This is a genomic window from Kitasatospora sp. NPDC054939 (genome assembly GCF_053610105.1).
This window is the reverse complement of sequence record NZ_JBSGXP010000020.1, coordinates 1-53,880: the sequence shown is the minus strand read 5'-3', so window position 1 is coordinate 53,880 and position 53,880 is coordinate 1. Positions and strand designations below refer to the sequence as shown.

At 72.1% G+C, this 53,880-nt stretch carries 59 protein-coding genes and 4 pseudogenes (1 of these 63 only partly in view); 37 read left to right on the top strand and 26 right to left on the bottom strand.

The window, feature by feature from the left end:
* The 3 genes in view from ACWGB8_RS08810 to hypE are tightly spaced (each overlapping or abutting the next) and all read left to right on the top strand, a layout consistent with a single transcriptional unit that may run on beyond the window.
* A protein-coding gene (locus ACWGB8_RS08810; protein WP_452211628.1) for a HypC/HybG/HupF family hydrogenase formation chaperone crosses the window boundary here: on the top strand, positions 1-132 show its end. It extends 189 nt beyond the left edge of the window; only the last 132 of its 321 coding nucleotides appear in the window; the start codon falls outside the window, past its left edge; it ends in the stop codon at positions 130-132.
* Entirely contained in the window at positions 129-1,268 is a 1,140-nt protein-coding gene (gene hypD, locus ACWGB8_RS08805) for a hydrogenase formation protein HypD (protein ID WP_452211626.1), read from the top strand. Before ACWGB8_RS08810 ends, hypD begins: the two co-directional genes overlap by 4 nt.
* Positions 1,261-2,364, top strand: coding sequence for a hydrogenase expression/formation protein HypE (gene hypE / locus ACWGB8_RS08800; RefSeq protein ID WP_452211624.1), 1,104 nt, complete (start codon positions 1,261-1,263; stop codon positions 2,362-2,364). Before hypD ends, hypE begins: the two co-directional genes overlap by 8 nt.
* Positions 2,365-2,392: 28 nt before the next feature.
* On the opposite strand, the gene ACWGB8_RS08795 is transcribed toward hypE, so the two are convergent.
* The 4 genes from ACWGB8_RS08795 to ACWGB8_RS08780 all read right to left on the bottom strand — a co-directional run bounded on the left by ACWGB8_RS08795 (position 2,393) and on the right by ACWGB8_RS08780 (position 5,078).
* On the bottom strand, positions 2,393-2,620 hold the full coding sequence (locus ACWGB8_RS08795) for a hypothetical protein (RefSeq protein WP_452211622.1): 228 nt from the start codon (positions 2,618-2,620) through the stop codon (positions 2,393-2,395).
* The gene (locus ACWGB8_RS08790) at positions 2,604-2,882 is read right to left on the bottom strand and encodes a DUF6400 family protein (protein WP_452211620.1); all 279 of its coding nucleotides are present in this window, start codon (positions 2,880-2,882) and stop codon (positions 2,604-2,606) included. Before ACWGB8_RS08790 ends, ACWGB8_RS08795 begins: the two co-directional genes overlap by 17 nt.
* 271 nt (positions 2,883-3,153) lie before the next feature.
* Complete coding sequence (locus ACWGB8_RS08785) at positions 3,154-3,915, bottom strand: potassium channel family protein (protein ID WP_452211619.1); 762 nt, start codon at positions 3,913-3,915, stop codon at positions 3,154-3,156.
* 185 nt (positions 3,916-4,100) lie between these two features.
* Entirely contained in the window at positions 4,101-5,078 is a 978-nt protein-coding gene (locus ACWGB8_RS08780; RefSeq protein WP_452211617.1) for a GNAT family N-acetyltransferase, read from the bottom strand.
* Positions 5,079-5,269: 191 nt separating this feature from the next.
* Here ACWGB8_RS08780 and ACWGB8_RS08775 point away from each other — a divergent pair, with 191 nt between their 5' ends.
* The 4 genes from ACWGB8_RS08775 (at position 5,270) to ACWGB8_RS08760 (ending at position 9,928) form a co-directional block, all read left to right on the top strand.
* A complete protein-coding gene (locus ACWGB8_RS08775; RefSeq protein ID WP_452211615.1) occupies positions 5,270-5,758 on the top strand; it encodes a YfbM family protein in 489 nt (162 codons plus the stop codon).
* Positions 5,759-5,910: 152 nt separating this feature from the next.
* On the top strand, positions 5,911-7,002 hold the full coding sequence (locus ACWGB8_RS08770) for a hypothetical protein (RefSeq protein ID WP_452211614.1): 1,092 nt from the start codon (positions 5,911-5,913) through the stop codon (positions 7,000-7,002).
* 79 nt (positions 7,003-7,081) lie between these two features.
* Positions 7,082-8,470, top strand: coding sequence for a DUF4241 domain-containing protein (locus ACWGB8_RS08765; protein ID WP_452211612.1), 1,389 nt, complete (start codon positions 7,082-7,084; stop codon positions 8,468-8,470).
* A gap of 651 nt (positions 8,471-9,121) precedes the next feature.
* Positions 9,122-9,928, top strand: a complete 807-nt coding sequence (locus tag ACWGB8_RS08760) for a WD40 repeat domain-containing protein (protein ID WP_452211610.1) — start codon at positions 9,122-9,124, stop codon at positions 9,926-9,928.
* A gap of 65 nt (positions 9,929-9,993) precedes the next feature.
* Here the strand turns inward: ACWGB8_RS08760 and ACWGB8_RS08755 are convergent, their stop codons facing one another.
* Both ACWGB8_RS08755 and ACWGB8_RS08750 read right to left on the bottom strand, forming a co-directional pair.
* The gene (locus ACWGB8_RS08755) at positions 9,994-10,530 is read right to left on the bottom strand and encodes a GNAT family N-acetyltransferase (protein ID WP_452211609.1); all 537 of its coding nucleotides are present in this window, start codon (positions 10,528-10,530) and stop codon (positions 9,994-9,996) included.
* Between the two features lie 101 nt (positions 10,531-10,631).
* A complete protein-coding gene (locus ACWGB8_RS08750; protein WP_452211607.1) occupies positions 10,632-11,294 on the bottom strand; it encodes a maleylpyruvate isomerase family mycothiol-dependent enzyme in 663 nt (220 codons plus the stop codon).
* Between the two features lie 71 nt (positions 11,295-11,365).
* Between ACWGB8_RS08750 and ACWGB8_RS08745 the strand changes: the two genes are divergently transcribed.
* Positions 11,366-12,307, top strand: coding sequence for a LysR family transcriptional regulator (locus tag ACWGB8_RS08745; RefSeq protein WP_452211606.1), 942 nt, complete (start codon positions 11,366-11,368; stop codon positions 12,305-12,307).
* A gap of 119 nt (positions 12,308-12,426) precedes the next feature.
* Positions 12,427-14,637 carry a hypothetical protein gene (locus ACWGB8_RS08740; protein WP_452211605.1) on the top strand — a complete coding sequence of 737 codons (2,211 nt, stop codon included), beginning with the start codon at positions 12,427-12,429 and terminating at the stop codon, positions 14,635-14,637.
* 157 nt (positions 14,638-14,794) lie between these two features.
* On the opposite strand, the gene ACWGB8_RS08735 is transcribed toward ACWGB8_RS08740, so the two are convergent.
* Positions 14,795-15,646: a LysR substrate-binding domain-containing protein gene (locus ACWGB8_RS08735; protein ID WP_452211603.1), complete on the bottom strand. Its 852-nt coding sequence runs from the start codon at positions 15,644-15,646 to the stop codon at positions 14,795-14,797.
* 81 nt (positions 15,647-15,727) lie between these two features.
* Here ACWGB8_RS08735 and ACWGB8_RS08730 point away from each other — a divergent pair, with 81 nt between their 5' ends.
* Positions 15,728-16,624 carry an MBL fold metallo-hydrolase gene (locus ACWGB8_RS08730; RefSeq protein ID WP_452211601.1) on the top strand — a complete coding sequence of 299 codons (897 nt, stop codon included), beginning with the start codon at positions 15,728-15,730 and terminating at the stop codon, positions 16,622-16,624.
* 75 nt (positions 16,625-16,699) lie between these two features.
* Here ACWGB8_RS08730 and ACWGB8_RS08725 read toward each other — a convergent pair whose 3' ends face one another.
* The 3 genes from ACWGB8_RS08725 to ACWGB8_RS08715 all read right to left on the bottom strand — a co-directional run bounded on the left by ACWGB8_RS08725 (position 16,700) and on the right by ACWGB8_RS08715 (position 18,768).
* Positions 16,700-17,932: a serine hydrolase domain-containing protein gene (locus tag ACWGB8_RS08725; protein WP_452211599.1), complete on the bottom strand. Its 1,233-nt coding sequence runs from the start codon at positions 17,930-17,932 to the stop codon at positions 16,700-16,702.
* A gap of 114 nt (positions 17,933-18,046) precedes the next feature.
* Positions 18,047-18,436: a DUF1048 domain-containing protein gene (locus tag ACWGB8_RS08720; RefSeq protein WP_452211597.1), complete on the bottom strand. Its 390-nt coding sequence runs from the start codon at positions 18,434-18,436 to the stop codon at positions 18,047-18,049.
* Positions 18,433-18,768: a PadR family transcriptional regulator gene (locus ACWGB8_RS08715; RefSeq protein WP_452211595.1), complete on the bottom strand. Its 336-nt coding sequence runs from the start codon at positions 18,766-18,768 to the stop codon at positions 18,433-18,435. Before ACWGB8_RS08715 ends, ACWGB8_RS08720 begins: the two co-directional genes overlap by 4 nt.
* Before the next feature lie 233 nt (positions 18,769-19,001).
* Here ACWGB8_RS08715 and ACWGB8_RS08710 point away from each other — a divergent pair, with 233 nt between their 5' ends.
* The gene (locus ACWGB8_RS08710; RefSeq protein WP_452211594.1) at positions 19,002-19,565 is read left to right on the top strand and encodes a hypothetical protein; all 564 of its coding nucleotides are present in this window, start codon (positions 19,002-19,004) and stop codon (positions 19,563-19,565) included.
* A 157-nt stretch (positions 19,566-19,722) separates the two neighbouring features.
* Positions 19,723-20,181 carry an NADAR family protein gene (locus tag ACWGB8_RS08705; RefSeq protein ID WP_452211592.1) on the top strand — a complete coding sequence of 153 codons (459 nt, stop codon included), beginning with the start codon at positions 19,723-19,725 and terminating at the stop codon, positions 20,179-20,181.
* 179 nt (positions 20,182-20,360) lie between these two features.
* Here ACWGB8_RS08705 and ACWGB8_RS08700 read toward each other — a convergent pair whose 3' ends face one another.
* Complete coding sequence (locus ACWGB8_RS08700) at positions 20,361-21,149, bottom strand: hypothetical protein (protein ID WP_452211590.1); 789 nt, start codon at positions 21,147-21,149, stop codon at positions 20,361-20,363.
* Positions 21,150-21,456: 307 nt separating this feature from the next.
* Here ACWGB8_RS08700 and ACWGB8_RS08695 point away from each other — a divergent pair, with 307 nt between their 5' ends.
* Positions 21,457-21,753: a hypothetical protein gene (locus ACWGB8_RS08695; RefSeq protein ID WP_452211588.1), complete on the top strand. Its 297-nt coding sequence runs from the start codon at positions 21,457-21,459 to the stop codon at positions 21,751-21,753.
* Between the two features lie 188 nt (positions 21,754-21,941).
* Here ACWGB8_RS08695 and ACWGB8_RS08690 read toward each other — a convergent pair whose 3' ends face one another.
* Positions 21,942-22,658, bottom strand: coding sequence for an SDR family oxidoreductase (locus tag ACWGB8_RS08690; protein WP_452211587.1), 717 nt, complete (start codon positions 22,656-22,658; stop codon positions 21,942-21,944).
* A gap of 142 nt (positions 22,659-22,800) precedes the next feature.
* On the opposite strand from ACWGB8_RS08690, the gene ACWGB8_RS08685 reads away from it, so the two are divergent.
* Positions 22,801-23,754 carry an AraC family transcriptional regulator gene (locus ACWGB8_RS08685; protein ID WP_452211586.1) on the top strand — a complete coding sequence of 318 codons (954 nt, stop codon included), beginning with the start codon at positions 22,801-22,803 and terminating at the stop codon, positions 23,752-23,754.
* Positions 23,755-23,855: 101 nt separating this feature from the next.
* Positions 23,856-24,404 (top strand): annotated as a pseudogene (locus tag ACWGB8_RS08680) (transposase); the annotation flags it as partial.
* 149 nt (positions 24,405-24,553) lie between these two features.
* Here ACWGB8_RS08680 and ACWGB8_RS08675 read toward each other — a convergent pair.
* On the bottom strand, positions 24,554-25,105 hold the full coding sequence (locus ACWGB8_RS08675; protein WP_452211584.1) for a GNAT family N-acetyltransferase: 552 nt from the start codon (positions 25,103-25,105) through the stop codon (positions 24,554-24,556).
* Positions 25,106-25,446: 341 nt separating this feature from the next.
* Here ACWGB8_RS08675 and ACWGB8_RS08670 point away from each other — a divergent pair.
* Positions 25,447-26,021, top strand: a pseudogene (locus ACWGB8_RS08670) (transposase); the annotation flags it as partial.
* Positions 26,022-26,146: 125 nt separating this feature from the next.
* On the opposite strand, the gene ACWGB8_RS08665 reads toward ACWGB8_RS08670, so the two are convergent.
* The gene (locus ACWGB8_RS08665; protein ID WP_452211582.1) at positions 26,147-26,554 is read right to left on the bottom strand and encodes a winged helix-turn-helix transcriptional regulator; all 408 of its coding nucleotides are present in this window, start codon (positions 26,552-26,554) and stop codon (positions 26,147-26,149) included.
* 105 nt (positions 26,555-26,659) lie between these two features.
* On the opposite strand from ACWGB8_RS08665, the gene ACWGB8_RS08660 reads away from it, so the two are divergent.
* Positions 26,660-27,595 (top strand): NADP-dependent oxidoreductase, encoded by a 936-nt coding sequence (locus ACWGB8_RS08660; RefSeq protein ID WP_452211580.1) that lies wholly within the window; start codon positions 26,660-26,662, stop codon positions 27,593-27,595.
* Positions 27,596-27,664: 69 nt separating this feature from the next.
* On the opposite strand, the gene ACWGB8_RS08655 is transcribed toward ACWGB8_RS08660, so the two are convergent.
* Both ACWGB8_RS08655 and ACWGB8_RS08650 read right to left on the bottom strand, forming a co-directional pair.
* On the bottom strand, positions 27,665-27,865 hold the full coding sequence (locus tag ACWGB8_RS08655) for a DUF397 domain-containing protein (protein WP_452211578.1): 201 nt from the start codon (positions 27,863-27,865) through the stop codon (positions 27,665-27,667).
* The gene (locus tag ACWGB8_RS08650; protein WP_452211576.1) at positions 27,862-28,695 is read right to left on the bottom strand and encodes a helix-turn-helix domain-containing protein; all 834 of its coding nucleotides are present in this window, start codon (positions 28,693-28,695) and stop codon (positions 27,862-27,864) included. Before ACWGB8_RS08650 ends, ACWGB8_RS08655 begins: the two co-directional genes overlap by 4 nt.
* 136 nt (positions 28,696-28,831) lie before the next feature.
* Here ACWGB8_RS08650 and ACWGB8_RS08645 point away from each other — a divergent pair, with 136 nt between their 5' ends.
* The 5 genes from ACWGB8_RS08645 to ACWGB8_RS08625 all read left to right on the top strand — a co-directional run bounded on the left by ACWGB8_RS08645 (position 28,832) and on the right by ACWGB8_RS08625 (position 30,591).
* Positions 28,832-29,029: a hypothetical protein gene (locus ACWGB8_RS08645; RefSeq protein WP_452211574.1), complete on the top strand. Its 198-nt coding sequence runs from the start codon at positions 28,832-28,834 to the stop codon at positions 29,027-29,029.
* A complete protein-coding gene (locus ACWGB8_RS08640) occupies positions 29,029-29,295 on the top strand; it encodes a hypothetical protein (RefSeq protein WP_452211572.1) in 267 nt (88 codons plus the stop codon). The genes ACWGB8_RS08645 and ACWGB8_RS08640 overlap by 1 nt, the downstream gene beginning before the upstream one ends.
* Entirely contained in the window at positions 29,252-29,455 is a 204-nt protein-coding gene (locus tag ACWGB8_RS08635) for a hypothetical protein (RefSeq protein WP_452211570.1), read from the top strand. Before ACWGB8_RS08640 ends, ACWGB8_RS08635 begins: the two co-directional genes overlap by 44 nt.
* 26 nt (positions 29,456-29,481) lie before the next feature.
* Complete coding sequence (locus tag ACWGB8_RS08630; protein WP_452211568.1) at positions 29,482-29,961, top strand: NUDIX domain-containing protein; 480 nt, start codon at positions 29,482-29,484, stop codon at positions 29,959-29,961.
* Positions 29,962-30,114: 153 nt separating this feature from the next.
* Entirely contained in the window at positions 30,115-30,591 is a 477-nt protein-coding gene (locus tag ACWGB8_RS08625; RefSeq protein ID WP_452211566.1) for an N-acetyltransferase family protein, read from the top strand.
* A 76-nt stretch (positions 30,592-30,667) separates the two neighbouring features.
* Here ACWGB8_RS08625 and ACWGB8_RS08620 read toward each other — a convergent pair whose 3' ends face one another.
* Positions 30,668-31,585 carry an MFS transporter gene (locus ACWGB8_RS08620; RefSeq protein WP_452211564.1) on the bottom strand — a complete coding sequence of 306 codons (918 nt, stop codon included), beginning with the start codon at positions 31,583-31,585 and terminating at the stop codon, positions 30,668-30,670.
* A 171-nt stretch (positions 31,586-31,756) separates the two neighbouring features.
* Here ACWGB8_RS08620 and ACWGB8_RS08615 point away from each other — a divergent pair, with 171 nt between their 5' ends.
* Complete coding sequence (locus ACWGB8_RS08615; protein ID WP_452211562.1) at positions 31,757-32,152, top strand: hypothetical protein; 396 nt, start codon at positions 31,757-31,759, stop codon at positions 32,150-32,152.
* 129 nt (positions 32,153-32,281) lie between these two features.
* Here the strand turns inward: ACWGB8_RS08615 and ACWGB8_RS08610 are convergent, their stop codons facing one another.
* The 3 genes from ACWGB8_RS08610 to ACWGB8_RS08600 form a co-directional block, all read right to left on the bottom strand.
* Entirely contained in the window at positions 32,282-32,608 is a 327-nt protein-coding gene (locus ACWGB8_RS08610) for a hypothetical protein (RefSeq protein ID WP_452211560.1), read from the bottom strand.
* 179 nt (positions 32,609-32,787) lie between these two features.
* Positions 32,788-33,567, bottom strand: a complete 780-nt coding sequence (locus ACWGB8_RS08605; protein WP_452211558.1) for a HEAT repeat domain-containing protein — start codon at positions 33,565-33,567, stop codon at positions 32,788-32,790.
* Positions 33,568-33,737: 170 nt separating this feature from the next.
* A complete protein-coding gene (locus ACWGB8_RS08600; protein WP_452211556.1) occupies positions 33,738-34,265 on the bottom strand; it encodes a GNAT family N-acetyltransferase in 528 nt (175 codons plus the stop codon).
* Between the two features lie 130 nt (positions 34,266-34,395).
* Between ACWGB8_RS08600 and ACWGB8_RS08595 the strand changes: the two genes are divergently transcribed.
* Positions 34,396-34,635, top strand: coding sequence for a hypothetical protein (locus ACWGB8_RS08595; protein ID WP_452211554.1), 240 nt, complete (start codon positions 34,396-34,398; stop codon positions 34,633-34,635).
* A 106-nt stretch (positions 34,636-34,741) separates the two neighbouring features.
* On the opposite strand, the gene ACWGB8_RS08590 is transcribed toward ACWGB8_RS08595, so the two are convergent.
* From ACWGB8_RS08590 to ACWGB8_RS08580, 3 genes are all read right to left on the bottom strand, one after another.
* Entirely contained in the window at positions 34,742-35,176 is a 435-nt protein-coding gene (locus tag ACWGB8_RS08590) for a GNAT family N-acetyltransferase (RefSeq protein ID WP_452211552.1), read from the bottom strand.
* 195 nt (positions 35,177-35,371) lie between these two features.
* Entirely contained in the window at positions 35,372-36,193 is an 822-nt protein-coding gene (locus ACWGB8_RS08585) for a lipase family protein (protein WP_452211551.1), read from the bottom strand.
* 292 nt (positions 36,194-36,485) lie between these two features.
* Entirely contained in the window at positions 36,486-36,824 is a 339-nt protein-coding gene (locus ACWGB8_RS08580; RefSeq protein WP_452211549.1) for a hypothetical protein, read from the bottom strand.
* Between the two features lie 462 nt (positions 36,825-37,286).
* Here ACWGB8_RS08580 and ACWGB8_RS08575 point away from each other — a divergent pair, with 462 nt between their 5' ends.
* Positions 37,287-37,631 carry a LysM peptidoglycan-binding domain-containing protein gene (locus tag ACWGB8_RS08575; protein WP_452211548.1) on the top strand — a complete coding sequence of 115 codons (345 nt, stop codon included), beginning with the start codon at positions 37,287-37,289 and terminating at the stop codon, positions 37,629-37,631.
* A gap of 88 nt (positions 37,632-37,719) precedes the next feature.
* On the opposite strand, the gene ACWGB8_RS08570 is transcribed toward ACWGB8_RS08575, so the two are convergent.
* On the bottom strand, positions 37,720-37,998 hold the full coding sequence (locus tag ACWGB8_RS08570; RefSeq protein ID WP_452211546.1) for a peptidoglycan-binding domain-containing protein: 279 nt from the start codon (positions 37,996-37,998) through the stop codon (positions 37,720-37,722).
* A gap of 226 nt (positions 37,999-38,224) precedes the next feature.
* On the opposite strand from ACWGB8_RS08570, the gene ACWGB8_RS08565 reads away from it, so the two are divergent.
* The 4 genes and pseudogenes from ACWGB8_RS08565 (at position 38,225) to ACWGB8_RS08550 (ending at position 44,716) form a co-directional block, all read left to right on the top strand.
* A complete protein-coding gene (locus tag ACWGB8_RS08565) occupies positions 38,225-39,343 on the top strand; it encodes a hypothetical protein (RefSeq protein WP_452211545.1) in 1,119 nt (372 codons plus the stop codon).
* Positions 39,344-39,523: 180 nt separating this feature from the next.
* Positions 39,524-39,793 (top strand): annotated as a pseudogene (locus ACWGB8_RS08560) (response regulator transcription factor); the annotation flags it as partial.
* Positions 39,794-40,068: 275 nt separating this feature from the next.
* On the top strand, positions 40,069-42,804 hold the full coding sequence (locus tag ACWGB8_RS08555; RefSeq protein WP_452211543.1) for a cation-translocating P-type ATPase: 2,736 nt from the start codon (positions 40,069-40,071) through the stop codon (positions 42,802-42,804).
* 181 nt (positions 42,805-42,985) lie between these two features.
* Entirely contained in the window at positions 42,986-44,716 is a 1,731-nt protein-coding gene (locus ACWGB8_RS08550) for a SulP family inorganic anion transporter (protein WP_452211542.1), read from the top strand.
* A 25-nt stretch (positions 44,717-44,741) separates the two neighbouring features.
* Here the strand turns inward: ACWGB8_RS08550 and ACWGB8_RS08545 are convergent.
* Positions 44,742-45,155, bottom strand: a pseudogene (locus ACWGB8_RS08545) (SDR family oxidoreductase); the annotation flags it as partial.
* Between the two features lie 512 nt (positions 45,156-45,667).
* Between ACWGB8_RS08545 and ACWGB8_RS08540 the strand changes: the two are divergent.
* The 6 genes from ACWGB8_RS08540 to ACWGB8_RS08515 all read left to right on the top strand — a co-directional run bounded on the left by ACWGB8_RS08540 (position 45,668) and on the right by ACWGB8_RS08515 (position 50,083).
* Positions 45,668-46,528: a leishmanolysin-related zinc metalloendopeptidase gene (locus tag ACWGB8_RS08540; protein ID WP_452211540.1), complete on the top strand. Its 861-nt coding sequence runs from the start codon at positions 45,668-45,670 to the stop codon at positions 46,526-46,528.
* Positions 46,529-46,540: 12 nt separating this feature from the next.
* The gene (locus tag ACWGB8_RS08535; protein WP_452211539.1) at positions 46,541-46,933 is read left to right on the top strand and encodes a hypothetical protein; all 393 of its coding nucleotides are present in this window, start codon (positions 46,541-46,543) and stop codon (positions 46,931-46,933) included.
* A 130-nt stretch (positions 46,934-47,063) separates the two neighbouring features.
* Positions 47,064-47,405 (top strand): DUF5713 family protein, encoded by a 342-nt coding sequence (locus ACWGB8_RS08530; protein ID WP_452211537.1) that lies wholly within the window; start codon positions 47,064-47,066, stop codon positions 47,403-47,405.
* Positions 47,406-47,546: 141 nt separating this feature from the next.
* Complete coding sequence (locus ACWGB8_RS08525; protein WP_452211536.1) at positions 47,547-48,392, top strand: helix-turn-helix transcriptional regulator; 846 nt, start codon at positions 47,547-47,549, stop codon at positions 48,390-48,392.
* 97 nt (positions 48,393-48,489) lie between these two features.
* On the top strand, positions 48,490-48,615 hold the full coding sequence (locus ACWGB8_RS08520; RefSeq protein ID WP_452211534.1) for a hypothetical protein: 126 nt from the start codon (positions 48,490-48,492) through the stop codon (positions 48,613-48,615).
* Positions 48,616-48,787: 172 nt separating this feature from the next.
* A complete protein-coding gene (locus tag ACWGB8_RS08515) occupies positions 48,788-50,083 on the top strand; it encodes an MFS transporter (RefSeq protein ID WP_452211532.1) in 1,296 nt (431 codons plus the stop codon).
* Between the two features lie 97 nt (positions 50,084-50,180).
* Here ACWGB8_RS08515 and ACWGB8_RS08510 read toward each other — a convergent pair whose 3' ends face one another.
* Positions 50,181-51,464: an amidohydrolase family protein gene (locus ACWGB8_RS08510; protein ID WP_452211530.1), complete on the bottom strand. Its 1,284-nt coding sequence runs from the start codon at positions 51,462-51,464 to the stop codon at positions 50,181-50,183.
* A gap of 470 nt (positions 51,465-51,934) precedes the next feature.
* Between ACWGB8_RS08510 and ACWGB8_RS08505 the strand changes: the two genes are divergently transcribed.
* Both ACWGB8_RS08505 and ACWGB8_RS08500 read left to right on the top strand, forming a co-directional pair.
* Positions 51,935-53,290, top strand: a complete 1,356-nt coding sequence (locus tag ACWGB8_RS08505; RefSeq protein ID WP_452211528.1) for a type III PLP-dependent enzyme — start codon at positions 51,935-51,937, stop codon at positions 53,288-53,290.
* Complete coding sequence (locus tag ACWGB8_RS08500; protein WP_452211526.1) at positions 53,287-53,838, top strand: GNAT family N-acetyltransferase; 552 nt, start codon at positions 53,287-53,289, stop codon at positions 53,836-53,838. Before ACWGB8_RS08505 ends, ACWGB8_RS08500 begins: the two co-directional genes overlap by 4 nt.
* Positions 53,839-53,880 lie beyond the last annotated feature (42 nt).

Here is a 53,880-nt window from a genome sequence, read left to right as displayed (position 1 = left end):
AAGACGCTGGAGCTGTTCGAGACCCTCGGCATGCTCCAGGAGGAGTTCGGCGACCCGTGGGAACCGGTCGCCGAGGCCCCGGAGGGCGAGCGCCCGGCCCGGGACGGCTCCGCCGGGGAGGTGCAGCGGTGAAGTACATCGACGAGTTCCAGGACCCCGCGCTGGCCCGCCGGCTGCTCGACGAGATCCATGCCACGGTCACCCGGCCCTGGGCGCTGATGGAGGTCTGCGGCGGCCAGACGCACAGCATCATCCGGCACGGGATCGACCAACTCCTCCCGGAGCAGATCGAGTTGATCCACGGGCCGGGCTGCCCGGTGTGCGTCACCCCGCTGGAGGTCATCGACAAGGCCCTGGAGATCGCCTCCCGCCGCGGCGTGATCTTCTGCTCCTTCGGCGACATGCTGCGCGTCCCCGGCACCGGCCGGGACCTCTTCCAGGTACGCGGACAGGGCGGCGACGTCCGGGTCGTCTACTCGCCGCTCGACGCCCTGCGGATCGCCGAACAGAACCCCGACCGCGAGGTGGTGTTCTTCGGCATCGGCTTCGAGACCACCGCCCCGCCCAACGCGATGACGGTCCACCAGGCGCGCCGGCTGGGCCTGCGAAACTTCAGCCTGCTCGTCTCGCACGTCCGGGTGCCCCCCGCCATCGAGGCGATCATGCGCTCCCCGGAGTGCCGCGTCCAGGGGTTCCTGGCCGCCGGCCACGTGTGCAGCGTGATGGGCACCGAGGAGTACCCCGAACTCGCGGCCCGCTACCGGGTGCCGATCGTGGTCACCGGCTTCGAACCGCTGGACATCCTCGAAGGGGTGCGCCGCACCGTCCGCCAACTGGAGCGCGGCGAGCACACCGTCGAGAACGCCTACCGGCGGGCCGTCCGGGACGAGGGCAACCCGGCCGCCCGGGCGATGCTCGACGACGTCTTCGAGGTCACCGACCGGGCCTGGCGCGGCATCGGCGTCATCCCCGACAGCGGCTGGCGGCTGTCCGAGCGCTACCGCGAATTCGACGCCGAGAGCCGCTTCCGGGTCGAGGGGATCGACACCCGCGAACCGGCGGAGTGCCGAAGCGGCGAGGTCCTCCAGGGCCTGCTCAAGCCCCACGAGTGCGAGGCGTTCGGCACCACCTGCACCCCGCGCTCCCCGCTGGGCGCCACGATGGTCTCCAGCGAGGGCGCCTGCGCCGCCTACTACCTCTACCGGCGGCTCGACCGCGGCACCCCGTCCCGGCAGTCCCGGCCCCTGGAGGGCAGCCCCGTTGTCTGACACCACGCGCACCACCCCGTTGTCCGACACCCTCCGCATCGACGCGACCCCCGACATGCTGGCTTGGACCTGCCCGGCTCCGCTCGCCGACCGCTCCCGGGTCGTGATGGGCCATGGCGGGGGCGGCGCGATGTCCGCCGAACTGGTCGAGCAGATCTTCGCCCCCGCCTTCGGCGGACCGGAGCTCTCGGTCACCACCGACGCGGCCGCCGTCCGCCTCGGCGGGGCCAGGATCGCCTTCTCCACCGACTCGTTCGTGGTCCGCCCGCTGTTCTTCCCCGGCGGCAGCATCGGTCACCTGGCCGTCAACGGCACGGTGAACGACCTCGCCATGAGCGGGGCCCGAGCGGCCTACCTCTCCTGCGGCTTCATCCTGGAGGAGGGTGTCGAGACCGACGTCGTGACCCGGGTCGCCAACGACCTCGGAGCCGCCGCGCGCGCCGCCGGCGTGCAGGTGGTCACCGGGGACACCAAGGTCGTGGAATCCGGCCACGGCGACGGCGTCTACGTCAACACCTCCGGGATCGGGGTGATCCCCGAGGGGGTGGACCTGCGCCCCCAGCGGGTCGTCCCCGGCGACGTGGTGATCGTCAGCGGCCCCATCGGGCTGCACGGCGTCGCGATCATGAGCGTGCGCGAAGGGCTGGAGTTCGGCGTAGAGATCGAGAGCGACTGCGCCGCGCTCGGCGGGCTCGTCGAAGCCATGCTGGCCGTCACCCCCGACCTCCACGTGCTGCGCGACCCCACCCGCGGGGGCCTGGCCGCCTCGCTCAACGAGATCGCAGCCGCCTCCGGCACCGGCGTCGTCATCCGGGAACGGGCCGTCCCCGTCCCGGACCCCGTCGCCAACGCCTGCGCGGTGCTCGGACTCGACCCGATGTACGTGGCCAACGAGGGCAAGCTCGTCGCCTTCGTCCCGCGGGAGTCGGCCGACGCCGTCCTGGCCGCCACGCGTGCGCACCCGCTCGGGGCGGGCGCCACGGTGATCGGCGAGGCGGTCCAGGAGCACCCGGGCATGGTCGTCGCCCGCACCGGCCTCGGCGGGACCCGCGTGGTCGACATGCCGCTCGGGGAGCAGCTGCCGCGGATCTGCTGACGGCCGACGGGTGCCCTGCGGTGGGCCGTCAGTGCTTCGGAGCGGCCCTGCGGGAGGTGTCGAGGGTCCAGGTGTGGGTGCAGTTGGGGCACTGCAGATGGACCTTCGGCCCCTTGTTGGCGATCAGGTAGCGCCAGTGCTCGGAACAGTTGCGCCGGTCGGTGCACGTCGCGCAGCCCCGCGCGTCGTCGCACCCCGGGCAGGCCACCCAGGCCCGGCGGGAGCGGTCGGCGTGGGGATCAATCGGAAGTCGCACGACCGTCCTCCTTGTCGGGCCGTCCGGGCAGCACGCCCGCTGCGACCAGTTGGTCGTGGATCCGCTGCTGCTCGGCGTCCAGGCCCGAGTAGAGGAGCGCGTACGCGGCCTCCTCCTCCTGCAGGACCGCCACCGGGTCCCAGTCGGGTCCGAGCGCGGCCATGACCTCGGCCCGCCGCCGGGCCTCCTCGGCGGTGAGGTCGATGGTGAAGCCGACGAGGTCGGGCTGGGAGTGCTGGTCAGGCTGGGGGTGCTGGTTCATGGTGGAGCTTCCGACGCAGTCGAACAGTCCCTGCCACGTCTATCAGAGGGCCCGCGCGATGCGGTAGGGCGGGGGTGCGGACCCCGGTGCGTGGTCGGCCCGTTTGTTGGTCGGCTGAACGGCTCTGACCTGCGGAAATGCTGCGGGTCCGGCGCCGGCTCCGGTCGGGGCAGGGCCGTCCCGGGGCGGCTGCTGTGGGGCATCTCACGCGGGGTGTCCGGCTGCCGGGACGTGTGGCGGTTCGGTGCCGGCCCGCCGGTTCTCGGCCGGTTCAGGTCGTGGCTGCGGCGGGCTCCGGTTCCGCCGGGACCGATTCCTTGGCGGCGGACAGCTCGGCCACCTGCCGGCGCAGCTCGCGCACCTCGGCGGTGAGTTCGAGGATCGCCTGGTGGTTGAGGTGTTCGAAGCGCTCCTCGGCCTCGGAACGGGCGATGAACCAGGCGGCGATGTTGGCCGTCACCACACCCAGCAGGGCGATGCCGGAGAGCATCAGACCGACGGCGAGCAGGCGGCCGAGCCCGGTGGTCGGGGTGTGGTCGCCGTACCCGACCGTCGTCATCGTGGTGAACGACCACCACAGCGCGTCGTCGAGCGTGCGGATGTTGGCCGTGGGGGAGGAGCGCTCAATCTCCAGCACCGCCAGCGACCCGAACACCAGCAGCCCCGCGACCGCCCCGACCACGTAGGTGGTCAGCCGGACCTGCGCGGCCATCCGCACCCGCTGGCCGGCCAGCAGCAGGGTGGACACCAGTCGCAGCAGCCGCAGCGGCTGGACCAGCGGCAGCAGCACGGCGAGCAGCGAGAACGGGTGCGAGCGGACGAACCGCCAGCGTTCCTCGGCGAGCACCAGCCGCCCGAGGTAGTCACCGGTGAAGGCGGCCCACACCGCCCACTCCGCCCAGCCCGCCGCCCGCAGGACCCGCGGATCGGCCCCCGGAGCGAGGATCGGCACGGCGTAGGCGACCGCGAAGAGCACCGACAGCACGATCAGCGGGGCCTGGGTACGGCGCTCCCAGCGTTCGAGGCGGGTCATCCGCTCGTCCCTCCCTGGATGGTTCGAAAGCGGCACGACCCTCTCACATCCCGCACGGTGTCCGGCGCCACGGCCGGACGCCGCTCCGTGGCGCGGCGCATCGTGGGTGCACGGATCTTCACCCATCCGGGAGCGGTCCGGGTTGCCGAGCCGCTGGTGCACCCCGGGAGCGTGCTCCGGCGCCCTCAGCGCCAGTCGTCCAGGACGTACGACCCCGGGTGGCTGTAGCCGGACTCGTTGGGCCTGTGCATGGTCACACCCTGCAGCCAGGTCCGGAAGCCGCGGTCGATCATCCGGCCGTAGGCCTCGGGGCGGCCGAGGTTGACCCCGGCGTCGACCTGGGGCAGCCCGCGGTCGACGGCCAACTGCTCGCAGGCGTCCAGGAGCCGATCGAACCGCTCGGCGGCTCCCGTCCCAGGCCGGGCGGCGCCGACCTTGATGAAGCAGGTCTCGGGACCGGCCTCCGAACCGACGCCGGTGTGGCAGACGGCCAAACCGTCCAGTCCGCCCTCGCCGGGCAGCAGGACGGTGTCGCCCAGCCCCTGGGCGTCCAGGGAGGTGATCTCATGGGTGAGATCGAGCCCCTCGTACACCCGCTCGGTCAGCGCCCGGCAGTCGGCAAGGCGCGCGTCACGCTCCTCGACCGGCACTGCCGACAGCGCCGTCCAGTCACGGTCGCCGCCCACCGGCCCGGCCGGCCGGCGCATGATCGCGGTGAGGAAGCGCGGCCAGAAGCCGTAGCTGCGGTACAGCTCGATGTGCTTGGGGCTCTGCGCGAAGGTGAACAGGCCCAGGTGTCGGCTCCCCCAGCGGTCGAAGCAGTCCATCACGGGGGCCATCAGCTGCCGCCCGATGCCCTGGTCCCACCAGTCCGGCCGCACGGTCAGCGGGCCGAAGAAGGCGACACTGCCCCAGTTCGTGGCGAAGTTCGAGCCGACCAGCTCGCCGTCCGCGCTCGCGGCGAAGGCCGCGGCCGGGTCGGCGGCCCACCGGGGGCGGACGTAGTCGGTGCCGGCGAAGGTGGTCTCGGGCTCGGGGAAGCCGAGGAAGGTGCCGAAGGCCAGCCGCATGACCTGGTCGGCCGAGTTGAGCTCGTTCTCGACGAGCGGATGGACGGAGACCGGTGCGGTGGCGGAGCTCCGTTTCGCGGTGGGTGACGCCATGACGCTCCCCTCCTGTCAACGGCGGGGCAGGCCCGGTGCCCAGTGCACCGGGCTTCTTCCATCATTGCTCTGAACGTCCTGGACGCTCAGCCGTCCGCGCGACAGGCACCGATGGATCCCGCCGGCGTCGAGGATCGGTGCGTAGCCGACGAAGCGCTGTGGGGCCGCCGTCTAGGCTGCCGCGCACGAGCATGAACGGCGAGTACCTGCGTGTCACCCCCGAAGAGCTGGCCCGGGCGATCGACGACCCCGAATGGTCCCTGGAGCGCGCCGAGGAGATCCAGGACGCCGAGGAGGGCGACGAGCCGGCGCCCGCCGAGGCGCGCCACCTCTGCATCGACGGGACCTGGGACCTGCTGGGCTTCCTGCTGCGGCGCGCGGCGTTCCCCGTCGACCTCGTGCACGGCGGCGAACCCTTCGACGAGGACTGGGGCTACGGCCCGCCGCGCTACCTGACCACCGACCAGGTGCGCCTCGCCGCCGACGCCCTGGAGGGGACGTCGTACGACGAGCTGATCCGGGGAGTCGGATACGAGGAACTCGCCGCCGCCGAGACCTACCCGAACATCTGGGACTCGCCCGCCTCGCTGGAATGGGCCCGCGATGCGTTCGCCGGCCTGACGACCTACCTCCGCGCCGCGGCCACGGCCGGTGACGCCGTGCTGCTCTGGCTCGACTGACGCCATCCGCCTCGACAGGCGTTCACCCGCGTTCACCTGCGGAAACTCAAGATCACAGGTGCGTCACGGGCTCTTCCCTCGGGCGGGCCGATGCCGGAAGCTGACCGGCTGTGACGAAACATCTTCTCTGGGTCGGCCTCGCGGTCGCGTCCGTGGCCGTGCTGGTGCACATGGCGGGCGCCGATGCGGGCCGGCTCATGCTTATCGGTTTTGCAGGTCTCCTCACATCGAGGCTGCTCGGGGACGTCTGGACGCTTGCCACCGCCCGGCTGCAGAGCAAGCGGATCGCCCTCGTTCGCCTGGGGATCGGCCGGATCATCGCCGAGGGCGTCGTCGGCGGGGCACTTGTCGAGCTGAGGGCTCTGCCTGGCCTGCCCCTGGTCACCTGGTACACCGTTCAGGCACCGTTGGCGAGGCTGCGGATCTGGCTCGGCACGGCCCTGTCCGCCGCGCTTCAGGTGGCTCTCGGCGGGTGGCTGCTGGGCAGCAGTTCGACGTTCACGATGGGGCTGACCATCCTGGGCGCCACGGCTTGGCGGATCCTGTCCACACTCCGAGGCCCGCTCGGCACCGGCTGGATCCTCCTGGTGGCGCCGTTCCGACCGTCCGCTCTCCCGCTCTCCTCCGCCGCCAACCTCCGGGCGGCCGGCGCCGTGCTGACGGGCCGGATCGACGACCTGCGCGCCGCGGTCCCGGATCTGACGTCCGAGGACAGGCCGGAGCTGGACCTCGCCGTGCTCGCCCTGGCCGAGGGCCGGTACGAGGAGGCTGAACAGCACGGTCGTACGGCGCTGGCGGCTGCGGGGCCGTCCAGCGTGACGGCGGATTACAACCTGGCCATCAGCGCCGCGATCGTGGGCGCAGTCGACTCCGGCGAGCTGTCGCCCGACCTCGGGGCGGAACGGTTGACGGCGGCGCTGGGCGCGTTCAAGGAACCGGCGGACGTCGTGCTGTGCGGCGTCCCGGCCGCGGTCGACTTCGCGCGGTTCGAGGGCCGGCTCGACGACGCCGTGGCGATTGCCCGTAGGCAGCACGGCACGCAGACCTCCCGGTTCTGGCGTGCCGAGGGCGCATGCTCGCTGGCCGCTGCCCTCGGCGCCGTGGGTCGGTTCACCGAGGCACGGAGCGCGCTGGATGATGCGCAGCGGTTCTGCCCGGGGCTGGCTCGGATCGGGCACGTGGAGCGGCTCGTGGACCGGTGGGAGGCCGGCGTCGGCGCGCAGTCCGAGGCGGTCGGCGGCTGAGTTCCCGCACCGGCGGTGTCGGCGGGGCTCGGTACAGTCGCCTCGCATGATCGGGCTGCGTGGGGAAGGGGTCGGGCCGATGTCCGGGAAGGCTGTGGTGGAGGCCCGCTACGGGGTCGACTGGGACGCGGCGACGGGGCGGCTCGTGCACCCGTTGCCGATGGCCGGGGCGCGCCGGCGGGACGAGGACGGCGCACCGTACGTGGTGGAGCTGCGGGAGCCCGGAGGGCCGGTGCGGACGGTGGTGAGGTCGTGCGCGGCCCGGGGTGTGCTGGACGTCCTCGTCGTCGGGGAGTCGGGCGGTGTCGAGCGGGAGTACCGGTACGTCGAGCTGTGGCAGGACCGCCTGCACCTGCGTCGCTTCCGCGAGTTCGCGGAGCCCGCCGCGGCAGCCGCGGAGCCGAGTGAGGCCCCCGGCTTCGACGCGGACATCGATCCGGTCCGTCGTGCACGCGTGAGTGTGATGTCGAGTGGCGGTGGGCGGTTCCAGACGACGGCCGAGATCCCGCACCAGCACCGGACCCTGGCCCGGGCGCCCTTCGGCGACTGGAGTGCCTATCTGGAACATCCCGAGGACGTCACCGTGTCGCCCGCCGACGCCGACAACGGCGGGAGGCAGGCCGACAAGGAGGATGCGCCGTGGCCCGCGTGGGCCGAGCTCCCCGGCGCCCGCCCGCGCCACCTGCAGGCCCTGTTCACCGCCGGTGCGCGGCTCAGGGACGACGACGGCATCGCCGAGATCCAGGCCCCCGAGGTGGCCGGAACCCTCCGTCTGCCCACCGGAGAGGTCATCGCGGCCGACCCCGGATGGGTCGGGCGCGGGCTCGCGGGCCGGGACGAGCCCTTCACCGTCACCGTCCCGCCGGGCGACTACCCCGTCCTGATAGCCCGCATGAACTGGGCCGGGGAGCAGTGGGGCGAGATCACCGCGGCGAAGGTGGAGATCCGCCCCGACCGTCCGACCGCGAGCTGGGAACTCGCGCTGCGCCCTGGGGAGGACGTCCGGCTGCTGGGCGACGACGAGTTCTACGGCTTCGGTGTGGACACCGGCACCGGATGCTTCCTGGACGCGGCTGTCCTCGACGCGTTCGCCGTGGCCCGTGAGGAGGACACGGCCGTCCTCGGCGGAGGGACCGGCTCCGGGTTCCCGTCCTGGACCGACCCCGCGACCGGGGGCACGCTGATCTCCTACCCGAGCGGTATGGGTGACGGCAGCTACCCGGTCTGGATCGGCCGGGACGGCGAAGGCGAGGTCACGTGCCTCGTCGCCGACATGCTGATCCTCAGCCGGGCCGAACCGATCGCTCCCACAGCCGAGGACGACACCCCGTACCGCGTACCCGACACGGTGTCGCCGCCTTCCGGGGCACCGGTGTGTGGCCCCTTCGCCGACGCAGCCGAGTACCTGGCAGGGCTTCGCGACAGCACGGAGGCCACAGCGGGGAGCATCCGCATTCGGTGGCCGTGAAGCCCGGCCCCGTGGACGGGGACGGCCACGGCCGGCTCACGCGCTCCGACGCGGGGGCGTCAGGTCGCGTGCTCCTTGCTGCGTGTCCTCGGGGCGGCTTCGCCGGTCGTACCAGAGGCGCACGGGCGAACGGCGGGGGACACGCACGGGGGGCGGGGTTCGGCGGCCGACGGGGCGGTGCGGGGTCGGCACAGCGGGACTGCCATGACCGTTTCGGGGCCTGCGGACGGGACGGCTGGTGACGGTGGGTCCGACTAGGGTGCCGATCATGAACGACGATCTGACGTACGAGGCACCCTGGGCCGAATCCGCAACGGCGGACGAACGGTTGACGCACCCCGGGTTCCTGGTGAACGCGGATCCGGACCAGATCCTGCCGCTGCTCCACGACGACCTGCGCGATGAGCCCCGACAGGCTGCACGCGCGTACCGCGCTGCGGCTCGACTGCACGCCGGTCACTCCGTGGCCGTGCGCCGGCAGGCGCTGGCCTGTCCGCCGCGCGCGGCTACGCCCCGGAGCTCGCCGCGCGGATCATCGAGGTACCGGTGCCCGGGGAGCCCGCCGCCGCGTGGGGCGTCGACTGGGTCGGCGGCTGGGAGGCGTGCCGGTTCCGTCACGCCGTGACCGGCCGGGGTTCTGCGGTACACGCGGTGACGGCCGCGGTGTGGGACGGCCGGGCGCTGGCCGTCACCGGAGCTCAGGACGGCGGGGTCGTGTTGTGGGACCTGGCCACCGGCAAGCCGGTCGGTGAGCCGTTGCGCGGGCACGAGGGCAGGGTCCTGGCGGTGGCGAGCGCGGTCGTCGGCGGCCGCACGGTGGCGGTCACCGGCGGCGAGGACGGTTGGGTGCGGGTGTGGGACCTGGCCGCCGGCAAGGATCTCGGGGCCCTCGGGGCCCCTGTCCGCGGCCACTTCATGGAGGTCTGGGCGCTGGCGGTGGCCGTGGTGGACGACCGCCTGACGGTCGTCAGCGGCGATCAGGACGGTTCGGCGAGGTCCTGGGACGTCGGCAACCCCTTCACGGGCGGCGGCGCGGACGTGCTGGGCACGCCGGATCCGGTGGACGTCAGGCCCGAGCACACCTCCTACGACTGGTCGATGCTGCCCCTGACGGAGGATGGCGCGGTGGTGGCGACTCTGGCGGTGGACGGTCGCGCTCTGGTTGTCATCGCGGATGACGACGGTACGGTCCGCCTGCGGGAACTGGGCGTCCAGTCGGTGCCCCTCCACGGCCAGAGCGGCCGGATCTGCGCCACGACCTCCCTCACGGCGGGCGGCCGCACCCTGCTCGTCACCGGGAGCACGGACGGGACGGTCCGGCTGTGGGACGTGGCCGACGGGAGCCAGGTCGGACCGCCACTCGTGTTCCCGTTCGCGATCGGGGCGTTGGGCGCGGCGCCGGAGGGCGGGCTGCTGGTGGGCTTCGGTTCGGAACTCGCCCTGCTGTCCCCCCGCTGACCCGGGTCCGGTGGCGCCGCAGCCGGCCCGGGCGGACCGGGACCGGCCGACCCGCTGCGCACGGGTCAGGGCTGCGGGGCGGCGAGGTCGTGGGCCCAGGTCTGCAGGATGAGGGGGCGGCCCTTGCCGGGGAACTCCTTCGGCTCGTCGTCGGTGAGACGGAAGCCGAGTGCCCGGGCGACCGCGATGCTGGGGGCGTTGTCGGCCTCGATCATCAGGACCACCCGGGGCAGTTCGAGGACCTCGTGGGCGTACGCGGTCATCAGCCGGGTGGCCCGTGCGGCGAGGCGCTGTCCGCGGTGCGCGGTGCCGACGCCGTAGCCCATGGCGCCGTGGGCGGCGTCGAGGATCACCTCGCCGAGGGCCGCGCGGCCGTCCGTCGTGATCGCGAGGTGGAGCCGGCGGCCGTCGGCGCGCGTACCGCGGATCATCTCCAGGTACGCGCGGGCGGCGTCCAGGTCGAACGGCGAGCTGAGCGGGGTGCGGTCGGCGATGTCGGGTTCGTCGAACAGCTCGACCATGACGGGGAGGTCCTCGTCCTCCCATTCACGGAGGACGAGGCCCTCGCCGGTCAGGCGGACGGGTATGGCGGGCAGCGGCATGAAGTCTCCAGGTCAGTCGCCGAGTTGCCTGCCGAGCCTATCGGGACCGTAAGCGGTCGGACCTGTGGTGGCGAGCCGGAGGGGGCGGCTGCGTGCGCTCGTCAGCCGGCGGTGAAGCGGCTGCTCGGTTCGCCCCGTAGGCGCCCGGGCGGCAGCCTTCGGCCGAAGGCGAGCAGCAGGAGGTCCTGGGCGGCGCCGCGGACGGGGGCGCCGGAGCCGTAGGACCAGTCGAGGTCGTCGGCGCACAGCCGCACCCCGCGCAGGTCGACGCCGAAGAACCTCAGGCCGCGGGGATTGATGCCGGCGAGCAGGATGCGCAGCCGGTCCTCGGGGACCCGTCGGTCGAGCCCGAGGGCGGTGGTGACGTCCAGCCCGTGGACGACGTCGTGGCCGAGGGCGGCCGCGAATCCGCCGACCGGTGGTGTCCACGGGTGGTGGGCGTTGTCCCGCAGGAAGGCGCTGAGCCGGTCGGGGGCGTGGGCGGCGGCGTCCCTGCGGGCGACGCGGTCGGTCATGCGGTGCAGGTTCCCGCCGGCCTTCACCAGTTCGCCCAGCGTCGCGGGCAGGGAAAGCCGGAAGCCCATCGACATGTGGGCGACGACTTCGCGGACCCGCCATCCCCCGCACAGGCTGGGCGCGTTCCATCCGTCGGCCGGCAGGCTGTCGAAGAGGTCGGCCAGCTCCCGGCGTTCGGCGGCGATGGCGGCCCTGATCGCGGCCCGGTCGTCTCCGCGCAGGGCGTCGTTCTCCGTGTCGTTCGGCATGTGATCAAGCGTGCTGGCGGTCGGCGCATAACTCCAATAGAGGATTGTGCTGCCACCTAGCATCGGTGGTTATGGAACTCCGTCAGCTGCGCTACTTCGTCGCGATCGTCGACGAGGGCGGCTTCACCCGTGCAGCCGCCCGTCTGCACCTGGCCCAGCCCGGACTGAGCGCCCAGATCCGGCAGCTCGAAAAGGAGTTGGGCCAGCCGCTCTTCGACCGGTCGCGCCGCACGGTGACCCTGACCGAAACGGGGCGGGCGGTTCTGCCGTTCGCACGGGCGGCGCTGGCCGCCGCGGACGCGGTGCAGCAGACGGCCGACGCGTTCACGGGGCTGCTGCGCGGCCGGGTCTCGCTCGGGCTGGTCTCCGGAGCCACCGGGCGGGCCTTCGACCTCGCCGGGTTGCTCGCCGACTTCCACGACGCCCACCCGGCCTTGGAGATCGCACTCACCGAGGACACCTCGGAGCGCATGCAGGCCGCACTCCTGGCGGGTGAGCTCGACCTCGCCCTCCTCGGTCCGACTGACGAAGTACCCCCGCCGGGTCTGTCCTTCCGAACGGTCATCGACACCCCGCTGGCCGTCGTCGTCGCCGCCGAGGACCCGCTCGTCGGCGACCCGCTCGTCGGCCGGGCCGATCGCGGGAGCGTCCCGCTGGCCGCACTGTGCGACCGGCCGCTGATCTGCCTGCCACGCGGGACCGGCGTCCGCGCGGCGCTCGAACGGGCCTGTGCGCAGGCGGGGTTCCGGCCGCGGGTGGCCTTCGAGGCGGCGGCGCCCGGCCTGCTGGTTCAGCTCGCCGCCCGGGGCCTCGGCGTCGCGGTGCTGCCGATGGGCGAGGACGGCCCGGACCGCGACGGCCGGCTGCGGACGCTGACCGTCGTCGACCCCGGGATCCGCGCCCGCATCGCCCTCGCCTGGCGGACCGCCAGCCCCACGAGTCCCGCGGGCCGGGCCCTGCGCGACGAACTGTGCCGGCGTCTGCCCGAGGTGCCCGCGGCGGTACCCGGCTGACGGCGGTCCGGGTGTTCGGGGAATCGGTGCTCCGCCTGCCGCGGTCCTGCGCCGGTGTGTGCAGGCTGCGGACGGAAACCCGCATGCGGTCGGTCGGACGGTTCTGGGAGCATGTCCGGATGCTCCAGCATCTCGAATCCGCAGTCGTCCGGCACACGCTCCGGCTCCCTGCTCCCGCCGGGCCCACCGGTGGCGTCGGTCAGGGCGGGGACGCCGCGGCGCGACGGTTCGACGCCGCGCTGATGACCGTGGGGTTCAAGCTCTCGGCCGACCTGCTGGAGCACCTGTCGGGGCTGGACGAGGCGACGGTCGTCGACACCGCCGTACGCACCCTGGACACCGTCCGCACGATGGTCGGCGACCACGTCCGGCACAACACCTACTTCATCGACTTCCCCGCCAACGTGCCCGACACGTTCGACTTCTGGATGCGGTGCATCGCCGAGGCGCTCGCCGACGACGGATCGCGCCCGAGCACGCTGGCCCAGCTGCGCACCGGCGTGGTCGACCTGCTGACCCTGCCGACGTACGGGAACTACCGGCACACGTACGCCGAGATGCTCGCCGCGCACGGCGAGCTGATCGCGGCTGCGGGCGACCGCCTGACGGTCCTGCACCTCGGCGGCACCCCGGACGACGAGGTCACCGCCCTGTACCTGGCCCTGGCGGGCAGTACGACGCCGCTCGGCGAGGAGACCCTCCAGGACCTCCGCGCACTCGCCGGGCACTGCGTCCACGGCCCCCAGCCCGAGGCGATCCCGGTGCGGGAGAACCGCGCGGTCGTCAACCTCGTCCGCCTCGACGCCGGCGCCGACCTCCTGCTCGACACCGTCACCGATGTGCTCCGCCTGGCCTGCGCACTGTCGGACGGCGACGTGACCCTCGTGGCACCGACCCGGTTCCGCTCGCTGCCCCGGCCGGTCCGCCGCGCCCTGCTCGCCGGCCTGGACGCGGTGGTCGCGGCTTCCCCCGCCAAGCTCGGCGACGTCGCGGCGCACCGGGAGGCGTTCAAGCGCCTTGGTGAGCGCCTGCACCCGCACGAGTACCCGCGTTGGCCGCACGCCGCCGAGGTGTTCGCCGTCGCCCGGGGCGAGCAGGAGGCCCGGTCGTTCGACAGCCGCGTCGAGGAACTGCTCGCCGCGAACGACGTCACCGGCGCCGCGACGCTGCTCACCGCCGCCCCGGGGAAGCTGTTCCGCGCCCTGGACCGTCTGCTGCGAGCGTGCCGCACCGAGGACGAGCGCGACGCCGTCATGGCCGCGGCCGAGCAGGTCGCCCCGCAGGTCGCCGGCCGGGTCCTGCTGTCGGTCCGCGAGCACGTCCAGAACCGGACGGAGGAGACGGAGGAGGCGGAGGAGTCGGCGGAGCCGACCGGGCGCCGGGTGTTCGTCAACCGTCTCGGCCGCGCCTGGGTCACCACCGACACCCGCCCGCCGCTGCCGGCGACCGAGCACAAGCGCCTGATCGCCGCCCTGGACGCCGAGGTGCGCCGCCGCCTCCCCGAGCCCGGGCACCTGCTGATCGACCCGGACGTCCTCGACGTCGCGCTCCCGCTCAGCGGCCGGGCGACGACCGCCGGGTTCGGCGTGCTGCCCCGCGGCTCGCTCTCCCCGGTCGACGGCGAACTGCTGCGGTTCTTCGTGTACTGGAAGCAGACCGGCAAGGACACCGACTTCGACCTGTCGGCGCTGATGCTGGACGCCTCCTACCGGACCGACTGCTGGCTGTCCTACACCGCGCTCACCCAGGTCGAGGGCGAGCACTCCGGGGACATCACCTCCGCGGCCCGCGGCGCCTCGGAGTTCATCAACCTGCGCCTGGACGCCGTGCGCGGATCCTTCATCGTCCCGCAGGTCAACATCTTCTCGGGGGAGGGCTTCGACGACGTCGAGGAGTCGCTGTTCGGGTTCATGCTGCGCGACGGCGATCAGCAGGGCCGCCCCTTCGAGGCGCGCACCGTGCGCATGAAGTCGGAGCTGCGCGGCCCGGGCCGGGTCGCGCTGCCGTTGGCGTTCCTGCGCGGACCCGACGGCACCTGGCGCGCCAAGTGGCTGCACCTCTACCTGAAGGGCGACCCGACGTCCAACCAGGTCGAGGGGAACAAGGTGTCGGTGGCGACGCTCGTGCGCGGCATCGTCGAGCGCGAGTTCCTGACGGTCCGCTACCTCACCGACCTGATGGGCGGGCGCGCCGCGAGCACCACGCTGTGGGACGGCGGAGCGGTCCCGGACGGCCCGGTCACGTACATCGGCCTGGAGCGCCCGGAGGGGTTGCACCCGGACTCCGTGGTCGTCACCCCGGGAAATCTGCGCGACCTGATCCCCGGCTGACTGCTACCGTAGGGCTCGGGTGAGGCCATGGACGGACTTCCTTCTCCACCTTCCACGATAGTCCGTCCGCTTTCCTCGCCCCTCGACGTGACACACGCCGGGGTGCCGATCGGCACCCCGGCGTCGTCGTCTCCCGCCCCGGCCCCGGTGGGCCGGTTCAGTGGCGGTAGGCGGCTGTCGCGATGCGGACGAACGAGGGGATCAGCGGGTTCGGGTCGTTCTCGTTCCACACCGCCACCACGCGGCTCGGCGCCATGCCGGCCAGCGGCACCGCGACCAGCCCCTCGGGCATGTCGTGTCCGAGCGGGGTCATGCCGACCGTGCCGTTCCAGAGCACGGCCTGCCGGCATTCGTGGACGGCCCGCACCACCGGCCCCTCGCGGAGTTCACCGCCGTTCCAGTACGACCACCACAGCGGGTCGGTGCCGTCCGGGAACCGGAACCAGCGCCGGCCGGCCAGGTCGGCCGGCTCCAGCTGCGCGCGGCGGGCGAGGGGGTCGTCGGCGCGCAGCACCGCGCCGACCGGGTCGGCGCGCAGCCCGTGCACGGTCAGGCCGGTCTCGTCGAACGGGGCGCGGGTGAGGGCGATGTCGACCAGTCCGGCGCGCAGCCCGCAGGTCGGGTCGGTCAGGTCGGTGTCGCGGATGCGGACCTCGATGCCGGGGTGCCTTTCGCGGTAGGCGTTGGCGAGTCGGACGGCGCCCAGGTCGGTGCCGTCGCCGAGGAGGCCGACGGTGAGGGTCGCAGGGCCTGCTTGCGCGGCCACGCGGGCGCGGAGCTGGTCGGCCCGGTCGAGGAGGCCGCGGGCCTCGTCCAGCAGCAGCGCTCCGGCGGGGGTGAGGGTCACGCCGGTGGCAGAGCGGTGCAGCAGGGTGGCGTCGAGGCCGCTCTCCAGCTGCTTGATCGCCCGGCTCAGCGGGGGCTGGCTCATGTGCAGCCGGGCGGCGGCGCGGCCGAAGTGGAGTTCCTCGGCGACCGCGACGAAGTAGCGCAGTGTTCGCAGCTCCATGCTGCGACGATACCCGTGCGGTATCGGGATCCGCCGAATCGGTCTTGGACGGCCGGGCTGCCGGGGCGGTGGAATCGGAGCATGGACTTCGCGCTGCTTCCCGATCCTGCCGTGCACGTCGCCGGCGCCCAGGAGATCGCCCCCGACCTGCTGGTGATCCCGGACCGGGGCATCCCACTGGTCCCCAACATCGGCATCATCGGTGGCAGTCGGGCCGTCCTCGTCGTCGACACGGGCATGGGCACCGCCAACGCCGAGCAGGTCCTCGCCCTGGCGTCCGAGGTGGCCGGGGGGCGCCGGCTGTACCTGACGACGACGCACTTCCACCCCGAGCACGCCTTCGGTGCGCACGTGTTCGACGGCCGGGCCACCTACCTCGCCAACCGCACCCAGGCGGACGACCTGAGGACGAGGGGGCCGGGCTACCTGGAGATGTTCCGCGGTTTCGGCGGGCCGGTCGCCGACCGCCTCGACGCCGGCGTTCGCGTGCCCGTCCCCGAGGTGGTCCACGACGACGGGTACGACCTGGCCCTCGGCGGCCGTACGGTGCGGCTGCGGCCCACCGGCCGGGGCCACACCAGGGGTGACCAGGTGATCGAGGTACCTGACGCGGGTGTGCTGTTCACCGGCGACCTGGCCGAGGCCGGGCAGTTCGCGATCTTTCCCTGGTTCCCGCCGCACGACATCGACGTCTCCGGCGTCGGCTGGCTGGCCGTGATGGAGCGACTGGCGGCCGACGGGCACCGGACGGTGGTTCCCGGTCACGGCACCGTCGGCGGCCCGCAGGTGCTCGCCGACGTCCGCGACTACCTGCGCGAGCTGCGCGACGAGACCTGGCGGCGGCGCGGCTCGGCCATGGGCGAGAGCCAGATCGTGGCCGAGGTGCGGGCGTTGTTGATCGAACGGCACCCGGAGTGGGCCCAACGGGAGTGGATCGAGAAGGGGGTCGGCTGCCTGTGCGCCGAACACCCGGCATGACGCTCCCGAGCCCGCCGGCGTCGTCGTCTCCGGCACCGGTGTCGGCGTCTCCCGCCCCGGCCTCGGCGGGCCGGTTCAGTGGTCGATCGCCTGGTAGAGCGTGGTCCAGAAGTCGTGGATGGCCCGCGCGGAGTCCGGGGTGGACATGCCGGTCTGGGTGAGCAGGAGGCCGACGAGCCCGTTGCCCGGGTCGGCGTAGGCGGTGGTGCCGGTGCCGCCGTCCCAGCCGAACTGGCCGACGGGCGCGAAGTCGCCGCGGTAGGTGCGCACCGCCATCCCGAAGCCCCAACCGCCGTGCTGCCCCTGGCCGTGCGACAGGTGGACGATGCTGCGGGCCCAGGCCTCCAGGGTGGCGCGCTGCGCGGGCGGGAGGCGGTTGGTGGTCATCAGCTCGACCGCGGGCCGGGACAGGATCCGCTCGGTGCCGTGCATCCCGTGGTCGAGCAGCATCCGGAAGTAGGCGTGGTAGTCGTCGACGGTCGAGTCGAGTCCGCCACCGCCCGACGCGAACGCCGGGGGCCGGCTGTGGTGACCGCCTTCGGAGGCGTCGGCGACGGTGAACTCCCCGGTCTGCGGATCGGGGGCGTACAGGGGCGGCAGCCGGTCGATCTTTCCGGCGGGCACGTGGAAGCCGGTGTCCTTCATGCCCAGCGGCTCGAAGATCCGCTCGCGGAGGAACGTCTCGAACGGCCGGCCGCTGACCCGGGCGACGAGCACCCCGAGCACGTCGTCGCTCACGTTGTACAGCCAGCGCTCGCCCGGCTGGTACATCAGCGGGAGCGTGCCGAGGCGGCGCATCCACTCGTCCGGTTCGGGTGCCGGCAGGAGCCAGTCCAGGCCGTAGACCCCGCGCTCGAAGAACGCGCCCATCATCGGGGAGGTCCGGGCGGTCATGTCCAGCCCGAGCCCGAACGTGGAGGTGAGCAGGTCCCGTACGGTGATCGGACGCCGGGCGGGCACGGTGTCGTCCAGCGGGCCGTCGGCGCGCCTGAGCACCTGCCGGTCGGCGAGTTCGGGCAGCCACGGGTCGACCGGGTCGTCCAGCCGCAGCCGGCACTCGTCCAGCAGGACCATCGTCGCGGCAACGGCGACCGGCTTGGTCGTCGAGGCCATGCGGAAGATGGTGTCGCGACGCATCGGTAACCCGCCGTCGTGGCGCATCGTCCCGATCGCTTCGACATGGGTCTCCTCGCCGAGGCCGACCAGGGCGACGAGTCCGGGGATCCGCCCGGACTCGACGTGCCGGGTCAGGACGTCGCGCAGTCGGCGCAGCCCTGCTGCGTCGAGGCCGTTCGTGCGTGGTGCCATGGTGGGTCTCCTCCGGTGTGCGGGGGCTGTACAGGCGTCGTCCGGTGCACGGGGTTCGTGGGTGGGGCCGCGGCGCCCATGGCCGCAGCCATGAGCGCCGGCGCGGTGTCACGGTCAGGCCGGTTCGGCGGACCTTGCGGGGCCCTCCCCGGCGGCGCGCGCGATGTCGTCGGCCAGCCGCTTGCGGGCGCGGGCGGGGACGTAGCCGCCGTCCGAGTAGTTCTGGGCGAACGCCTCGACGAACTCCACCGGGTCCTCGCCGACGATCGCGCGGATCGGCGTTCCGTCCGCCGCGGCCTGCTCGAACAGGTCGGCGAGGTCCTCGAACATCGCCGCACTGTCGGCGGCGTCGGTCGGCACGAAGTGCATCAGGTGCCGCTCGACCGCCTCGACGGCGTCGCGGTAGCCGGCCGGCAGCTGCTTCGCGCGCGCCCTGTAGGCCCGCCAGGCCAGCTTCGGCCCGATCACCTTCGAGAGGATGCCGGGCTTCTCGCGGTCGGTCATGGTTGGTCGCCCCCTTCGCGGAGCTGTTCCAGTCGTTCCGTGAGGAAGCTCCAGGTCCTCCAGAACTCTTCGAGGTACTCGCGGCCCTGCGCGTTGAGGGAGTACACCTTGCGGGGCGGCCCCTTCTCGGACGGGACCTTCTCCACGTCGACGAGGGCGCGCTTCTCCATGCGGACGAGCAGCGCGTAGACCGTCCCCTCGGCGAGGTCGGAGAATCCCTCCTCCCGCAGTCGCGCAGTGATCTCGTAGCCGTACGCGGACCGGCCGGCCAAGGACGCGAGGACGATGCCCTCCAGCGTGCCCTTGAGCATCTCCGTCAGCAGCTTGGCCATCGAAACACCCTCCCCCCTGAGGTATTCAGTGTTGCTGAGTACTGGTACACCGTAACGCTGACTACCGGTACTTAGCAAGGCCGAGTAGTGGCGGCGTGCCGGGCGTGGCGGCCGGAACGCTGTTGCCTCGTACTCGGTGCACTCGGTGTGCTGCTCGACTCGTCGGCGTATCGCGAGCGGATCGGTAGGGTCTGGTCGAGACAGGCGTGGCGCCGGTGCTGGGGAGGGTCGTCGTGGTGGTGGGGTCGCGGGCCGGATTCGGTTTGGAGTTCCACGTCGACCGGGACCCGGGGCTGCTGTGCGTCGACGTCTTCGTCGGCGGACTCCATGTGAACACGTGGGACAACGCGTTCTACCCGCCGCTGTTGGTCAAGAAGCTCACGGACGAACTCGGCCGCTTCCGCACGCCGACCGCGCCGCCGGTGGGCTTCGTCACGCCGTTCGAGGCGTTCCGCCTTGCCGAGGACTGGATGCGCGACGACGCCGGTACGGGAACGGCAGCCGAGGCCGGGGCGGAGTTCGCGAGGTGCCGGTTCCTGGATTGGGGCGAGTGCACCGATGGCGTGCTGGCGTTCGCCTTCCCCGACGGGGACCGGCTCCACCTCGCCTGTCGGGTGCACGGTGACGACGGTCCGCAGGCGTCAGCGGTCGTATCGGTGAGCCGGACGTCGTTCGTCGAGACGCTGGAGCACGGCCTCGTCGCCGCCGAACGGGAGTGGTCGGCCCGGCTCGCCGCCATGAAGGCCCGCAGTGGCACCTGTGACGGCGGGGACGCGTCCAGCGCGCGTTCCCTCTGATGCCGTGACCGGCAACGTCCGAACGTCCGCCGGGGTGGCAGGGCCGACACCCGAAGCGGCGGATGAGTCGAAGGCGGTGAGGTGCGGGCGAAACCGGTTGCGGGTGCGGCCCGGCGCCTGAGACCGTGCGGGTTCCCGCAACTGCGACGAGGCCTGGATGACGATCTACTTCTACGGCGCGGACGAAGTCCCTTACGGCTGCTTCTCCAACTTCTCTGCGCACGGCCTGGAACTCGACGGGCACCTGTGGCCGACCTCGGAACACTACTTCCAGGCCCAGAAGTTCATCGGCACCCGCCATGCCGACCTCATCCGTCGAGCCCGCACGCCGCTGCGTGCCGCCGAGTTGGGACGTGACCCGTCCAAACCGCTGCGGCGGGACTGGGAGCGTGTCAAGGACGACGTGATGCGACGTGCTGTGGCGGCCAAGTTCCGGGCACATGCGGACATCCGCGGCATCCTGCTGTCCACCGCCGACGAGGAGATCGTCGAGGACACCGGCACCGACCACTACTGGGGCCGCGGAAGGACCGGGACCGGCAGGAACATGCTCGGCCGGATCCTGATGCGCACCCGCAACCAGCTTCGCGCCGAAGGGCACGGTCGCTTCGGGTAGCGACCGGCAGCGCCGGGGACGTCATGCCCGTGCCGGGCGATGGGGCGGTCGGGCTGCAGCGGCGCCGGAGCGTCCGCCCCGGCCCAAGTAGGCGGCCAGCGCGTGGTCCGGGCCGTGTGGTGCCCGGCCACCACACCGGTGGTCGCCTGACCCGGCACCGATCAGCCCGCGGACCGCCGTCACGTCCTCGTCCTCGTCCTCGTGCCGAACTCGGGGCGGACCGGCCGTCCCACCCGCAGCGGAAGAGGACTGTGCAGCCCGGCCACGTACCGCCGGTACGCCCGCGCCTCGGCCGAGGTGCCCTCGACGACGTCATGACGGTCGGGGAACACCACGTTCCCCGCGTTCAGCGCACCGGTGTTCGCCCCGAACAGGTTGCCCTGCAGGCGGCCGGTCACCAGCCGGTGCCGGCTCCAGGGAATCAACCTGGACCGGCCGGCCACCACCGGGCCGCGGTTGACCTGGAACCACACCTCGCGCTCGTTGCCGAACAGCACGACGCTCTCCCGGAGATCACGCACGTCGGTGTACACGTCGAAGGCCCAGTCGCCCGGCGCACCCGACGAGGCGTAGTGCTCACGGAAGTGGTGCAGGAACCGGGGCAGGTCGACAGCCGCGCCGAACGGGATCACCGCGTCGGCATAGGGCTCACCGGCGACGAAGTAGATCCTGAACTCCAGGCCGTACAGCCGCCCGCGGACCTTCCTCCTGATGCACAGGGAGAACGTGTCCGCGTCGTCGTGGTTCCAGCGGTCCGCGTCACGGACGTGCGCACGCAGGTGCTCGAACGACAGCGTCTCCCGATCGACCAGCAGGCCGGGGATCCGGTCGACCGAGCCGTGCAGCAGGTAGCGGCACATCAGGTCCACCGGATGCGTGTCGTGCGCCATCCGCGTGAAGAACCCCTCGGTAAAGCCGTCCCGCACGGGTCCCTCCAGTCTTCGCGCCCTCCGCCCTGCGGCGGGCATGGGGCAAAGCTAGACGAGAGGTTCGGGTGCTGCGGAACGAGGTCCGGGATCCCGTGCTGTCACGGCCCCGCGGGGCCGACCACGGTCAATATTCAGCGGCGGCCCCGGCCGGTGCCTGGCAGGATCGCATCCATGACGATGACGATTCTCCCCAGGGGCGATGGCGCGTAGGTCGCCGGGCGCCCTGCGCGCCCAGACGCGGTCCACTCGGGGCCCGTCCCGACGGTTCAGCCGGGTTCCGGGCCTGCGGCGAGGTGCGCAGGCCGCCGTCAGACGTCTGGAGGCGCAGCGGTTCCGGCCCGGCCAGGTGAGCGATGCGCTCGGCCTGTACGAGAGGTTTCTGCGCCGGCCCGGTCGGTGGCTCTACGTGCGACGGACGGACTGCCCGTGCTGCGACGTCGTCACTGGTCGGGACGAGTTGCAGGCCGTGATCGAGGCGCTGCCGACGAGCGCCCGCCGGGAACTGAGCCGGGTCGTGGCCAGGCTCGACGCGGAGTTCGAGCGACGTACGCTGCCGGATCCGCACGCGTCCGAGCGGCTGTGCAGCGGGTGGTTCGACCCGCCCCGTCGGTCGTGGTGGCACCTGCGGTTGGACAAGCCGTAGGCGCCACCGTGCGGCGGAGCCGGCGCGCTGGGCACGCCGGCTCCGTCTCACCTTCGCCGCGGGGTTCCTCGATTCCGGGGCACTCTTCGGTACTTCGGTGTGACGTCGCGATCTGCCCGCCGGAGGGGGAAGATCCGCCGCCTGTAGTGGCCGCGACGTGCCGAAGCCCGGTGGCGGTGGCGCCTGTGTCACACCAGTGCCGCGCCGCCGTCTATCGCGAGCGTGGTGCCGGTGACGTAGGCGTTGGCCAGGACGAAGAGATAGGCCGACGCGGCTTCCTCGGCAGTGCCGACACGCCGTGTGAGCAGCTCGGACCCGGCGTCCTGGAGGAAAGCCTCCGGGTCCGGGACACTGCCGTCCCACAGCTCGGTGCGGATCACGCCGGGCTGGATCACGTTGACGCGCAGCGGGGCGAGTTCGACGGCCAGTGCCCGGGTCAGGGCCTCGATGCCGCCGGTGATACCTGCCGCGAGCGCGGTTCCGGACAGGGGGCGGATCGCGAGGACGCCGGAGCTGAAAGTGATCGAGCCGCCCTCGCGCAGTCGCGGTGCAGCGTACTTGGCGGAGAGGAACGCGCCCCAGAACCGGCGCTCGAAGACGGCCCTGGCCTCCTGCGGGGTGGTGTCGACCAACGGCTTGATCAGCAGGGACTCGCCCGCGGTGTAGACGAGGTGGTCGAACTCCCCGACCTGCTCGAAGAACCCGGCGATGGCGCCGCCGTCGGCGACGTCCAGGCGGCGGCCCTCGGCCGACGCGCCCAACCGCTTCACCGCGGCGTCCACGCGGTCCTGGTTGCTGGAGGCGACCACGACGTCCGCGCCGACCGCCGCGGCCTGTCGGGCTACCGCGAAGCCGATGCCGGAGGTTCCACCGATGACCACGATCTTCTTGCCGGCCAGTGACATGGGATCCGCTCCTTCGTCGACGCGGCGCCGGGGCTCGGCACCGCCACGGCACGAACGTACGGCCCCGCATCGAGACGGTGAATGACTGATAGTCTCGATTCCCTGTCATATCGTCTCGCCGTGCAGGCGCTACCGTGGTGCCATGGACATCCTGAGCGACACCCTCGAAGTCCTGCGCACGGGACGCCCGATGGTGACCCGCACCGACGCGCACGCCCCGTGGGCCCTGACGTTCCAGCCCGTCTCAGGAGCCGGATTCCACGTGGTCGTGGAAGGGCACTGCCACCTGCTGCCACCGCACGGCCGACCGCTCGCGCTCGGCCCCGGCGACATCGTGTTCCTGCGACGCGGCAGCGGACACACCCTGTGCGACGTGCCGGACCGCGATCCGGTGGACTTCGCACCGGAGCGCGTGGACCGGTCCTCGCCGATCGGCCAGGTCACCGTGGACGGACCGGGGCCGCGCACGGTGCTGGTGTGCGGCGCGTACGCGATCGACGTCGACCGCCCGCATCCGCTGTTCAGCGACCTACCGGAGGTCATCCACCTCCCCGCGGTCCCCGGCCGCCACCCGGTCCTGCGCTCGGCCGTCGACCAGCTGTGCGCCGAGTTCCACGCGCCCCAGCCGGGCTCGGACGCGGTCGTCACGGCGCTCATCGATCTGCTGCTGCTGTACATCCTCCGGTCGTGGTACGCCGACCTACCCAAGGTGCGGACCGGGGGTTGGGCGGCCGCGCTGACCGACCCGGCAGTCGCCCCGGCCCTGAAGGCGATCCACGACGACCCCGGCCACCCCTGGACCGTCGAGTCCCTGGGCACCCGCGCCGGACTGTCCCGCGCGGCGTTCGCCCGCCGCTTCGCCTCGGTGGTCGGCGAGCCGCCACTGACCTACCTGACCAACTGGCGGATGGCCACCGCGGCCCGGCTGCTGCACCAGTCGCCCACCCCGCTCAGCACCATCGCACAGCACACGGGCTACACATCGGAGTTCGCCTTCGCCAAAGCCTTCAAACGACACTTCGGGACCCCGCCGGGCGCCTACCGCAAGCAGGCCAGGACGACAGTCGACGCAGCAGACGGACACGACCGACCGTGAGTGGACGTTAAGTCCTCTTCTCTCGGCTCGTGGTCGCTGGTTCCTGTGAACGTCGGTCGTACTGGCGTGCCAGTCGGGGTTCGGGTGATGTTCTGTGGCACATGGACAGGCGGGCGTATCCGAGCGACTTGTCGGACCAGCAGTGGGCGTTGATCGAGCCGATGATCAAGGCCTGGAAGCAGGACCGGGTGGCGCGATCGGCGACCGGGGATCCGGGGTCCTGTGATCTGCGGGAGATCGTGAACGCGGCCTTCTACCAGAACCGGACGGGCTGTCAGTGGCGCTACCTGTCCCGTGACCTGCCGTCCTGGTCGGCGGTGTCCTATTACTTCGGCCTGTGGCGCCAGGACGGGCTCGACCAGCGGATCCAGGAACTCCTGCGCTGCCAGGTGAGGGAGAGGGCCCGCCGATGAGAGGACCCGTCCCCCGTGATCATCGACACCCAGTCCGTCCGAGCGGCCGCCGGTGGTCCGAAGACCACGACGGGACTGGACGCGAACAAGAAGGTGTCGGGCCGCAAGCGGGGACTGGCTGCCGACGTCATGGGGCTGATCATCGGCGTCGTCGTCCTGGCCGCCTCCGCCCACGACAACGCCGCCCTCACCGCCCTGCTCGACCAGGCCGCCGAACGGTGCGGGATGCGTCTGGAGCCTCGGACGCCTCACCCGCCAAGGCTTCCCCACCCAACCCGGACGAGGCCGCTACCAGAAACGGACTTAACATCCACCTGTTTCCCTCACCCCAGCCCGCGGTCATGGCGATGCCGGTGAACCCATGGAAGGGCACATCGAAGGACTGCTCAGCCGCCCAGGCCCTGCCACTCCGGTGCCAGCACCGACCAGACCTCGGCGTCGTGGCGGACGCCCCGGTAGAGGTAGGTTTCGCGCAGGACGCCTTCAAAGGTCATGCCGAGCCTCTTGGCGACGTTGATGCTGGGTGTGTTCTTCGGCGACGCCACCCACTGCACACGGTGGATGCCGCGTTCGTTGAATGCCCAGTCGATGATGTGCCGTACCGCACGTCCGACCAGGCCCCGGCCTGTGGCGGCAGGCTCCAGCCAGCAGCCTGCCTCGCAGATGCCGGCGGCAGCGTCGAATTTCGGGAAGGACACGCCACCCACGAGGGTGCCGTCGAGCCAGATTCCGTACAGTCGGCCAGTGTCGGTGGCGGCCTTGTCGGCGTAAAGCTGGAGATAGCTGCGGGCGGAGTCGAGGTCTGAGGCGAGATCGGGCAGCTCCATGTGCTGACCGACGAAGTCCCGGCCTCGGTCCATATGCGCCAGGAACTCCTGGGCCCGCCACGGCTCCAAAGGCTGCAGCTCGGCCCCCTCCCCCAGAGAAATCGCGAACATAGCCGTCCTTCGAAGTGCGCGAATCCGACCGTTGGATCTTCGCACGCACGCCCGCCCGCCCGCTACGGACGGCGGTGGAGCTTGCCACGACCAGATCGCGCACCTCACCGCCGCCCTAGCGTCACCCGCAGCCGCCTCGAACGCCTCACCCGCCGAGGCTTCCTCGCCCGAACCGGACGGGGCCGCTATCAGAGGCGGACTCAACGTCCTCTGAGCTTGTTGTCTAACCTCGGGGGTCACCCGACCTGCTGAGATCTCCGGGATCCGGCAGCATGAGGGGCGGCCCGTTCTCCACGCTTCGAGATGTCGAGTAACGAAGCTTGAAGGAACGGCCGCTGCCTATGAGTCTCCCAGTCGATGCGCCCGCAGGCGTGGCATTGGCGCTGTTGTCCCGCTTTCGGGCCGAGTTCTACGAGAGTCTGTACGCCCGCGCGGATGCGCTCTTCGATCTCACCGACGCGGTGTTGTGCGCGGACGGGCCGGTGAAGGCCCTGGTCAAGCTCAGTCTCACGGCCGAGCACAGGCGCGGTCACGGCGCCCTGTATGCCGCCCTTGACCAGGGCTGGCTGGAGCCGACCCGGCTACGTCACACACTGGCCGGCCTGCCCCTGCCCCTGCCGAAGACGGCCGACGGGAGGATCGTCCTCGCGGTCGACGTGAGCAACTGGCTCCGCCCCGACGCCCCGACGCCCCGACCAGCGACGACAGGCTGTTCTGCCACGTCTACGGGCGCGGCAACCGCAGCAGTGATCAGCTCGTGCCCGGCCGGCCGTACTCCTTCGTCGCCGCCCTGGAGTCCGGCCGCACCTCCTGGTGCGCATTGTCGGACACCGTGCGTCTGAGTCAGACGGACGAAGCCACGGCGGTTACCGCCGCCCAACTGCGCGACGTCGTAGGCCGGTTGATCCGGTTCGGGCCGCGCCGATTCCATCAAGGAACACCAAAGCCGCCGACGATAAACGCCAAGCTGAGAGCCGGGACAACACCGCAGCGGAGCGCGCACCGGGGGTCGCCGACGAACCCCGGCCCCGCCGCACCGGATCACGAGGAGACCGGCTGCGGCTCCTGCGCGGCCTTCGCGTCATGCACGAGGCGGGCAGCCTCGATCTCGCTGAGGTGCTGCTGCGACCAGTCGCCGATGCCCAGCGCCAAGGCGGCTGCGCCGCGGCCGAGTTCGGTCAGGGAGTACTCGACGCGCGGCGGAACGGTCGGGTAGAGCTCGCGCAGGACCAGGCCGTCGCGTTCCAGGGAGCGCAGCGTCTGGGTGAGCATCTTCTGTGTGACGGTCCCGAGTTGGCGCCGCATCTCGTTGAAGCGCATCGGTCCGCCGTGTCGCGCCAGCAGCGCGAGGACGAAGAAGACCCACTTGTTGGCGAGCAGTTCGATGACGGTGCGGGCCGGGCAGTCGGCGCGGTAGAACTTCGTCTCGTTCGGGCGGGCAGTATCCATGAGGTACCTGGATACCCAAGAAGTGCCTACTTCACAAGGGATACCGCCCCTCAGCAGGATGGTCGACAGATCCCACCGCCCGACATCACCTGCGAGGAGCGACCCATGCGCGCCATCCGATACGACTCCTTCGGCGGCCCCGACGTCCTGCGGCTCGTCGAACTGGAGCGCCCCGTGCCCGGACCCGGCGAGGTGCTGGTGCGCATCCGCGCGGCCGGCGTCAACCCGGTCGACTGGAAGCTGCGCCGCAACATCCTGAACATCTGGGGCAACCCACCGATGGTCCCGGGCGTTGATCTGTCGGGTGAGATTGCGGAGTTGGGCCCCGGGGTGACCGGGTTCCGGGTCGGCGACGAGGTGTTCGCGGCACTCTTCGGGGCGAACGGCACCTACGCCGAGTACGCGGTCGTGCCGACCGAATCACTGGCCCTGAAGCCGGCGGCGATCGACCACGTGACGGCCGCCGCCCTGCCCGTTGCCGGACTCACCGCCTGGCAGTCGGTGATCGCCGAGGCAGGGTTGCAGCCCGGACAGCGGGTCCTCGTGCACGCGGCAGCCGGGGGAGTCGGCCACCTCGCCGTACAGTTCGCCAAGGTGCACGGCGCGTACGTGATCGGGACGGCGAGTGCGGCCAACCACGACCTGGTACGGGAGTTCGGCGCCGACGAGCTGATCGACTACAGCGAGGCGGACTTCGCCCAGGTGGTGCGGAACGTCGACGTGGTGCTCGACCCGATGGGCGACGACTACGGCCCGCGCTCGCTGGAGGTGCTGCGGCCGGGCGGCATCCTGGTCGCCATCGACGGCACCGGGACGGAACTGCGGGTGACGCCGGAGGCCGCGGCGGACCGGGGCCTGCGCTACAAGGCGTTCTACATGAGCCCGTCGGGCACGGACCTCGGGAAGGTCGGCGAGCTGGTCGCGAGCGGAGCGGCACGGGTGGAACTCGCCGAGGTCCTGCCGCTGGAGGAAGCGGCCCGGGCGCACGAGCTGAGCGAGGGAGGGCGAGTGCGGGGGAAGATCGTCCTGACGGTTGCGTAGGGACTGCCGAGTGGAGTCGAGCAGGCCGTGCCGCCCTGATGGTCAGGGCGGCACGGCCCGTTGTGCAACTCAGAGAACGTCGAACTCGCCTGCACGGACGGCGGTGACGAAGGACTGCCACGCGCCGCCGGAGAACGCCAGGACCGGTCCGCCCGGGTCCTTGGAATCGCGAACCGGAGCCACCCCGGGGAGGTCGATGGCGACCTCGATGCACTGACCGCTATCGGCGCTGTAGCTGCTCTTTCGCCAACTCGCGTGTTCGAGCGTCATGCTGACAGGTCCTTCCGGGCTTCACGGATCATGTCCAGAGACACGGACCGCATCGGGGCTTCAACCTGTAGCCGATCGTATCGCCTGCGCCAAGTTGCGACGGTGGCGCGATCCCGCTCCAGAAAGCCTCGGTTCGGGATCTCGGCGTATCCGAGCTGGGTGTCGTCGGGCATCGTCAGCAAGGTCACGGCGGACTGGAAAGGCCGCGTGCTCATTGCGAACGGAACCACCTGCACGAACACGTTGCGCCGTCCGGCGAGGTCTTCCAGGTGTTGAAGCTGATCCGACATGATGGCGCTGCCTCCGAGCGTCCACCTGATCGCACTCTCGATCATGACGATATACATCAGAGGCCGATTGGGGCGGTCGAGCTGCTGCTGTCTGGCGAGCCGGAAGTTCAGCCTCTCCTCTGCCTGATCAGTGGTGATCTCGCCGCGGTCGACGACCTCGGCAAGTTCTGCTTCGGCATAGGCGCGAGTCTGCAGCAATCCGGGCACGATACCGACCTCGTAGAGTCTTATCTCCTTGGCCTTGGCCTCAAGGACGGAGAACTCGGTGAACCCCTCGGCGAGACCGGCACTGTTCGAGGCCTGCTGCCACATCAGGGCCAGTGTCCCGCGGGTGCCCAGCGCGGAATCCGCGGCGCGGGCAAAGTTGAGCGAAACCTGCTTCGTGGCAAGTTCGGCGACGCAGACCGTAGAAGGGTTGCACCCGATGCGCTTTGCGAGCATCGCCTGCGTGAGCCCCTGCTCCTCGCGTGACCTGCGGAGTTGCACGCCGAAGGGAGCCCAACGACCTGATGTTGGGTCAATCTCCTTGCGGTTGACCATGGCTGCTCCAACTTGGATGGCCCGAAGGACAAGTCCAGATTCACTTCCGATGGTAGCCATCTCGGGTTCAGCATGGACACAGAACGTGAAACTCCGACTTCGGAGGGTTCCCATGAACCATGCCCAGGAGCACCCCATGGCTCCGCCACCCACCACCTCCTACGGCTACGGCGTGCGCTTCGATCCCGGCGCCGGGGTCTACCGGGTCCGCAACGAGCTGACCGGTGAGTGGAAGCGTGAGCCCGACGGCTCGCTCGCGGGGTGGACGTCCTTCCTCCGCGCGGACAGTGCCTGGCGCTCGTTCCAGCCCCGCGCGGGGGAGGTCGACCGCTGATGGCCTCCGTCCTCGCCCGCCTCACCGCGCCGCAGCGCCGGGCCGCCGCCGATGCGCTCGACGACCTGCTCGCCGTCCTCGCGCTCGCCGGGATCACCCTCCCGTCGGCCGGGATCGACTGGCGGGCCGGCCGCCTCACCGGCGCCTTCCTCATCGAACTCGGCGCTGCCAGGCCGGAGATCGTCCTGCGCATCGTCGACCTGCTGCGAAAGGGTCTCCTCCATGAACGACAGGAGAAGGAAGCGTCGGCGGCCCACCGGCCGTGAACTCCTCGGCCTCGCCCTCGTCACCCTTCTCGCGGCCGGCGTCGCCACGTTCGCCGCCGGCCTCGTCGACCACAGCAGGCCCGGCGAACGCCCCCTCGTCTGGTGGATGTTCTTCGCCACCGCCTTCATCGCCGGCACCAGCCGGCTCGACCGCCACTGAACCCCGCACTCCCACGAGAGAACCCCGTGCGCGACACCTGCCTCCTCGAACTCCCGCCGCCCCGCCGCCTCTACGGGCTCGTCCTGCTGCGCAACGGCCGCGGACAGCTCCTCCTGCTCAACCCCGCCTACCTGGACGGCATGATCCTGCCCGGCGGCCCGGCCCACGCCGACGAACCGCCGCACCTCGCCGCCGCCCGGAGCCTGCACGCCCAGACCGGCCTGCACCGGCGCCCGGCCACCCTCCTCGCCGTCGACTACTCCCCGGCCGACCGCTACCGCGAACGCCTCAGCCTGGTCTTCGACGGCGGGATCGCAACCGACGCCGAGATCGGCCGGATGACCCTCGCCCCGCCCAGCAAATCCGGTCTCCTCGGCGCCCACTTCGTCGACCCGGCCGGACTGGACCGGGCGGTGAGCCCCGCCCAGGCCGCCCGCATCCGCGAGGGCCTGGCCCGAGCGGCCGCTCCGCTGCCGCTCCTCCTGCACGGCCAGCGCGCGGCCTGACCCCGCGCACCGCTGGCATCGGACGCCGACCGGCCGGCCGGCGTACGCCGCGACGGCGGCCGGCCGGGCCGTGCAGGCCGCCCGGCTCCAAGAGCCGTGGCCTGCACGGAAATCGGGTTGCCTCACCGCGCGGCACGGGTGAGGCTCGCCCTCATGACGACAGATCTCATCGTCCGCCCGGCCCGGCCCGCCGATGCACGGACCTTGGCCGAACTGCGTTGGACGTGCAAGCAGGAGGACCACGACGGACAACCACCGTCCTCTGCCCGGTCGCTGGCCGACGCCGAGCAGTGGATACGCACCCGGCTGAGCGATGGCCCCTGGTCGGCCTGGGTCGCGGAGACCGAGGGCGGGATCTGCGGACACGTCTTCCTCTGCCTGGTGGAGAGGATGCCGGAGCCCTACGCCGACAACAACCCGCTCGGGTACGTCACCAACTTCTTCGTCCTGCCGTCCCAACGCAACAGGGGCGTCGGCTCGGCGCTCCTGGAGGCGCTGAAACAGCACGCGCGCAGCGTCGGCCTCGAAGGTCTGATCGTCTGGCCGTCGGAGCGCAGCACCCCGCTCTACCGGCGCTCCGGCTTCCGGCCTCCGGAGGAGCTGTTGGAGCTTCCGCTCGACACTGCATGAGGTCACGGCCGGTCCGACGCGCGCGCCCGGTCGTCCGCCGACTGCTGCCCTCGTGCCGACGCCTTCCGCACGTGGGTCACGGCCGCTGCGCGGGCGACAGCGTGCGCCAGGACAGCAGGGCGGCCGTGGCGGAGGCCGCGCCGGCCAGGGTGATGACCAGTCCCGGGCCGGCGACTTCGCCCAGCGCGCCCCCGGCTGCGGCGGCCAGGCCCTGGAGCGTCATTGTTCCGGACTGCAGCAGGCCGAACGCCTGGCCGCGCTGTGTCTCGGGCACTGCGTCGAGGAACCTGCGGGCCAGTCCGAGCTGGTAGGCGACGCCGACGCCGGACACCGTCATCAGGACGACGGCGTACCCCGGCTCCGGGCGCAGCGCGAACCCCAGCAGCGGCAGTCCGAGGGCCAGCCCGAGCGGGCCGGCCAGTCGCTCGCGGCCGACGGGCGGCACCAGGCGGCCGACGATCAGGTTGCCGGCGAACATCCCGGCGGCGACCGCGGCGAACAGCAGTCCGGCCGCGTCGGGTGCGCCGATGTGTGCGGCGTACGGGACCAGCACGCCCTCCGCGCCGACCATCAGTGCCGGTGCCAGCCATTGGGCCAGCAGCAGTGCCCGGACGGCGGGTCGGCGCGGTAACGCGCGGTTCACCTGCCAGGTCTCGCCGATGCCTGCCGAACCGTCGGTGCGGCGGCAAGGGTGGTCGGCCAGGCGCAGGCGCAGCAGGGCGGCCGAGGCCAGGCAGGTCGCGGCGGTGAGCCAGAGTGCGCCCGACGCGCCGACCGCGGCGATCAGCACCCCGCCGGCCGCGAATCCGAGCACCTGCGTGCCGCCCGCGGCCATGGAGAACACGGCGCGGCCGAGCACGTAGCGGTCGCCGTCCAGCAGGTCGGGCAGCAGGGCGGTGCGCGAGGCGGAGGCGACGGCGCCGGGCAGGCCGGTGACGAACACGAGCGCCAGCAGGGCCGGGACCGGCAGCAGCCCGGCAGCTGACCACGCCACCGGGCGGACGGACTACCCGGCCCCGCGGCCGGGTAGTGGACAGCTCGCCGCGGCGGGGTCGCAGCCGGGCAGAATGGGGACCCGGCAACCATCCCGGGCCCGCAGCGGCCGTCCGACCGGCGTGGCCGGGGCGTCCGGGGTGTCCGGCGGACCGATGTGAGGGGCAAGCCCGTGATCCGACTCCCCGAAGGCTCCTGGTGGGACTGGGAGATCGTCTCCTGGGAGCCCGGTCGGCTGTGCCTGGGTGCGGGGTACGACCTCGCTTACCACCACGGCCTCGAACTGATACTCACCGAGCCGCACTTCGTCGCCTGCCCGGCGTCGTTCCAGGACCCGGTGTTCCGCGAGCCGACCCGGGACGAACTGCGTCTCGTGCTGCGCCAGACCGGCGAGACACCCGCCGTGCTGATCGCCTTCGAGGCGGATGCCGGGGGGCCGGGGCCCGCGTCCGGCCTGATCGCGGCCGAGCGCCTCGCCGTGCACCTCGGCACCGTCTACCGGTACTGGCGCAGCCCCTTGGCGCCCGGTGAACGCCTCGCCCCCTGGGTTGTGCCCCCGGCCCCCTGACTCCCACCTCGTCGGACCGGTCGGCCCGCCGGGGTGGGTGCGGTGGCCCCGCCGACGGGTGTCCGAACGGGACGCAGCCGGGAGAGGCGTCGGACCCCGTCAGCGGGACGACGTGTCACACCAGGGCGGTCAGGAGAAGACGACCGAGCGGAGCTTGAGCCGGTCGCCGAGCTTCTTCCCGGGGGCCATCACATAGAAGGTGTCGCCGTTGCAGTCGGATTCCAGGAAGACCGTCGCGGTCGAGGTGGTGAAGTTCGCGGGGGCGAAGCCCGGGTGCGTTTCGGTGGTGAAGGGCAGGTTGATGCAGGTGCCGCTGTCGGGGTCCGCGAGTCCGGTCGGGACACCCGGGCCGACCTTGTAGAGGAAGTCGCCGGTGGCGGCGTGGGCGGAGGTGGGGAGGGTGAGGACGAGTGCGAGGGCACTGGCGGCGGCGAGCACGCTGGTGCGGAGGCGCATGACGGGGGGACCTCTCGGGGCAAGGGGTTTCGGCACCGCGGGACTTGGCGGTGCGGGATCACCCTAGGGAGAACCGTTGGTGGAGGAACGATTCTCCGCTGCGTCCGGACGGGTGATTCGGCCCGGATTCCCGCCGGGCCCGCACCGGGGGCCGTCATCCGCGCACCGGGCGGTGGCCGCTACGGCTCGCGGACCGCCTCCACCGCCTCACGGACGTCCGCGTGCGGGTCGGCGGCGAGGCCGTCCAGGAGCTGCGCGACGCCGGGAGTGGACCAGCGGGCGATGGCCCACACCAGGTCCTCCCGCACGCCCGGGTCCGGATGGGCGGCGAGACGGGCGAGTTCGGGGACCGGGCCCCGACGGCGCATGCCGAACCAGTGCAGTGCGTCGCGCAGGACGGCCGGGTCGCCGGGGTCGCCGGCTGCCGCGATCCTGGCGAGGAGGACCGGCACGGGCGGCGGCGGGCCGTCGAGCGGGTGCGCCAGCCGTTCGGCCAGGCGCCGCGAACCGTAGCCGCCGCGCACCCGGCACCCGTAGCAGGTGCAGGGACGGACGCCGTGGATGCCCGGGCGGTACCGCCAGCCGACGACCTGGGGAGCGGCGCGGATCCGGTGCACCTCGCCCGGCCGGATACTGCGGGGGACGATCACCTCCCAGCCCTGCGGGTCGTCCAGCGCGGCGATCCGCCGGACCGCCTCCGCCGCGGACACGGCGGACCGCTCGCCCCCGTAGTGGCCGACCGTCACTTCTTCGTCGTCGTCCAGCCGTACGTGGACGGCGACGAGGCCGCCCCGGGTGCCGAAGCGGGCCAGTTCGCGCAGCCACTGGTGGGTGAGCGTGTAGGACGGGAGTACCGGGAAGCAGTAGACGCCGCGTCGGTTGTGTTTGGGCGCCCGGATCCCGGACCGCCGGATGCGCGGCGCGTTGGCCGTCGAGGTCAGGTGTACGAACATCGCCATGGCCCGCCATGGTAGGGCGTCGACCCCGTGTCGTGGCGAGCGAATTCTTGGGGCCGAACGTACGGCGCCGGACAGCCTCGGGGGTTGATGCGTCCGAGGCGGCGGGCCATCCCGACCCGCGCTGCCCGACCGGTTACCCGGGTGGTTTCAAGTGCAGCGGCCTGTTCGCCCTATCGGGCGAGGGGTTGGTTGCTCGCCGTCCGATGACGGACCAACACGCGGGTGGTGCTGCCGTCGTCCTCAGTGAGGTCGTGGACGTGCTCGAACCCGATCCTGTCCAACAGGGACAGCGAGGCCTTGTTCGGTGCAGCTACGGTGGCGTAGACCTTCGTCAGTCCGAGGGTGTCGAAGCCATGAGCGACGATCGCCTCTGCCACCTCGGTCCCCAGGCCGAACCCCCATGCCGCCGGGGCCAGAGCGTAGATGATCTCGTGGCCCTGGGCGACGTCGGTCGGCTTGATCTCGGCATGCCCGACCAGGAGTCCGTCCCGGCGGACAGCCCAGACGTCGAACAGTTCCCGGGCGTAGACCTTCGTGAAGATCCGCCCGAACAGGGCCCGGTCTGCTGCTTCGGAAGCAGGACCGTCGCCCATCCACTGCGACACCCTGGTGTCCTGGAACAGGGCGACGAAGTCCTCTTCGTCCTCGGGAATGTACGGCTCCAGCAGCAGCCGCTCGGTGCGCAGAGTTGGGGTCACAGACGCCGACGCTACCCACGGGGCATCCAGGTCGGCAAACCACTTTCACCTGTGCCGGAAGCATCTCCCCGTCACCGTGCCGCACATCGCCCGAGTGGCACTAAGGACGGATCGACGGAGAGGCGGAGCGGTGCCTGGAACAGGGGGACGACACACTGTCAGTTCCCTTTGGTATCCGGACTCGAACGCCACGACCACCACCGGGTCGGGCACCACCACGACCACGACCGCCACGGCGGCGACCTCCGGCAGCCTCGCCGAGACCGGCGCCTCCGGCACCACCGGCCGCGCCGCCGCGAGTGCCGCGGCCCTCGCCCTGGGCGCCGGCGCGCTCGTCGTCTCGCGCCGCCGGGCGCAGTCGGAGAACTGACGCGACCCAGACGGCCGTTGGGCCGCCCCGGCAGCACGTACAGGTGACGCCGGGGCGGGCCGACAGAGCCGAGCGCAGGGAGGACGGCGCCCTCGGCTGCGCCGGGTCACTGTGCGCCGAGCGCCATCCACTTGCCGGGGTTCTCCAGCGGGGCGAAGCCGACCTTGGCGTAGACCTCGTGCGCGTCGGCGGTGGCCAGCAGGACGCGCCGCAGGCCGTACGCGGAGAGGTGGTCGCGGACCGCGGCCGCCAGCGCCGTGCCGAGGCCCCGGCCGCGGGCGGCCGGGTCGATGTACACGTCGCACAGCCAGGCGAAGGTGGCCCGGTCGGTCACCACCCGGGCGTAGCCGAGCTGGGTACCGGACACCCGGTCGTAGACGCCGAAGTTGAGCGAGCCGGCGATGGCTTCGTCCTGCTTCTCCCGTGAGCGGCCGAGTGCCCAGTAGGCGTCCTGCGACAGCCAGCGGTGGACCAGCGCGTGGTCGAGCCGCTCGGGGTCCGCGGAGATCTCGTAGTCGGCGGGGATGTTCACGGTCGTCATGGACGCATCCAAGCACTGCCGACGACGCGCCTGCCAGTGATTTCGCCACTTCCGCAGGCGTACGGGGGCTGCTTCCTCCGGGTGCGAACCGCATCGGGATCCCGCCCGCAGCGGGTCACCCCCGACGCAGCCCGCCCGCGGTCCCACCCTCCTCCGGCGGGAGAGGGGACGGAAGGCGGGCCTCGGAGGCCGGCGTCAGGTGAGGTTCTTCTCCAACGCCGTGAGGTAGTTCTTCATGGAGTGGTCGCGGATGCCGTCGCTCGCGGGGGCGAAGGCGTCGGCGGTCAGGCCCCTGGCCCTGTCGGCGAGCACGGCGAGCGGGCCGGCGTTCGGGAGGATCCGGCCCGAGGAGTCGATGTGGCGCAGGGTGTCGACGTGGGTGTAGGCCGGCTCGGGCGGGAGCTGGGGCACGATGTCGTTGTTGTTGACGAACCGGTACATCCGGTTCTTGAAGCCCTTGTTGCAGGCGGCGGCCAGCATGCGGTCGCAGGTCCGGGGCTGGCCGAAGGTGACGACCCCGTCGGCCTGCAGCCGAGGGTCGTCCAGGTACAGGCGGGCGGCGGCGAGCATCGCCAGGGCGCCACCGAGGCTGTGGCCGGTGAACCAGACGCTCTGCCCGTTCGAACGCAGCTCGGAGACCGTGTCCTTCACGGCGGGGAACACCGACTCCAGTGCCTCGGCGAACCCGTGGTGCACGTACCCGGTCCGGGCGGGGCCCGGCCACGGCGGGGTGGTGCCGTCGGAGAGCCAGTCGCGGATCTGCGCGGGCTCCGTGCCGCGGAACGCCGTGACGATCATGTGCTCGCTCGCCATGGTGTACGCCTGGGTGTCCTGCAGCGGGAACGGCGGCGTGAAGCGCGTCCGGTGGTGCCGTACGGTGGCGAACCCCCAGGACCGCGCGCGCTGTTCGACCGCGGCCTCGTCCTGGTAGGCCAGGTTCGCGGCGGAGGCGAGTGCGTAGGCGTGGGGGAGGCTGAAGTCCTTGGTGCGGTGGTCGAAGGACGCGGCTGCGGCCATGTGAGGGTCCCTGCCTCTCGGTAGCGGGTGGGCGTCCGAGGTCCGCCCACGCTGCCGAGGAGCGCTGCGGACGCGCCTTTCCTCAAGCGGCCGGATCCCCGGCGACGAGCACACACCGTACTCGAACCATCGGCGCTACCGCGGGCGCGACCCGCCCGCCTCCGGCGCCCGACCACGAAGCGCGACAGCGCCCCGGGGTGTAGCCGACTCCACCCCGCCGTGGAGCCGGCTCCAGTGTCGGCAGGCGCGCGGGGCGGCATCGTCGATGCCATGCGAATGACACCCGTCGACCTCAAGGCCATGTCCCCTGTACCTCGCCGTCGCGTTCCCGGTGGCCGGCGTACTCGGCGCGCTCCAGCCCGCCACCCGGATACCCGCCGAGATGATCCAACTCACCCGTTTCGGGGCCGCGTTGGGCGTGGCCGCAGCCGCCCTGCCGTGGCCAGGGCGGGTACGCGCCCTGCTGGCCGGCGCCCGGTCCGGCGAGGCCCGCTCCGGCGGTACCCGCGGCCGGGGAGCGGCCCTGCTGCTCGCCGACAGCGCGGACGTGACCCGCCCCGCCGCGCCGCTCGCCGTTGCGCAACTGGTCGGCGCCTGCGGCGAGGATGCGGCTGGCGGCGCTCCTGCCCACGCTGCGATCATCCCGTGCTCGGCACCGGAGGGACCGCCTGCACCGACCTGGCGCTGCGCCGCCGGTGCCGATCCTGCGCCGTCCTGGCCGGGCCCCGGTGGCCGCATTCCCGGCCGGGCCTGGCACGGCGGCGGCCGGACCGGTGTCGATCGGCCCGGCCGCTGGGCTGCCCGAGGCGGTCACAGCTGTGGCGGTCGGCGGAGTGGTCGCCGTAGGGGCCGGGCGGGTGGCTGCTCTCCGCTCAACTGTGGCTGGACATGGCGCAGCACCGGCGACCGGGGCGCGGTCCGGACACCACCATCCGCCTGCGGCAGGGTGCGGGCCGGCGGCCCGTTCGGTTCTGCTCGGGCTGTTCCGGAAGGCTTGATCAGTGGCATCCGCAGGGGGCTGCCCGAACTGCTCAGGGGCGGGCCTGCCGTTCTCCCCGAGCGGGCCGGATCTGTTCGGCCTACGCTCGGATATATGACAACAAACACCGCGAACATCACGTTCTACACCGTCCGGTCCGGCGACACGCTCACAGCAATTGCCAGGATGTTCGACACGACGGTCGATCAGCTCGTCGCATGGAACAACATTCCGAACCCCGACCTCATCAACGTCGGCCAGCGGCTCATCGTCGCACGGACGAATTCTTCCCACGACACCCATTACATTGTCAAGTCGGGTGACACGCTCACAGCCATTGCGCACATGTTCGGCACGACGGTCGATCAGCTCGTCGCGTGGAACAACATTCCGAACCCCGACCTCATCAACGTCGGCCAGCGGCTTATCGTCGCCAAATCGGTGCCAATGGCCGCCTGAGCCCAAGGAGCGAATGACGGTTGGACCGCAACCGTCATTCGCTCCTTGGATGCGCTCCCCGGTGTGGGCAGCGGGCGGCGGGGGACGCTCAGCAGGCGAAGCCCGACGAGTTGGCCCAGAAGGTCAGGAATGACCAGGTCTGGGAGCCAATGACGCCATCGACCGTGATGTTGGCGCACTTCTGGAACCGTCTCGTCGCCGCGTCGGTCACGGGACCAAATTCGCCATCCAGGGAAAGTCCTTCGCCGGTCAGCGAGAAATTGAGGAAGCACTGCGCCTGCTTGACCGCGACCCCCGACGAGCCCTGCTTCAGTGTCGGCCGGGCATCGGTGAAGTTGCAGCGCTGGGTCACCGCGTCGTCTGTCATCTTCGGAATTCCTTCATGGTTGTACCCGAACGGGTGGGTCGGCTTGGTGGGGCGTTCCCATGGAAACACAGGTCCCGATGCCCTGCAGTCCGACGAAGGCGTTGGGGATGATTCCTCGCGACACCCCTACGACTGCGGAATCGGCCATGTGTGGGCGAATCCCGGCCGGTAGCCCCTCCGGCGCCGGATGACGAGAAAGCGGTCATTTGTACACAAACGGAGTATCATGCCTGAACGCGAGGAATCCCCGTCTCCCGCAGACCCCACGGAATCCGAGTCACCCTCGGAGCCCGACGCGTCGTCGACGGGCCCTCAGACCGCCCGGTTCTTCGGTGCGGCCCGCCGAACGTCCGCGTGGCGCGAGCGCACGGTCGCACGGGCGCGCTACCTGGCCGTGCAGCTGGACCGTGAACGGCTCCGCCAACCGCAGGACCACGATCGCAAGGCCCTCATCACGGGGGCGGAAGCGCTCCTGACAGAGGCTCTGGCAGGAGCACGCGAGCGGCATCTCGCCCCTCCCGGGTCCGGGGCGTCGCTGGAGCGGGCGTCCGCGAATCTTCGGGCCGCGGAGTTGATCCTGCTGGAGCTCGTCGCCGACGAGGAGCTGGGCAGCTGGATCGCGGAGGTGCAGGCGTGCGCCGAATCCAGCCTCAGGAAGGCCGACCCGCAGCGCATCGCGCTGGCTGCGGCGATCAAGAAGCACAACGAGCACGGAGACGCGATCCCTGATCGCAGGCTGCTCATCCGAACGCTCAGCTCCGCGTACACCGAGCTGGACAAGGAGTACACCCGGGTCCGCAGTCTGCGGAACATCCTCATCGCGGCCACAGCCGTGGTGCTCCTCGGCGCGGCCGGGCTCGCCCTCTTCGGCTGGTTCGCGCCGCGAACGCTGAATCTCTGCTTCGCGCCGAAGGACACCACCGCCACCATCGTCTGCCCTTCGATCCAGCGCGATGCCAGCCAGACGGTGACCGTGGAGACACTGGCCAACCGGAAGGACGTCCTGCTGGTCGAGGTGGCGGGGGCGGCCGGAGCCGCTCTGACGGTCGTCGCCTCACTGCACCGCATCCAGGGCACCAGCTCCCCCTACATGCTCCCGCTGGCGGCCGCACTGCTGAAGGTGCCCACCGGCGCCCTCTCCGCCTTCGTCGGCGTGCTGCTCATCCGCGGCGAGTTCATTCCGGGGCTCAGCAACCTGGACAGCAGTGGGCAGGTCCTGGCGTGGGGCGTAGTTTTCGGCGCTTCGCAGCATCTGGTGACGCGGTTCGTCGACACGCGCGCCCAGGAGACGCTCACGAACACGGGAAAGCCGGCGGCCGGCACAGGCCCCGACAAGAAGGAGTGACGACGCGCTACCGTCCTCGACGGCGTGGCCGGGTCGGTCTGGATCGCCCGGTTGGGAGAAAGCCGTGGAATCAGCACGGGTTACGGCGGCGGCGCCGACATGTTTCCCCCAGCCGGACGTCCCGGCCCCTCAGCCGGTGCACGACCCGGTGTCATGAGTGGTGGAGCAGACGCCCGACCCGGCGGGACCGTCATGGCCCCCCGGGTGATCGCCCGGCTGCTGTCCCGCGGCGAGGCCCACGGAGCCGTCGGCGACCTGACACCCCGGGAACGCGACGTCCTCGAAGTGATGGCCGAAGGACGCTCCAACGCCGCCATCGCCGCCGGCCTCCACATCAGCGAGAGCGCCGTCACCGAGCACATCGCGAGCATCTTCACCAAACTGCGCATCGCACCGTCGGCCGACGGAAACCGCCGGGTGCTGGCCGTCCTGGCGTACCTCAAGTGCTGAACCCGGCCCGGACCGCCCAGGAGCCCCGGCCACGTCGCACGGCGGCCGCGCCTCGGGCAACCCCCGATCGCCGGAACCGGACGTGCCGTCCGGGCGACCGCGGGTCAGGATGGTGCAGATCTCCCTCGTTCGGTCCGCCCGGTGGGCAGGGCCGGTGCGGGACGGAGGCGTCTGCGCGCTGCCGCTCCTCGGCCGGCCAGGGCCCGGGCGTCCGTGCGGCGCAGCGCCCGACCGGCGGAGTCGTGCGGAGGAGCGTCCCGATCGGAGGAGCGGGGATGACGGAACAGGACGACCCGGGAGCCGCCGAGCGCCCGTGGTACGCGTGCACCCCGCAGGAGGTCGCGGCCCGGCTGCGGGTGGACCCGGCGACCGGGCTGACCGCGGCCCGGGCGGCCGAGCTCCTGGCGGCGAACGGGCCGAACGTCCTGCCCGAGGAGAAGCCGCGCCCGGGCCTGCTGCGGTTCCTCGACCAGTTCCGCGCCTACATGCAGATCATCCTGGTGGTGTCGGCCGTGGTGTCGCTCGCGGTCAAGGAGTGGACCACCGCCGTCCTCCTGCTCGTCCTGACCCTGTTCAACGCGGTCGTGGGCCTGCGCCAGGAGGGCAAGGCCGAGAGCGCGATGAACGCGCTGAAGTCGATGATGAAGGCGACGGCGCGGGTGCGGCGGGACGGCACGGAGGCGGAGGTCCCGGGCCGGCAGCTGGTCGTCGGCGACGTCGTGCTCGTCTCGGCCGGCGACGAGGTGCCGGCGGACGGGCGGATCGTCGAAGCCAGCGCACTGCAGATCGACGAGTCGGCGCTCACCGGCGAGAGCGTCCCGGCCGCCAAGCACGCGGGCACCCTGACCGGCGAAGCGCTCAGCCCGGGCGACCGGTCGAACATGGCGTTCATGAACACCCCGGTGACGCACGGCAGCGGGCTCCTGGTGGTCACCGCCACGGGCGCCGACACCGAACTCGGCAGGATCTCCGGGATGCTGTCGGCCACCGAGAAGGAGCAGTCGCCGCTCACCCGGGAGCTCAACACCCTGACCCTGTGGATCGCGCTCGCCGCCGGTCTGACCATGGTGGTGATGTTCGCGCTCGGCCGCAGCCGCGACCAGGCCTGGGACGCCCTGTTCGTCAGCGCGGTCTCGCTCGCGATCGCGGCCATCCCCGAGGCCCTGCCCACCGTCAGCCAGGTGATCCTCTCGGTCGGCAGCCTCAACCTCGCCAAACGCAACGCGATCGTCAAGGAACTGCCGTCCGTCGAGACCCTCGGGTTCACCTCGGCCATCAACTCCGACAAGACCGGCACCCTGACCATGAACCAGATGACCGTCGTCGAGGTGCTCACCCCCACCGACCGCTACACCGTCTCCGGCACCGGCTACCGCCTCGACGGCCGGATCCACCACGCCGCCGGCTCCTCCCCGGACATCGAGGACGCCGTCCTGCCCTACCTGGTCGCCAACGACGCGAAGCTGGTCGACGGCGAAGTCGTCGGCGACCCGACCGAGGCCGCGCTCCTCGTCCTCGGCCACAAGGCCGGGCTGGACACCGACGCCACCCGCGAGCGCTTGCCCCGGCTCGCCACCCTCCCCTTCGACCCCGACTACAAGCTGATGGCGACCTTCAACGAGGCCAAGGACGCGGACGGGCGGGCCGTCGTGCGGTGCTTCGTCAAGGGCGCCGCACCCGCCGTGACGGCCCGCGCCACCACCGCCCTCGCCGCCGACGGCGCCGTCGTGCCCTGGGACGCGGACCTCGCCGCCCGGGCCGGGGCCCAGACCGAGCGGATGGGCGGCGAAGGACTCCGGGTGATGGCCGCCGCCGTCCGCGACCTCGACCCGGCGGACTTCGCACCCGACGGCGACCTGCTGGCGCTCGTCACCGACCTGCGGATGACCAGCCTGGTCGCCATGGTCGACCCGCCCCGCGAGGAATCCCGGGCCGCGGTCGCCGACGCACAGGCCGCCCACATCCGGGTCCGCATGGTCACCGGCGACGACGTCACCACCGGGGCGGCCATCGCCCGGCAGCTCGGCATCGGCGGCGAGGCCGTCCTCGGCGCCGACTTCGCCGCCCTGCCGGAGGCCGAACGACTCGCCCGGATCGACGCCATCGGCGTGGTCGGCCGGGTCGCACCGGAGCACAAGGTGCTGCTCGCCGACACGCTGAAGAAGAAGGGCGACGTCGTCGCGATGACCGGCGACGGCGTCAACGACGCACCGGCCATCAAGGCCGCCGACATCGGCATCGCCATGGGCAGCGGCACCGACGTCGCGAAGAACGCCAGCCGGATGGTCCTCGCCGACGACAACTTCTCCACCATCGTCCACGCCGTGCAGGAGGGCCGGAAGCTCTACGACAACCTCGCCAAGTACATCCGCTTCGTCCTGGTCCTGCTGGTGACGTTCGTCCTGACCTTCCTCGGGGCCGCACTGCTGAACATCGCCGCGGGCGAGCCCTTCACCCCCGCGCAGGTCCTCTGGGTGCACTTCGTCGTCAACGCCCCGTTCGGCTTCGCCCTGGGCTTCGACCGGGAGAGCCCCGGACTGATGCGGCGCACCCCGCGACCCCGCGGCGAGACGGTGCTGACCAGGTCCGTCGTGATCACCGTCGGGCTCGCCGGAACAGCCGTGACGGTCGCGCTGCTCGCCCTGATCGAGCTGGGGGAGGAGCACTACAAGAGCGCCGCCGTCGGCAACTCGATGGCGTTCACCGCCTTCGCCCTGTGCCTGATCGTGGCGGCCTACGAGTGCCGGAGCGAGCGTGAGACGGTGCTGACCACCGCCACCTTCGACAGCAAGCAGATGAACCGGGCCGCCCTCGCCGAGTTCGCCCTCGCGGTGCTGGTCACCCAGATGGACGCCTTCAACCGCATGCTCGGCACCACCGACCTCGACGCCGGGCAGTTCGGCTGGGCCCTGCTCGCGGCCGTCGCGCTCCTGCTGCTGTGGGAGCTGGGCAAGCTCCTGGCCCGCCGGACCCCGGACGCCCGCGTCGGAACGGCCGTGCCCGGGGCCTGACCACCCGTGCGTCCCGCCCGCCCTGACCGCCGGTGCGTCCCGCCCGCCCTGACGCACCGGAGCCCCGTCCGGGCCTGACCGAACCACCCGGTCCGGGCGCGCCCGACCACTGAGCGGCCCGGTCGGACCGCCACGGGGCACGGTAGGCGGCATCATGAGGCTCCCCGACGGAAGGAGAACCATGTCGGCCGGCCCTTCCGAGGACGGATGGCGCCGCCTGGTACCGGCCCTGCCCGGCCTCGCGGTGCTCCGCGGCTACCGGCGCGACTGGCTGCGCGGCGACCTGCTGGCCGGAGCCACGGTCGCGGCCTACCTCGTACCCCAGGTCATGGCGTACGCGAGCGTGGCGGGCCTGCCGCCCGTCACCGGGCTGTGGGCCATCCTGCCCGCGATCGTGCTGTACGCGCTCGTCGGCTCGTCCCGCCTGCTGTCGGTCGGGCCCGAGTCGACCACGGCGCTGATGACCGCGACCGTGATCGGTCCGCTGGCCGGAGGCGACCCCGGCCGCTACGCCGTGCTGGCCGCGAGCCTCGCCACGGTGGTCGGCCTGCTCTGTGTCATGGCGTGGCTGGCCAGGCTCGGCTTCGTCGCCGACCTGCTCTCGCGGCCGGTGCTGATCGGCTACCTCACCGGCGTGGCCATGATCATGATCGTGGACCAGCTGTCCAAACTCACCGGCATCGACGTCCGCGGCGAAGGCTTCTTCCCGCAACTCGCGTCCTTCCTGTCGAACCTCACCGAAGCCAGCCTGCCGACCGTCGGCTTCAGCGCCGCCACCCTCCTCTTCCTGCTCCTGACCGCCCACTACCTCCCGCGCCTGCCCGGCCCGCTACTGGCCGTCGTCCTCGGCACCGCGATCTCGGCGGCCTTCTCGCTCGCCGACCACGGCATCGCCGTGATCGGCGACATCCCGGCCGGACTGCCCCGTCCCGAACTCCCCGACCTCGGCGAATTCCAGCGGCTGGTCCTGCCCGCGGTCGGCATCCTGCTGGTCGGCTACACCGACTTCATCCTCACCGCCCGCGCCTTCGACACGTCCGACGGCGGCGGGCGACTGGACGCCAACCAGGAACTCCTCGGCCTCGGCGCCGTCAACCTCGGCGCCGGCTTCTTCCAGGGCTTCCCCGTGAGCAGCAGCGCCAGCCGCACCGCCCTCGCCGAGTCCGCCGGCGGACGCAGCCAGGCGTACGCACTCACGGCAGGCGTCGGCGTGATCGCCGTCCTGCTGTTCCTCAGCCCGCTGCTGCACGACACCCCCGACGCCGTCCTGGGCGCCCTGGTCGTGTACGCCGCGCTCCGGATGGTCGACCTCGCCGGATTCCGCCGGCTCGCCACCTTCCGCAACCGCGAACTCCTCCTGGCGATCGGCTGCGTGGCCGGCGTGCTGACCCTGGACATCCTCTACGGCGTGCTCGTCGCCGTCGGCCTGTCGGTCGTCGAACTGCTCAGCCGGGTCGCCCGTCCGCACGACGCCGTCCTCGGCCTGGTCCCCGGCGTGGCAGGGATGCACGACGTCGACGACTACCCCGACGCACGGACCGTCCCCGGCCTGCTCGTCTACCGCTACGACTCGCCGCTGTTCTTCGCCAACGCAGAGAACCTCCGCAACCGGGCCCTTGCCGCGCTCGCCGAACAACCCGAGCCGGTACGGTGGTTCGTCCTCAACGCCGAGGCCAACGTCGAGGTCGACATCACCGCCCTCGACGTGCTCGACGCGCTGCGCCTCGAACTCGCCGACCGCGGCATCGTGTTCGCCCTCGCCCGGGTCAAACAGGACCTGCGCGACGACCTCGACGCGTACGGCCTGAGCGCATCCCTCGGCCCCGACCGGATCTTCCCCACCCTGCCCACCGCGGTGGCCGCCTACCACGCCTGGGTGCAGGGCGGGGGAGGCGGCGCACCGCCCGCGTGAGGTCCGACGGTGCGGCTCCGACGGGCTATCGGTTGCTCGCCGTGGGGCGGACGACCAGCTCGTTCACGTCGACCTCGGGCGGCTGCGCGAGCGCGTACGCGATGGCGTCGGCGATCGCGGAGGCGGGCAGGGCGACCGACCGGTAGGCCTTCATCGCCTCGCGGGCCGCCGGGTCCGCGATCGAGTCGGCGAGTTCCGACTCGGTCACGCCCGGCGAGACGAGCGTGACCCGGATGCTGCCCCGCGACTCCTGCCGCAGCCCCTCCGAGACGGCACGGACCGCGAACTTGGTCGCGCAGTACACGGCCGCCGTGGGGGAGACCTCGTACGCGCCGACCGAGGCGACGTTCACGATGTGCCCGTGGCCCTGGGCGCGCAGTACCGGCAGCGCCGCGGCGATCCCGTACAGGACACCGCGCAGGTTCACGTCGATCGTGCGGGCCCGCCGTTGTCGACCGGGCCAGCCTGGCGGGGCCGGGCGGACGCAACCAGGACGGGCTGTGCCGGGGTGCGGCGCACCCAGGCTGGGCGCCAGCCGGACGACCAGTCAGGCAGGGTCGGCGGCTCACGGATCCACCGTCACCACCTGTTCCGGAGAGGCGACTCCGTGCAGTTCGGCGGGCGTAGACGCCCCGGGACCGCTACCACCCGCATCCGCCGCGCCACTCAGCGAACAGGGTGCCGACGGAGGGTTCCCGAACGGCCGGACCGAGAGACAATCGAAGAAAGGCGAAGGAACGGAGCGCCGCCCACCTGTGCGCGCCCCCGGCCGACAGCGTCGGCCCGTCCCTCCGGCCTATCCAGCCGTCCATCGCGTCGGCCGGCCGTCCCTCCCGACCCGACATCCCCAGGGACCCCCCGGCGCCGGGCGCAGCAGTCCGTGCGCGCCCGAACACCCTCAGCACCCCCACCAAGCACCCGACAGCACGTCCCACGAAGGGGTGGGAACCCATGAGCGACAACGAAATCCACGTCGCGCGCGCCGACCACCAGGCCGCCGAACGCATTGCCGAAACCGTCTCCCCCTACACCATCGAAGTCGAGTTCCTCGGCGGACTGACCAGCACCCAGCGGAACGCGTTCAAGCAGGCCGCCGACCGGTGGGTCCGCGTCATCGTCGGTGACCTACCCGACGTCATCATCGGCGACCGCATCGTCGACGACCTGCTCATCCTGGCCGAAGGCAAGACCATCGACGGCCCCGGACGCATCCTCGGCCAGGCCGGGCCCACCCACCTGCGCCCCGGCCCCGGACCCGCGAAGCTCCTCCCGGCCGCCGGTGTGATGTCCTTCGATCAGGACGACCTCGCCTCCATGGAGAGCAACGGCACGCTCGTCGACGTCATCACCCACGAGATGGGCCACGTCATCGGCGTCGGCACCATCTGGAAGTCCAAGGGCCTCCTGCGCGGGGCGGGAACCGACAACCCGACCTTCGTCGGCCCGAACGCCGAGGCCGAGTACGCCGCCCTGGTGGGCGACCCCTCGCCCCGGCGGGTCCCCGTCGAGAACACCGGCGGACCCGGCACCCGCGACAGCCACTGGCGCGAAACCGTCTTCGCCAACGAACTCATGACCGGCTTCGTGGACCGCACCCTCAACCCCCTCAGCCGCCTGACCGCCGCCAGCCTCAAGGACATGGGGTACCAGGTCGACGTCGACGCGGCCGAGCCGTACGTCCTGCCCAACCACCTGCAACTCGCCGAACGGGGCCTGCTGCTGACCCACACCGCCCCCATCGACGTCGGCATCATGCTCCCGACGATCCCCGACCTCCTGCCCGCCGAGAGCCTCCACCTCCAGGCCGTCTGAAACGACAGCACCATGGCGGACAACGACCCACCACAACCGGAGGAGGGCAAGCCCTACCGCGTCCGGCGGCCCGAGACATCGTTCCTCGACAGCCGGTCCGTCGTCCCCCGGGACAACGTCGTACGCCCCCCGCCGAACCGGTTCACCCACACCGTGACCGCCGACCAGCCCTACTGGTACGACAGCAGCACCCCCGGGGGCCCGCCCGACGGCATCGTCCCCGCCGGTACCGCGGTGGTGCTCCTCGTCCGGACGGGCGACCGCTGCCGCATCGTCACCCCGGCCGGCCTCTACGTCGCCGTCGCCTGCACCCACCTGCGCCCGCTCCCGGACGCGGATGTGGATGTGGACGTGGACGTGGACGCGGAGCCGGACGTCGGCGGAGCTGACGGCGGCGGTACCTGAAGACCGGCACCGTGGGCGCTGCCCGCCCACGGTGCCGCGGGCCTGCCTGTGCTCCTGTCACCCGTGCTCCTGTCAGTGGTGTGGTGCACGATCGGTGCATCGGATCTTCGGACGGAGATGGGGAGGCGTCATGCCGATCACCAATCAGCAGGCAGCAGGGCACGCATATCTTCGGCAGCTGTACGCGGACACGTACTACCCCGACCACGTCCTCGACAAGGGCAAGGCCATCCTGCTGCGCCTGTGCGAGCGGATCGAGGCCGAGCAGCCGTCGGACCTGGCCGCCCTGTACGTGCTCACCCAGGCCGCGACCGAGGAGTTCAACCTGTTGGAGGCGGAGTTCGAGGAGGCCGGGAGCGAGATCGAGACGGTCGCGCGGGAGGAGATCGCCGAGGACTTCTGGTTCGTCGCGACGGCCTACGGGTTCACGGACGCGGACGCCGAGACGCTGATCGCCACCCGGGACTGGTGAGCCGCCGTCGGCCGGCCCGCGGCACCGAGGCTGTGCGCGCCGGCACCGCCTAACATCGATCACCTGTGCGGTGGTGCGTCAGAGGCAAGTTCCCGCCCTCCTCCGGCTGAGAGGCTGCGCCGTCGACTTTAAGGTGAGCGGATGACCGGTAACGACCTCGGCGACTTCCTGCGCGCCCACCGCGCCCGCTTGCAACCCGGCGACGTCGGCCTCGCCTCCTACGGGACCCGCCGGGTCGCCGGCCTGCGGCGCGAGGAGGTCGCCGTACTGGCCGGCATGAACGGCGACTACTACGCCCGCCTCGAACAGGGCCGCGAACGCGGACCCTCCCCCCAGGTCCTGGACGCGATCGGCACCGCCCTCCGCCTCGAGCCCGAGGCACGCGCGCACCTGCACCGGCTCGCCGGCGCCGAGCTGCCCACCGGCCCCGCGACGCAGCCCGCGGAACACGTGGGAGACGAACTCCGGCAACTGCTGGACGACTTCGCCACCGCCCCGGCGTTCGTCCTCAACCCGGCGCTGGACGTCCTCGCGGCGAACCCGATGGCCGAGGCCCTCTTCTCCCCGTTCGCCACCGTCGACAACCTCGCCCGGATGACCTTCCTCGACCCCGTGGCCCGCCGCTTCCACACGCCGTGGGAGCGGGCCGCCGAAGCGGTCGTCGGCGAACTGCGCCGGGCCACCGGTACGGCGCCGCACTACCCGCGCCTCCAGGCCGTGCTGCGCCGGCTGACCGAGGAGAGCGGGGAGTTCGCCGCACTCTGGTCCTCGCACACCGTCCACGGCAAGAGCCACGGGACGAAGGGACTCGTCCACCCCGACGTGGGGCCGCTGTCGCTGACGTTCCGGACCTTCGACGTCCGCGGCGAGCCCGGTCAGCACCTGGTCGTCTACCAGGCCCCACCCGGCAGCCCCACCGCCGAGGCCCTCACCCTCCTCGGCACCCTCCACGCCGCCCACCACCGCGAGTCCCCGGCCGATCACTAGACCGCGCCCGGCGGCGGCTGCGCTCCGCCCCTCACCTGGAGGGGCGGGGAGCTGACGTGCGACGGCTCGGTCGGCCTTCGCCGGCCAGGGCCGGGCGATGGTCGTCGGCCTCGGCCAGTGGTCGGACGGGCGGGTGGCCGACTACCAGAAGCTGGTCGACCGTCTCCAGCCGCTGCTCACGGGCGTGTCCAAGGGCGTCGGCGCGTACGAGACCGGACGCTGATCCCGGCAGCGCTCCCCGAGGCGCCCCCGACGCGCCGTTCGCGCTGGGGGCGCACGCCTCGGTTCGCCCGCCAACTGCCGGAAGTCCCACACCGCCGGTGGGCGCCCGATCGGTGCCGGCGGGATCAGGCGATTCGGGTACCCACCGCCCGCTGCGGACGTACAGTCCTGACGTGACGCACCCCCTCATGCTCCGAGACTTCCGCCTGCTCTTCATCGGCAGGACCCTCTCCACCCTCGGCGACGCCGTCGTCCCGGCCGCGCTCGCCATCGCCGTGACGAGAGCGACCGGATCCGCCGGGGCACTCGCCCTGGTACTCGGCTGCGCGATGGTGCCCAGACTGCTGCTGCTCCCGCTCGGCGGCGTCGCCGGAGACCGCTTCAACCCCCGGACCGTGGCGCTCACCACCGACCTCGTCCGGGCCGCCGCCCAGCTCCTGGTCGGCCTCGAACTGTTCGGAAGCCAGCCCCGGTTGTCCCACCTCGCGGCCGCCTCGGCCGTCGGCGGCATCGCCTCCGCCTTCGCCATGCCGACGGCCAGCCCGCTCGTCGCCGCCACCGTCGACGGCTCGCAGCGGCTGCGCGGCAACGCCCTGATCGCCTCCGCCGGCAACGCCGCCCGACTCGGCGGCCCCGCCCTGGCCGGCCTCCTGGTCTACACCGCGGGCGCCGGCTGGGCGTTCCTGCTGGACGGCGCCACCTTCCTGCTCAGCGCCGCCCTGCTGGGCCGGCTCACCGTACGGCACACCCCCGGCGAGCGCCGTCCGCTGCGCGCCGACCTGGTGGAGGGCTGGAGCGAACTGCGGGCCCGCGACTGGTACTGGTCCAGCCTGATCGGCCACGGCGTCTGGAACGGCGCCGCCGCCGTGCTGCTCACCCTCGGCCCGCTGATCGCCACCCGGCAGCTCGGCGGGGACGGCGTCTGGATCGCGATGACCGAGGCCGCCGCCTGCGGGGTCCTGGCGGGCTCCCTGCTCGCCGGACGCCTGCGGCCGCGCCGGCCCGTGCTGGTCGCCAACCTCGGCCTGGCCCTGTACGCCCTCCCGCTGGCCGCCCTCGCCGTGGCCGCGCCGGCCCCGGTCACGGTGACCGCGTACGCGCTGGCCATGGCGGGCCTCGGCTACCTCAGCCCGGTGTGGCAGACGGTGGTCCAGCGGGAGTTCCCGGCGCACGTCCTGGCCCGGGTGACCTCCTACGACTGGCTGCTGTCCCTCGCCGCCGCGCCGCTCGGCTACGTGCTCGCGCCCGTCGCCGCCGCGGCGTGGGGCACCACCGCCCCGCTGCTCGTCACCGCGGCCCTCGTGGCGCTCGCCTGCGCCGGCACCGCGGCCTTCCCGGGTGTGCGCCGGGTCGGCCGCATCGGCGCGGAACCCGCAGCCCGGCTGAAGGACCGAGGGAGGGACGGGGCGAAGGACCGGCACCCGGCGCCCCTCGTCCAACCCGCCCCGACCGCGGCGGACGGCGGCTGAGGAACGCCGTCGCCCAGGGGTTGCCGACGACCGGACACGCCCGTGAACGAGTGGCGGTGCCCCGCCCGAGCCGCGGGCCGTCCGAGGCCGGTTCGGGTCAGCCGAGTGCGTTCTTGTGGACGATGCCGTCCTTGACGATCAGCCGCAGGTTGCGTTGCGGGTCGGCGAGGACGGACAGGTCGGTGGTCGGGTCGCCGTCGACGACCAGGAGGTCGGCCCATGCTCCCGGCGCGATGACGCCGAGAGGCGCGGCGCGGTAGGGGTCTCGGCGGCCGGACAGGCGGAACAGTTCGGCGTTGCCGGAGGTGGCCGTCCTCAGGGCCTCGACCGGGCTGAGGTAGGCGGCGAGCCGGACGAGCATCTCGTTCTGCCGGTGGGCCTTTCCGGGGTCGAGGACCAGGTCGGTGCCGAAGGCCAGCCGCACGCCGTGCTTCACCGCCCAGCCGATGGTGCGGGCGACGCCTTCGCACACCTCGCGGTTCTTGCGGTCGCTGTCCGCGGACGCGTAGTGGTGGTCGTCGACCGCGAACGGCTGGGTGCTCAGCCACACGCCCTGCTCCGCGAGGTAGCGGACGGTGTCCTCGTCGACGAGGTGCCCGTGCTCGATGCAGCGCACCCCGGCCTGCACCGCGCGGCGTACGCCGTCGGAGGTGTAGACGTGCACGGTCACGTAGGTGCCCCAGTCGGAGGCCGCGGCGACGGCGGCCTCCAGTTCGGCCGTGGTGAACTGCAGCACGTCCAGCGGGTCGAACTCGGAGATGACGCCGCCGCCCGCCATCAGCTTGATCTGGGTGGCGCCCTTCTTCAGCTGCTCGCGCACTGCGGCGAGCACCCGTTCCGGCCCGTCGGCGACCCGGGTGAACCCGATCTGCTCGGCCCGGGAGGGTGGCCCGCCCAGGGCGGTCGGGGCGTCGTGGACCGTTCCGAAGTCGCCGTGGCCGGCGGTCTGGGAGATGGCCGCCTGGCTCGGGTAGATCCGGGGGCCCGGGAACAGCCCGCGGTCCAGCACGCGCCGAAGCGGTTCGGTGTCGCCGGCCAGGTCCCGCACGGTGGTGAAGCCGCGCATCAGCATGTCGCGGGCCGCGGCCAGCGCCTGGTAGTGGACGGTGCCGGTCGGGGCGAGCTGGAGATCCGCCAGGGTGCCGCCGATCGCGAACAGGTGGACGTGCGCGTCGGTGAGCCCCGGGATGAGGGTGCGTCCGCCGCCGTCGAGCACCGTCGCGCCTCCGGGGAGACCGCGGGGGAAGGGGCGGCCCAGTACCACCTCCGCGATCCTGTCCCGTTCGACCCGGACGTGGCCCGGCACCGATTCCCCGCCGATCCCGTCGAAGACGCGTACGTTCGTCACCAGCAGCCCGGCACCCGGGTCGTCGACACCCATGCCGCCATCTTCGGCCGGTCACGGAGCCGGGACCAGAGCGACAGACCGGTACACCGGTCCGGTGGTGTCGGGCCGTCAGCCGACCGGCCCAGCCTCGCGGGTGTCGCCGCGCGTGAGCCGACCATCCGGCAGTTCCTCGGCAGCGTCAGGTGAGATCTGATCGTCAAGGTCGTGGGGGACCACACCGGCGCCGTTCGGGTGGTTCTGTACACGAGCGATGGCCCGGGACGGGGCGCGGAGAGGTGGGGTCCGGCGCGGAGCACGCCGAGCAGGGATCGCGATCGTCGGCCTTCGCGCCGGTCGGGCGGTCCGGGGCGGGCAGCAGGTGCGGGCCCCGGAAGTCCGTAGAGTGCGGCGGGAGAGGGAGTCCAGGTCAGGCGTCACGAGCGACCTGCGGACTCCCTCGTTTCCTTTCCTGCGTGTCAGCAGGCCATTGGCATGAATCATCCAGTCGGACCGAAAGTTCACACGTGAGGCCTCAGACCACCGACATGCGCCATACCGCCGACCCGCGCCGGACGGCCGACCACGGCAGCACCGGCCACCGCGCCCCGACCGCGCCGGCCGGCGTGCACGCATCCACCGCGATCCTCCCCGCCCAGCACGACCACCCTGCCCGGCACGACCTCCCCGCCCGGCACGACCGCCCTGCCCTGCGCGCGGCGCTCGCCGATGCCGTCGAGGACGCCATCATCTACGACCTCGACGGCATCGGCCGCCAGTACGCCGCGCTCTGTGCCGAACTGCCCGATGTCGCCGTACGGTTCGCGATGAAAGCCTGCCCGGTGGACGAGGTGCTCGGCCACCTCGCCGGGCTCGGCTCCGGCTTCGACGCGGCCGGCCCCCAGGAGATCGCCCAGGCGCTGCGCACCGGTGTGGCACCCGAACTGATCCACTACGGCAACACCGTCAAGTCCGACCGCAACATCGCCGAGGCCTACCGGATGGGCGTGCGGGACTTCGCCACCGACTGCTTGGAGGACGTCGCGGCGATCGCCGAACACGCCCCCGGCTCACGGGTGTTCTGCCGCCTGGCGACCACCGGCGAGGGCGCGCTCTGGGGCCTGGGCCGCAAGTTCGGCTGCTCGCGCGAGGACGCCGTGCGGGTGCTCGGTGCCGCCAGGACCGCCGGGCTGGTGCCCTCCGGACTGTCGGTGCACGTGGGCTCCCAGCAGATGACCGCCGAGGCCTGGGCCGCGGCGATCGACTCGCTGGCCGCCGTCCTGGAGACGCTCGGCCGGCGCGGCATCACCCCGGAGCGGATCAACCTCGGCGGCGGGCTGCCCGCGCTCGGCGTCCTCGACCGGCGGGGGCGGCCCCTCGAACCGCCGCTGGACAAGATGTTCGCGGTGATCCGCGAGGGCATGGAGCGGCTGCGCGCCGTCAACGGCGGCCCGCTGGAGTTCCTGGTGGAGCCCGGCCGCCACCTGGTCGCCGACCACGGCGCGATCCGCGCGCACGTCGCCCGCCTCACCTCCCGCCGCCGCCTCGACGGCACCCGCGAGGATTGGCTGTACCTGAGCTGCGGCAAGTTCAACGGCCTGTACGAGATGGACCAGTTGCAGTACCGGATGGAGTTCCCGACCCACCCCGGCGGGCAGCTCGTCGACGCCGTGGTGGCCGGCCCGACCTGCGACAGCGACGACGCGTACGGGCAGGAGGACGGCCTGGTACGGGTCCCGCGCGCGATCTCCTCCGGCGACCCGGTGTGGGTGCACTCCTGCGGCGCGTACGCCGCCGCCTACGCCACCCAGGGGTTCAACGGCTTCGCGCCGCTGCCGTACACCTGTGTCGGCGGTCCGGTTCGGGACGGAGGAGACGCGTGAGCGACACCCACATCCGGCTGCTCCGGGAAGAGGACTGGGACGAGGTGGTCGCGCTGGAGGAACGCGCCTACGCGGCCAGCGGCCTGTCCGAGGGGCGGGAGGCATTGCGCTCCCGGCACCGCGCCTCGCCCTCGACCTGCTTCGTGCTGGAGCACGCGGACGGCTTCGGCGGCTACCTGCTCGCCCTGCCGTACCCGTTGTTCCGCTGCCCGGACCTGAGCCTGGCCGAGAAGGGCATGGTGCGGGGGAGCAACCTGCACGCCCACGACCTGGTGATCGCCGAGGAGTTGCGCGGTCGGGGCCTCGCTCCGCGGATGATGCGTCACCTGGACGACACCGCGCGGGCGGCCGGCTACCGGACGGTCTCGCTGGTCGCCGTCCTCGGCGCACAGGCCGTGTGGGCCCCCCTGGGCTACCGCGCCCGGCCCGAGGTCGGGCTTCCCGCGAGCTATGGCGCCGAGGCGGTCTACATGGCGAAGCCGCTGGAACCCGGTGCCACCGATCCGACGCAGAACTGCCCTGCCCCTTCCGGGGCCGCAGCCTGCTGAGTTCCGTGCGGCTCCCCGGCGGCGGGTCGATCGGAGACCCGC

Coding starts and splice junctions, on each gene's coding strand:
- ACWGB8_RS08790 (WP_452211620.1), bottom strand. CDS start 2,882: ATGAACCAGCACCCCCAGCCTGACCAGCACTCCCAGCCCGACCTCGTC.
- ACWGB8_RS08785 (WP_452211619.1), bottom strand. CDS start 3,915: ATGACCCGCCTCGAACGCTGGGAGCGCCGTACCCAGGCCCCGCTGATC.
- ACWGB8_RS08780 (WP_452211617.1), bottom strand. CDS start 5,078: ATGGCGTCACCCACCGCGAAACGGAGCTCCGCCACCGCACCGGTCTCC.
- ACWGB8_RS08775 (WP_452211615.1), top strand. CDS start 5,270: ATGAACGGCGAGTACCTGCGTGTCACCCCCGAAGAGCTGGCCCGGGCG.
- ACWGB8_RS08765 (WP_452211612.1), top strand. CDS start 7,082: ATGTCCGGGAAGGCTGTGGTGGAGGCCCGCTACGGGGTCGACTGGGAC.
- ACWGB8_RS08755 (WP_452211609.1), bottom strand. CDS start 10,530: ATGCCGCTGCCCGCCATACCCGTCCGCCTGACCGGCGAGGGCCTCGTC.
- ACWGB8_RS08750 (WP_452211607.1), bottom strand. CDS start 11,294: ATGCCGAACGACACGGAGAACGACGCCCTGCGCGGAGACGACCGGGCC.
- ACWGB8_RS08745 (WP_452211606.1), top strand. CDS start 11,366: ATGGAACTCCGTCAGCTGCGCTACTTCGTCGCGATCGTCGACGAGGGC.
- ACWGB8_RS08740 (WP_452211605.1), top strand. CDS start 12,427: ATGCTCCAGCATCTCGAATCCGCAGTCGTCCGGCACACGCTCCGGCTC.
- ACWGB8_RS08735 (WP_452211603.1), bottom strand. CDS start 15,646: ATGGAGCTGCGAACACTGCGCTACTTCGTCGCGGTCGCCGAGGAACTC.
- ACWGB8_RS08730 (WP_452211601.1), top strand. CDS start 15,728: ATGGACTTCGCGCTGCTTCCCGATCCTGCCGTGCACGTCGCCGGCGCC.
- ACWGB8_RS08725 (WP_452211599.1), bottom strand. CDS start 17,932: ATGGCACCACGCACGAACGGCCTCGACGCAGCAGGGCTGCGCCGACTG.
- ACWGB8_RS08720 (WP_452211597.1), bottom strand. CDS start 18,436: ATGACCGACCGCGAGAAGCCCGGCATCCTCTCGAAGGTGATCGGGCCG.
- ACWGB8_RS08715 (WP_452211595.1), bottom strand. CDS start 18,768: ATGGCCAAGCTGCTGACGGAGATGCTCAAGGGCACGCTGGAGGGCATC.
- ACWGB8_RS08705 (WP_452211592.1), top strand. CDS start 19,723: ATGACGATCTACTTCTACGGCGCGGACGAAGTCCCTTACGGCTGCTTC.
- ACWGB8_RS08700 (WP_452211590.1), bottom strand. CDS start 21,149: ATGCCCGCCGCAGGGCGGAGGGCGCGAAGACTGGAGGGACCCGTGCGG.
- ACWGB8_RS08690 (WP_452211587.1), bottom strand. CDS start 22,658: ATGTCACTGGCCGGCAAGAAGATCGTGGTCATCGGTGGAACCTCCGGC.
- ACWGB8_RS08685 (WP_452211586.1), top strand. CDS start 22,801: ATGGACATCCTGAGCGACACCCTCGAAGTCCTGCGCACGGGACGCCCG.
- ACWGB8_RS08675 (WP_452211584.1), bottom strand. CDS start 25,105: ATGTTCGCGATTTCTCTGGGGGAGGGGGCCGAGCTGCAGCCTTTGGAG.
- ACWGB8_RS08665 (WP_452211582.1), bottom strand. CDS start 26,554: ATGGATACTGCCCGCCCGAACGAGACGAAGTTCTACCGCGCCGACTGC.
- ACWGB8_RS08660 (WP_452211580.1), top strand. CDS start 26,660: ATGCGCGCCATCCGATACGACTCCTTCGGCGGCCCCGACGTCCTGCGG.
- ACWGB8_RS08655 (WP_452211578.1), bottom strand. CDS start 27,865: ATGACGCTCGAACACGCGAGTTGGCGAAAGAGCAGCTACAGCGCCGAT.
- ACWGB8_RS08650 (WP_452211576.1), bottom strand. CDS start 28,695: ATGGTCAACCGCAAGGAGATTGACCCAACATCAGGTCGTTGGGCTCCC.
- ACWGB8_RS08645 (WP_452211574.1), top strand. CDS start 28,832: ATGGCTCCGCCACCCACCACCTCCTACGGCTACGGCGTGCGCTTCGAT.
- ACWGB8_RS08640 (WP_452211572.1), top strand. CDS start 29,029: ATGGCCTCCGTCCTCGCCCGCCTCACCGCGCCGCAGCGCCGGGCCGCC.
- ACWGB8_RS08635 (WP_452211570.1), top strand. CDS start 29,252: ATGAACGACAGGAGAAGGAAGCGTCGGCGGCCCACCGGCCGTGAACTC.
- ACWGB8_RS08625 (WP_452211566.1), top strand. CDS start 30,115: ATGACGACAGATCTCATCGTCCGCCCGGCCCGGCCCGCCGATGCACGG.
- ACWGB8_RS08610 (WP_452211560.1), bottom strand. CDS start 32,608: ATGCGCCTCCGCACCAGCGTGCTCGCCGCCGCCAGTGCCCTCGCACTC.
- ACWGB8_RS08605 (WP_452211558.1), bottom strand. CDS start 33,567: ATGGCGATGTTCGTACACCTGACCTCGACGGCCAACGCGCCGCGCATC.
- ACWGB8_RS08590 (WP_452211552.1), bottom strand. CDS start 35,176: ATGACGACCGTGAACATCCCCGCCGACTACGAGATCTCCGCGGACCCC.
- ACWGB8_RS08585 (WP_452211551.1), bottom strand. CDS start 36,193: ATGGCCGCAGCCGCGTCCTTCGACCACCGCACCAAGGACTTCAGCCTC.
- ACWGB8_RS08575 (WP_452211548.1), top strand. CDS start 37,287: ATGACAACAAACACCGCGAACATCACGTTCTACACCGTCCGGTCCGGC.
- ACWGB8_RS08570 (WP_452211546.1), bottom strand. CDS start 37,998: ATGACAGACGACGCGGTGACCCAGCGCTGCAACTTCACCGATGCCCGG.
- ACWGB8_RS08565 (WP_452211545.1), top strand. CDS start 38,225: ATGCCTGAACGCGAGGAATCCCCGTCTCCCGCAGACCCCACGGAATCC.
- ACWGB8_RS08555 (WP_452211543.1), top strand. CDS start 40,069: ATGACGGAACAGGACGACCCGGGAGCCGCCGAGCGCCCGTGGTACGCG.
- ACWGB8_RS08550 (WP_452211542.1), top strand. CDS start 42,986: ATGTCGGCCGGCCCTTCCGAGGACGGATGGCGCCGCCTGGTACCGGCC.
- ACWGB8_RS08540 (WP_452211540.1), top strand. CDS start 45,668: ATGAGCGACAACGAAATCCACGTCGCGCGCGCCGACCACCAGGCCGCC.
- ACWGB8_RS08535 (WP_452211539.1), top strand. CDS start 46,541: ATGGCGGACAACGACCCACCACAACCGGAGGAGGGCAAGCCCTACCGC.
- ACWGB8_RS08530 (WP_452211537.1), top strand. CDS start 47,064: ATGCCGATCACCAATCAGCAGGCAGCAGGGCACGCATATCTTCGGCAG.
- ACWGB8_RS08525 (WP_452211536.1), top strand. CDS start 47,547: ATGACCGGTAACGACCTCGGCGACTTCCTGCGCGCCCACCGCGCCCGC.
- ACWGB8_RS08520 (WP_452211534.1), top strand. CDS start 48,490: ATGGTCGTCGGCCTCGGCCAGTGGTCGGACGGGCGGGTGGCCGACTAC.
- ACWGB8_RS08510 (WP_452211530.1), bottom strand. CDS start 51,464: ATGGGTGTCGACGACCCGGGTGCCGGGCTGCTGGTGACGAACGTACGC.